This window comes from Neoroseomonas soli (assembly GCF_018129065.1).
Lineage (GTDB): Bacteria > Pseudomonadota > Alphaproteobacteria > Acetobacterales > Acetobacteraceae > Neoroseomonas > Neoroseomonas soli.
On sequence record NZ_JAAEDM010000038.1, the window covers coordinates 1 to 44,230 of the forward strand.

Here is a 44,230-nt window from a genome sequence, read left to right on the forward strand (position 1 = left end):
GCCGGGGCGGCGCCGGCCGGTGCGCCCGGCGCCGCCCCGGCGCAGGACCAGCCCGTCACCTTCACCGCCGAGGAGGTGGAATACGACCAGAACCGCGCCCTCGTGGTCGCGCGCGGGCGGGTCGAGGCCTGGCAGGGCAACCGCATGGTGCGCGCGGACGAGTTCACCTACGACCGCAACACCGGCGTCGCCACCGCGCGCGGCAACGTCCAGCTCATCGAGGCCGACGGCCAGGTCATCTTCGCCGACAGCGTGGTGCTGGAGAACCAGTTCAAGGACGGCGTGCTGGAAGGGTTGCGCGGCCTGCTGGCGCAGAACGGGCGCGTCGCCGCCGCCGGGGCGCGGCGCACCGGCGGCAACCTCTTCGACCTCAGCCGCGTGGTCTATTCATCGTGCAATGCCTGCCAGGACGATCCGCTCGCCCCGCCTGTCTGGCAGCTGCGCGCGCGCACCGCGACGCTCGACCAGCAGGCGCGCCAGGCGCGCTACCGCGACGCGGTGGTGGAATTCGGCGGCGTGCCGGTGTTCTGGACGCCCTACCTGCAGCACCCGGCGGGCACCGCGCCGCGCCAGTCGGGCTTCCTCAGCCCGACCTTCGGCATCACCGGCTATCTCGGCGCCTTCGTCGAGACGCCCTACTACTGGGCGATCGACGAGCAGCAGGAAATCGTGCTGCGGCCGCAATTCGCGACGCGCCAGGCGCCGAACCTCGGGCTCGAATACCGCCGGCGCTTCAACTTCGGCGAGATCGAGGCCGACGGCTCCGTCGGCTACCTGAACGGCGATTCCAACACCGAGCGCGGCTTCGCCGGGCACATCTTCTCGCGCGGGCGCTTCTCGATCGACGAGACCTGGCGCACCGGCTTCGACTTCAACCGCGCGAGCAGCGAGGACTACCTGCGGATCTACCGCTACGGTGCGCGGCGGCTGCTGAACTCCAGCGTCTTCACCGAGGGATTCTGGGGCACGGATGCCTATGCGCGGCTCGATGCCCGCGTCTTCCAGGGCCTGCGCGCGACGGACAACAACAGCCAGATCCCCTTCGTCCTGCCCAACCTCTACTTCGACTGGCACTCGCAGCCCGATTCGCTCGGCGGCACCTTCACCTTCGACACATGGAACTTCGCGGTCTTCCGCGACCAGGGCACCGATACCCAGCGTGGCGCGGTGCGGCTCGGCTACAGCCTGCCCATCACCGACGCGCAAGGCGGGATCTGGACGCTGCGCGCGCAGTCGGACCTCGCCGCCTATGCCTTCACCGATCTCTCGGGCGCGCCGAACTACTCGACGGCGGCCAATAACGGCACGACGGGCATGGCCAATATCCGCGCGGCGCTCGACTGGCGCATGCCCTTCGTGCGCAGCGCCGGGGAATACGGCCAGCAGGTGATCGAGCCGCGCATCCAGTTCGTCGGCGGGCCGCTGACCGGCAGCCAGGCCGGCGTGCCGAACGAGGACAGCATCGACTTCGAGTTCACCGACGCCAACCTGTTCAACCTGAACCGCTTCGGCGGGCGCGACCGGCAGGAAGGCGGCACGCGGGTGGACTATGCGCTGCGTGGCGCCTGGTACTTCCCGAATGGCGGCATGCTCGAGGGCCTCGCCGGCGGATCCTACCGCACGCAGCGCGACGGCGGGCCCTTCTTCACCGGCAGCGGGGTCGAGGACCGCGCCTCCGACTACGTCGCGCGGGCGCGTGTCATGCCTGTGCCCTGGCTGGAGTTCCTCGGCCGCGGGCGCTTCGACAACGAGAACGGCGCGACGCGCTTCCTCGACCTCTCGACCAGCGTCAACTTCGACACCGGCACGGCGGTCACGGGCGGCTACCTCTATACCCCCGCCGCGCCCTACCTGACGCCGGTGCGTGATCGGAACGAAGTCGCCGCCGGCGTCACGCAGCGCGTCGGTTTCTGGCGCTTCAGCGCCTATGGCCGCTACGACATCGACATCAACCGCCCGGTCGCGATCAGCGCCTCGGTGGCCTACGAGGACGAGTGCCTGCTGCTCGAGGCGCGGTTCTTCAAGCGCTTCGCGGAAGATCCGTCGACCGGCAACCTCTACCCGGCGAACACGATGCTGCTGTTCCGCATCGGCCTGAAGACGATCGGCGATGTCGGGTTCCGGGCGATTTGAGTCCCGGCGCGGGGCGGCCCGACCGCGTGAAGCACTTCGTGGCACGGAGGGGCCGCCGTGCCGTTCCGCGCTTCCCCGCGAACCCGGCAGGTCCTAAAGAGGCGGTGCCATGACAGCCGTGACGCTCCCCCCCGCCCGGCGCCCCCGGCGCTTCGCGGCCCTGCCGGCCGCCCTGCTGCTCGGCCTGCTCGCCGTGTCGCAGCCGGCCTCCGCGCAGCGCGCCAACCGCGTCGCCGCGGTGGTGAACGGCGACGTCGTCACCCTGCAGGAGGTCGAGAGCCGCCGCCGCCTGCTCGCGCTGACCGCCGGCATGACCGGTGAGGTGGGCGGCCGCGCCAACGACCAGATCCTGCGCCTGCTGATCGACGAGCGCCTGCGCACGCAGGAAGTCGCGCGCCGCCGTATCGCCGTGACCGACCAGGACATCGCCAACGCCGTCGGCGAGATCGAGACGCGCAACGGGCTGCCCACCGGCGGCCTGCGGGATAACCTGCGCCGCGCCGGCATCGACGCGCGCGTGCTCTACGACCAGATCCGCGCCCAGATCGGCTGGAACCGGCTACTGCGGTCCCAACTCGGCGGCCAGGCCAACGTCGCCCAGGCCGAGATCGACGAGGGCGTCGCCGCCGCCCGCGCCCGCACCGGCCAGCCGGAATTCCTCGTCTCGGACATCTACATCCCCGTCTCCAACCCGGGGCAGGAGGCGGAGGTCCAGCGTTTCGTCGCCGACATCATCGTCCGCCTGCGCCAGGGCGCGCCCTTCGCGATGGTGGCGACGCAGTTCAGCCAGTCCCAGACGGCGATGCTCGGCGGCGACCTCGGCTGGATCCAGCCCGACCGGCTGGACCCGGAGGTCGCCACTATCGTCCGCCAGATGCCCGAAGGCGCGATCTCCAACCCGATCCGCGTGCCCGGCGGCTTCGTCATCGTGACGCTGCGCCAGAAGCGCATCGCCGGCCGTGACATGGCGACCATGCTGACGCTGCGCCAGGCCTTCTTCCCCTTCGAGGGGCAGGTGAACCCGACGGCGCCGACGGCCCAGCAGCTCCGCCAAGTGGAACGTGCGCAGTCGCTGTCCGAGGGCGCGCGGTCCTGCGACGCGATCGAGGCCGCCTCCCGCGGCAGCCCGCGGCCCGCCGACCCCGGCCAGATCCGCCTCGAGACGGTGAACCCGCCGGAACTGCGCGACCTCCTGGCCAACCTGCCGATCGGCCGGCCGTCGCAGCCCATCGTCTCGCCGGACGGCGTGATGATCATCGCCGTCTGCGCGCGGGAACAGCGCAACCTCGCCGAGATCACGCCCGACCAGGTGCGCGACCGGCTGCTGCGCGAGCGCGTGGAACTCATCTCCCGCCAGGTGCTGCGCGACCTCCAGCGCCGCGCCCAGATCGACATCCGCAGCGAGCCCACCCCCGCCCGCGAAGCGCCCGCCGCGAGCCAGCCGCAGCGGCGCGGCTGACGCCTCGGCCGTGACCGGGCCCGACCTGCCGAGCCTGCGCGAGACCGTCGCGCGGCACGGGCTCGATGCCCGCAAGTCGCTCGGCCAGCACTTCCTGCTCGACCCCGCGGTCTGCGCGCGCATCGCGGCGCTGGCGGGCGCGCTCGACGGCCGCCACGTCATCGAGGTCGGGCCCGGCCCGGGCGGGCTGACGCGCGCGCTGCTCGCCTCCGCGGCCGCGGAGGTGGTCGCGGTGGAACTCGACCGCCGCGCGGTCGCCGCCCTGGCGGAACTCGCCGCTGCGCATCCGGGCCGGCTGCGGGTGGTCGAAGGCGACGCGCTGAAGGTCGATCCCGGCGCGCTGGTCCCGGCGCCGAGGAAGATCGTCGCCAACCTGCCCTACAATGTCGCGACGCCGCTTCTGGTCGGCTGGCTGCGCGGCGCCGCGGCGCTGGAAGGCATGACGCTGATGTTCCAGCAGGAGGTCGCGGAACGCATCTGTGCCGCGCCGGGGGCCGAGGCCTATGGGCGGCTGTCCGTTCTCGCGCAGTGGCGCTGCCGCTGCGACATGCTGCTGCGCCTGCCGCCGGGCGCCTTCAGCCCGCCGCCCAAGGTCTGGTCGGCGGTGGTGGGGCTGACGCCGCATGCGGAGGACCCCGGGTCGGTGCTCTTCGCCGCGATGGAACGCACCACGGCGGCGGCCTTCGGACAGCGGCGGAAGATGCTGCGCGGGGCGCTGAAGTCGCTGGGCGATGCGGAAGGGCTGCTGGCGGCCGCCGGGATCGACGGGACGCGGCGGGCGGAGACGCTGACGGTCGCGGAGTTCGACACACTGGCGCGGGTCGTGATGAAGGTCGGGGGGAGGTGAACTCCCCCCGATCCCCCCTCCTTCTTTGGATTCCTGGGGACTGACGTCGAAAAGGGGGGCGGGCGTCGCGCGGGCCGTCGCGGCGGCGCTTCCCGGGGCGTGCTGCGCCGCTCAGCCGAGGCCGGCGGGCAGTCCTGCCCAGACCTCGTCGATGCTCATCTTCCGCGGCAACAGCCCCTGTTCGAGCGCGTAGCGCATGGCGACCACGATCGCCGGATCGAGCGCGGCACGCCCCCGCGGCAGCGCCGCGTCACCGGCCGCGACGCCGAACAGGCGCAGCAATTCGGTCACGATCTCCGGCCGGTCCCGTGCCATCGCGGCCTTCACCACCACCAGATGGTTCACCGGGACGAAGCCGTGCGCGGCCCGGAAGGCGCGACCGGCGGCATCCGGGTCCGGGAAGACCGGGCGCAGCCCGGCATCCCCCGGCAGGTCGTAGCCGAAGATCGCGGCGTCGAGTTCGCCCGCCCGCAGCATCGCGAGCATGTCCTTGCCCGGCGCGGCACGCTCGACGAAGGGCGGGTCGCGGTATTCGGCGACATGGGCGTCCTCGAAGGTGACCCAGGCGACGTCCTGCGGCGCGACGCCGTGCGCCTCCTGCATCCGTCCGCGCAGCCAGAGGCCCGTGGTCTGCGAATAGGCGCGCACGCCGACGCGCCGGCCGCGCAGGTCTTCCGGTCCGCGGATCCCGCTGTCGGCGCGGCAGAGCAGCGCCGGTTCCTGGAAGCGCGCCGCGACCGCGACCGGCAGCAGCACCAGTTCCTTCCCCCAGGCCTTCGCCATCAGGAAGGTCGCGATCGCCATCTCGCTGACGTCGAAGCGCGATTCCCGCACCATCGGCGCGAAGGCGCGGGAGATCGGCTTCACCTCGACCGGATCCAGCGCGAGCAGCGGAGAGGCGACGCGCCCATCCAGCAGCGCCGCCGTGTGCGGGTAGCGCCCGAGCGCGGTGCTGAGCCGGATCACGTTCATCCGCGCCGGCCCCTCAGGCCAGGCTTTCGACGACGTGGGGGAAGACCGACTGATAGCCCTCGCCCCAGGTGATCTTCTTGTCGGAGTTGCGCGCCGCCTGCGCGCCACGCTGCTGCGCGACGCGGGTATAGTATTCCCAGAGGTGCTCCTGCCCCTCCATGCACTCGATCGCCGCGCGCTTCTTCGCCCAGACGCTGCCGATGTCGAGCAGCACGTCCGGCTTCCAGTTGCACTGCTCGGGCTGGTGCGGCTCGAACAGGAAGACCGGCGGCGCGCCGAGCACCTTCTGTTCCGGATTGTGGCCGTGCGCCTGCGCGGTGATGCGCGCGTTCTGCGCCCAGGCCGACACCGCCGGATGGTCGTGGTTGTAGAGGTCTTCCTTGCTGTGCGTCAGCATGAAGGCGGGGTGGATCGCGCGGTACACGTCCACCAGCCGGAAGAAGGCGGCCTCCGTCAGGTTGATCGGGTAGTCGCCGAGGTCCCAGAACTGGATGTCGTGCACGCCGAGGACGTCGGCTGCCTTCTTCGCCTCGGCCTCGCGCGAGGTCTTCACGCGCTCCATCGTCATCCCGGATTGGCGCCAGAGCTTCGCGCTCTCCCCGCGCTCGCCGTAGGAGAGGCAGACCACCGTCACCTGGTAGCCCTTCTCGGCATGCAGCGCGATCGCGCCGCCGCAGCGCCAGACGAAGTCGGCGGAATGGGCGCTGACGACGAGGGCGGTCTTCGTGCTCATCACTTGTTGTTCCTGTCCGGGAAGCAGGGGCGCGCCGCGCGTGTGGAAGCCTTCAGGCTCCAAGGCTGGCGATTCTTTCGCTCGCTGTCGATCCGCACGCCGGCCTCCTACCCCTGCACCCAGGCGAGCACTGCGGCGAGGGTGAAGACCGAGATCACAGTGGAGACGAGCACCGTCGCCCCGGAGCGGTCCGCCCCCGTCGCGTAGCGGCGCGCCAGCAGGAAGGCATTCGCCCCGGTCGGCAGCGCCGCCGTCATCACCGCGACGCCGGTTTCCAGCGGCGAGAGCGCGAGCAGGACGCAGCCGCCCCAGACCATCAGCGGCAAGGCCGCGAGCTTCAGGACCGTCGCCCAGGCGACTTCCCGCCAGGATTGCCCGGTGCTGAAGACCGCAAGCGATCCGCCGAGGCAGAACAGCGCCACTGCCGGCGTCGCCGCGCCGAGCATCTCCAGCGTGCGGCGCATCGGGCCGGGCACCGGCAGGCCGATCGTGCTCCAGCCCAGCGCGACGAAGACCGTCACCACCACCGGGTTGCGCGCGATGCCGGCAAGCGTCGCGCCGACGATCCGCCGCCACGGCGCGTGCCGGTGCAGGCCGAACTCCGCCACCACGGTGCCGAGCGTCAGCAGCACCATCGAATGCAGCGCGATGATGGTGATGAGGATGCTCAGCCCCGCCTGGCCGAAACTCGCCGCGATCAGCGGGATGCCCATCATCACCGTGTTGCCGAAGGTGCAGTTCAGCGCGAAGAGCCCCGCCTCGCCGAGCGGCATTTCCATGCGCCGCGTCCCCAGCCACAGCGCCACGCCGTACAGCACCACGGCCGCGGCGAAGAAGGCGAAGGCCGCCGGCCCGCCGCCGGCATGGCCCGCCGTGCCGCCGGCGAAGAGCAGCGCCGGCGCGGCGAGGTTGAAGGCGAAGGAATTCAGACCGCGGAAGCCCGCCTCGTCGATCAGCCGCCGTGCCGCCGCCAGGTAGCCGAGGCCGACGATGGCGAAGACGGGCGCGACGATCCCGAGGATGGCGCCCAAGCCGTCAGCCCGCCAGCAGCCGAGCGATGAAGCCCGCCATGCCGGGCTGGCGGCGCCGCTCGCTGCGGGCGGCATGCAGGATGGAGCGGACCTGGGCGACGGTCGCGGCGAAGTCGCGATTGACCACGACGTGGTCGAACTCGTCCCAGTGGGTGATCTCCTCGCGCGCCGCCGCCATGCGCTTGGCGATCTCCTCCGGGCTGTCCTGGCCGCGGCCACGCAGGCGCGCCTCGAGGTCGGGCAGGGAAGGGGGCAGCAGGAAGATGCCGACCACGTCCTCGGGCAGCGTCGCCTTCATCTGGCGATGGCCTTGCCATTCGATGTCGAACAGCACGTCGCGGCCCGCGGCGAGCGCCGCTTCCACCGGCCCGCGCGGCGTGCCGTAGGACCGGCCGAGGAAGCGCGCATATTCGAGGAATTCGCCGCGTTCGGCCATGGTGTCGAACTCGTCGGGCGTCTTGAAGAAGTAGTGCACCCCTTCCTGCTCGGCGGGGCGCGGCGCGCGCGTGGTCGCGCTGATGGAGAGCGACAGGGCGGGCTCGGTTTCGAGCAACGCCCGCGAGACCGAGGTCTTGCCCGCCCCCGGCGCCGCCGCGAGCACCAGGCAGAGGCCGCGCCGCGCGATGCCGTCATTCGACATTCGCGGACTGCTCCTTGAGCCGTTCGATCGCCGCCTTGAGTTCCAGCCCGATGCGCGTCAGCGCCGTGCTGGACGACTTGCTGCACAGCGTATTGGCCTCGCGCACGAATTCCTGGGTGAGGAAGTCGAGCTTGCGGCCGATCGCCTCGCCGGAGTTCAACAGCCGCCGCGCCTCGGAGATATGGGCGGAGAGGCGGTCGAGTTCCTCGCGGACATCGGATTTCGTCGCCAGCAGCGCGACTTCCTGCGCGAGCCGTTCCTCCGGCACGCGGCGCTCGCCTTCCAGCAGCGCGGCGAGGCTTTCGAGCAGCCGCTGCCGGTGCAGTGCCGGCTGGTCGGCCGCTTCCTTCGCCGCGAGTTCGTGCAGCGCCGCCACTTCGTCCAGCAGCACGCCGAGGATGTCGGCCAGCTTCCCGCCTTCCGTCCGGCGCGATGCCACCAGTCCGTCGAGCGCGGCGGCGAAGGCGGCGGCGATGGTGGCGCGTTTCGCCTCTTCCTCGGTCTCGTCCGGTTCGGTCACTTCGGCGCGCAGCACGCCGGGCAGGGTCAGCAGCGCCTCGGCGCGCGGCGGCGGGCAGCCGGGGATGCGGGCGGCGAGGTCGAGGGCGATCTTCAGCGCCTGGTCCAGCGCCGCCGGGTCGGGCGTCAGGCGCGCGGCCGTCCGTTCTTCTCGCTTCACGGTCAGCGTGGCGGAGACATTGCCGCGCTTCAGCACGCGCCCCGCCGCCTCCTTCAGTGGCGACTCCAGCGCGTCGAGGCCGCCCGGCAGGCGCAGCCGCACATCGAGCCCCCTGCCGTTGACGCTGCGCACTTCCCAGAGGAAGGAGGAACCGTCCGGCAGCGTGCCGCCCTCGCGGGCGAAGCCGGTCATGGAGGACAGGGGAGACTTGGCCATGGCGCCGCTTCTCCCCCGTGGAGGGGACTGATGCAACCCACCTGGGACCATGTGCTGATCACCGGGGCGTCCTCCGGCCTTGGGCGCGCGCTGGCCGAGGCCTGCGCCCGCCCGGGGGCGGTGCTGCACCTGTCCGGCCGCGACGCCACCCGGCTGGAGACAGTTGCCGCCGCCTGCCGCGCGAAGGGCGCGGAGGTGCGGCCGGTCGTGCTCAGCGTGACCGATGCCGCCGGCATGGCGGGGTGGATCGCCGGCGCCGGGCGGCTGGACCTGGTCATCGCGAATGCCGGCATCTCGGCCGGCACCGGCGACGGCACCGAACCGCCCGCTCAGTCCCGCGCCATCTTCGAGACCAACGTGACCGGCGTGCTGAACACGGCGCTCCCGGCCATCGAGGCCATGGCTGCCCAGGCGCCGGGGTCGGACGGGGTGCGCGGGCGGGTGGCGGTGATCGCCTCGCTCGCTGCCTTCGTCGCCGCGCCCGGCGCACCCGCCTATTGCGCCACCAAGGCGGCGGTGCAGCGCTGGGCGGAGGCGCTGGACGGGACCGAGCGCCACCGCGGCATCCGCCTGCACGCGGTCTGCCCCGGCTATGTCCGCACGCCGATGACGGCGCACAACACCTTCCCCATGCCCTTCCTGATGGACGCCGAGGAGGCGGCGCGGCGGACGCTGGCCGGCATCGCGCGCGGGCGGGTGCGCATCGCCTATCCCTGGCCGACCTATGCCCTGGCGCGCCTGGCGGGGGCCCTGCCGCCGGGGCTGCGGTCCTGGATCTTCTCCCGCATGCCGGCGAAGGGCCGGGCTAGCGACGACGCGTCGTGACCAGCCAGACGGCGGCGAGCACCACGGCGCCGCCGGCAAGGACGCTCCAGGACGGCACCTCGCCCAGCCACAACACCGCGATGGCGGTGGCGAAGACCGGCTGCAGGTAGCCCACCATCGCCGCGTCGGCCGCTCGCGCTCGCGTCGCCAGGCCGAGGAACATCGTCAGCGGCACCGCGGTCGCGAAGACGGCGAGGATGACCGCCACCACCCAGACCTCCGGCGGCTGCACCAGCGCCCCCGGCCCATCGACGGCCAAGGCGAGGCTGCCCGAGAAGATCGCCGACACCGCCTGCTGCCCGAGCGCGAGCGCCGCCGCCGGCCCGCGCGGTGCCATGCGCACCCAGACGGTGCTGACCGCGTAGGAGAAGGTCGCGCCGAGGACCAGCAGCGCGCCGAGCGCCGAGCCGCCGCCGAGACCCCCCGGCCCGACCACGATCGCGATGCCCAGGAACCCCGTGCCGATGCCGGCCAGCATGCGTGGCGTCGGCTTCTCCCCCGGCAGGAAGATCGCGGCGAGCAGCGTGACCATCAGCGGCCCCGCCGCCTGCACGAGGGAGGCCGGCGCCGCCTCCATCCGCTGCAGCGCGAGGGGGATCAGCGTATTGGGAATGACGCCGCTGAGGGTGCCGAGCACCACCGCCGCCAGCAGCACGCCGCGCGAGATGCCGTCCAGTTCGCGCCGGAACCACAGGAAGACGAACACCGCCACCGCCGCCAGCGTTCCGCGCACGCCCGCCAGCGCGAAGGGCGGCAGATGGGCGGCAAGGAAGCGGATCAGCGGAAAGGCCGCGCCCCAGAGCGCGGCGATGACGAGTAGCCGGGCCCAGAGCGCCGCACCCGACAGCGGCGCCTGTCCGTTCATCCGAACCCGTGGAAGTCGCAGAACTCCCGCGCGGGGACGCGTTCCGTCACCAGGCCGTTCTCCGGTGCCTCCGGATCCGCATGGCCGAGCGCCATGCCGCAGACCACCACTTCCTCCGGCGTGATCGGCAGATGCGCGCGGATGGTGCCGTGATGCGGGGCGAAGGCCGCCATCGGGCAGGTGTCGAGGCCCATGCCGCGCGCCGCGACCATGAAGTTCTCGAGAAACATGCCGTAGTCGAGCCAGGACCCGATCTCGAGCCGGCGGTCGATGGTGAAGACCAGCCCGGCCGGCGCGCCGAAGAAGTCGAAGTTGCGTGCGTGCTGGCGCTTCATCTTCTCCGTCTCGCCCTTGGCGATGCCGAGCCGGCCGTAGAGGTCCCAGCCCACCTTGCGGCGGCGGGCGAGGTAGGGCTCGAAGAACTGCGCGGGGTAGTAGCGGTATTCCGCCTCTCCGGGGCGTCCGGCCATGTGCTCGGCGACCAGCGCGGCGGAAAGGCGCTTCAGCGCTTCCCCGGCGAGCGCATAGGCCCGCCAGGGCTGCATGTTGGTCCCCGAGGGCGCGCGGGCGGCGATGTCGAGCAGGCGCTCCACCGTCTCCCGCGGCACCGGCACCGGCAGGTAGGCGCGGATGGAGTGGCGGGAGGTGATCGCCGCCGCGACCGGGTCCGCGATGCCGTGCATCAGGCGCGCGCCGTGTCGGCGAAGGCGACCGGGCGGCCGACCGGCGCGCCGAGCACCTCGTCCTCCCGCATCACCACGTTGCCGCGCACGATGGTCATCATCGGCCAGCCGGTGCAGCGGTGCCCGGCGAAGGGCGTCCAGCCGCAGGGGGAGACGATCCAGGATTCCTCGATCGTGCGCTGGCGCTTCATGTCCACCACCGTCACGTCGCCATCGTAGCCGACCGCGAGCCGCCCCTTGTTGAGCGCGCCATAGACGCGCGCCGGGCCGGTGCCCATCAGGTCGGCAAGGCGCGGCAGGGACAGTCGCCCCGCGCTGACATGGTCGAGCATCAGCGGCACGATGGTCTGCACGCCGGTCAGGCCGGCGGCGGTGGTTGGCCAGGGGCGTTCCTTGGCCTCGCGCGAATGCGGCGCGTGGTCGGATCCGACGCAGTCCACCCGCCCGTCGCGCACCGCCGCCCAGGCGGCTTCGAGGTGCCGCGCATCGCGGATCGGCGGGTTCATCACCGCATAGCCGCCGAGGCGGTCATAGGCCTCGTCGGTCTGCGTCAGGTGGTTGAGCAGCACCTCGCAGGTCGCGATGTCGCGGTAGTCGGAGAGGTAGTCGAGTTCCTCCGCCGTCGAGACGTGCAGGATGTGCGCCGGTCGCCCGGTCCTGCGCGCGATCGCCATCAGCCGACGCGTGCCGAGGAAGGCGGCCTCCACGTCGCGCCAGACCATGTGGTTGCGGTGCGGCATGCCCGGCGTGAACATCGGCTTGCGCGCCTGGAGGCGATACTCGTCCTCGGAATGGTAGGCGATGCGGCGGCGGCCCGCGCGCATCACGCGCTCGAGGTTCTCGTCGTCCTCCACCATCAGGTCGCCGGTCGAGGAACCGGCGAAGACCTTGATGGCGCAGACATTCGGCTGGTGTTCGAGGTCCGCGAGCCCGGCGATGTTCGTCTTGGTCGCGCCGACATAAAGCCCGACATCGCAATGCGCGACGCCCGCGAGCCCCGCGCGCTTCGCATCCAGCCGCGTCGTGTCGGTGATGGCGGGCGAGGTGTTCGGCATGTCGAACACCGCCGTCAGCCCGCCGAGCACGGCGGCCTTCGTCCCGGTCCCGATGGTCTCCACCTTCGCATCGCCCGGATCGCGCAAGTGGACATGCGGGTCGATCAGCCCGGGCAGGACGTGCAGGCCCTTGCAGTCGATCACCTGCGCGGCCTCGGCCCGGCGCAGGTCGCCGATCGCAGCGATGCGGCCGGCGCGGATGGCGAGGTCGGCTTCCTCCACGCCCCAGGGCATCACGACATGGCCGCCACGAAGCAGAAGGTCGAAGCGTTCGGCAGTCATGGCGGGGCTCCTCGCAGGTTCGGCGCCGTTGTCGCACCGTGCCGCGCGGGCCGGAAGACCCGGGGGTGTTTGTGTGTGTTGCGCAACGAAAACGGTCCTGGCGGCTTGTGATGCCGCGCCCGGCTCCCCAGATGTCTTGCTGCAATGCAGCATAATTTCGATCCTACGGCCCGCCCCGTTGCCCTGGCGCTGCAGGGCGGCGGGTCCTTTGGCGCCTTCACCTGGGGGGTGCTGGACCGGCTCCTGGCCGAGCCCTCCCTGCCGCTCGCCGCGGTCAGTGGCGCCAGTGCCGGCGCCGTGAATGCGGTGCTGATGGCCGACGGCCTGCTCGCCGGCGGGCGGGAGGAAGCGCGGGCGCGCCTGGCGCGGTTCTGGCGCCTGCTCTCGGACCGGGCGGGGCTGGCCGGGTATCCGGTGATCGGCTCGGTGCTCGCCGCCGCGAACCTGCCCGTGCTGCCCTTCACCCTTGCGCTGCCGGGGACGGACCCGTTGCGCGACCTGCTCGGCGACCTGGTGGATTTCGAACGGTTGCGCGCGGAACGCCCCCTTCCGCTGCTGATCGCCGCGACCCGCGTGCGCGACGGCGAGGCCCGCATCTTCCGCGAGCACGAGATCACGCTGGAGACGGTGCTCGCCTCCGCCTGCCTGCCCATGCTGCGCGAGGCCGTGGAAATCGACGGCGAGCCCTATTGGGATGGCGGCTACAGCGCCAATCCGCCGCTGTGCGACCTGATCCGCGCCACCACGGCACAGGACCTGATCCTGGTGCAGCTCAGCCCGGATGAACGGGAGGGCAGCCCGCGACTGCGCCAGGACATCCGCAATCGCTCGATGGAGATCGCGTTCTCAGCGCCTCTCAAGCGTGAGTTGCAGGCGATCGAGGACATGCGGGCGCTGTGCAAGGAAAGCGGGCTCACGCGCCCACGCCGCTGCCGGCACCTCGAACGACTGCGGCTGCACCGGCTGTCACTGTGGGACGCGGACACCGACACCGCCGACGCCAATCCCGCGAACGTGACCTGGCCGTTCCTGACCCGCCTCGCGGACGCCGGGCGCGCGGCGGCGGAACGCTGGCTGGCGCCGGCGCGGATGGCGGCGGAGTAGCGCGGTGCGCCGGAGAGGGGCTTTGCCCCCCTCCGGGCCTCCCCCCACCAAAGGCCGAAAGGCCTTTGGAAACCGTGAGATTCAATCGGGGGGTTCGGGAGGGGGCAGGATGCGCCTTTCGCGCAGGGGCCGCGCGTAGGCCTCTCCCGTCGCTCGCCGCCCTATGCCGCCGCCTGCTCAAGCGTGGGTGCCACGTCCTGCAGCGTCACGCGCCGCATGTCGCGGGGGTAGGTGCTGTCCTCGAAGGGCCGCGCGCGGTGCAGGGTGCAGCGGTTGTCCCACACCACCAGGTCGTTCTGCGTCCAGCGATGGCTGTGGACGAACTCCCGCTGGGTCGCGAATTCCGTCAGGTCGCGGATCATGGCCATCCCTTCCGGCACCGGCATGCCCTCGACGCGCCCGATGTGGGAGGAGAGGTAGATCGACACCCGCCCCGATCCCGGATGCCGGCGCACCATGCGCTGCGGCACCGGGGCGAAGGCCTTCTTCTCCTCGGGCGTGTATTCGTCGAAGCCGAGCTGCGCGCGCGAGTAGATCAGCGAGTGCCAGGCCACGAGATCCTTCAGCTTCGCCTTGGCCTTGTCCGGCAGCGCGTCCCAGGCCGCGCGCATGTCGGCGAATTCGGTCTCGCCGCCTTCGGGCGGGATCACCCGCGCGTGCAGCATGGAATACATCGCCGGCGTCGGCTTGAATGACGAATCCGAGTGCCAGAGCCGGTTGCCGAGGGCGAACATCCGCCGCCGGTCGTCCGCGGCGAGCAGCTTCCCGTCCGTGTCGAGGTTGGAGATGTCGTTCATCTCCTGGTGCTTGAGCCGGTGCTTGTGCGCGTCCACCGTGCCGCGCGTGGGTTCGAGCGTGCCGAGCTGCCGGCCGAAATCCATCTGCTGGTCGTCGTCGAGCGCCTGGCCGGGGAAGACGAGCACCGCGTACTGGTCCATGGCGCGATGGATCTCTTCCGCGATGCCCGGGGGCAGGGGTTGGCGGAGGTCCACGCCCGTCGCCTCGGCGACGAATAGCGGGTGCAAGGGCCTGAGCGTGAGCGGCATGGCGGTTTCCTCCAACCAGCCCGGTCCCGGTCGGCCGGGCTTTTGGGGCGAAGCGTCGCCCCGGCCGGGGAGGGGGGTCAAGATGGGCCGCGCGACGGCCCGCAGTTGCAGCGAGGATTTCGCAGGACATCGTGGCACCGGCCCCCGTCCCTGCGCGACAATGCACGGGCCCGGAACGGTCCGGGCGCGCGAAACGCGACTGGAGGTGGCCCATGGAAGGCGGATGCGGCTGCGGGCGGCTGCGCTACCGGGTGGAAGGCGCGCCGCTGATCGTCCATGCCTGCCATTGCACCTGGTGCCAGCGGGAGACGGGCACGGTGCATGCGCTCAATGCCCTCTATGAGGCAGACCATGTCGTCCATACGGCCGGGGAGCCCGAGATCGTCTACACGCCCTCGGCCAGCGGCCGGGGGCAGCTGATCGCGCGCTGCCCGGCCTGCAAGGTGGCGATCTGGAGCAACTATGCGCAGGCCGGTCCCGCCGTCCGCTTCGTGCGGGTCGGCACGCTGGACACGCCCGGGCGTTGTCCGCCGGACATCCACATCTACACCTCCACCAAGCTGCCCTGGGTGGTGCTGCCGCCGGGCGCAAAGGCGGTCGCGGAATTCTACGACGTCGCCGCCGTCTGGCCTGCCGGAAGCCGCGATCGGGTCCGGGCCATGCGGCAGCGCCTGCGCGAGCAGGCGGCGGCGCCCGATCCCGCCGACCCCGGTAGTTGAGGGAGCGGGGGGGGCGGAACGACAGATGGCGGCCACAGGGGCCGCCATCCGATAGTCTCGATGCCGGGGTGCCGGGCTCAGGCCGCGGCGGCCAGCGCGTCCTCCGCATCCAGCACGCCGGCGACGGCATGCACCACGGCGGCGATGCGGACGGCAGCCTGGACGGCTTCCTTCGAGAGGCCGCCATGGAGGACGACCTTCTCATGCGACTCCATGCACATGCCGCAGCCGTTGATGGCGGAGACGGCGAGCGACCAGAGCTCGAAATCCACCTTCTCCACGCCCGGCTTCGCCATGACGTTCATGCGCAGCTTCGCCGGCAGGTTGACGTAGTCGCCGCCGACCAGGTGCGTGAAGCGGTAATAGACGTTGTTCATGCCCATGATGGCGGCCGCGGCCTTGGCGGCGCCGAGCGCTTCGGGGGAGAGCTTCGGGCCGAACTCCGCCAGGATGGCGCGCGTCACCTCGGCATTGCGGGAGGCGATAGCGCTGGCGATGAATGTGCCGGCAAGCTGCTGCTGGGTCAGCACCGGCTCCGTGGCCAGCGAGCCGAGGTTCAGCTTCAGGTCCTTGGCGTGTTCCGGCAGGCGGGCGCGCAGGGCTTCGAGGGACATGGGGGCCTCCAGTCGAGACGTGTCCCGCGGGCCCAGGGGGCCGCGCGGGACCGGGGGGTCCATGGGGGCTCACTACCCCCAATGCGCCAGGCAGGTCGGTTGACGGGCACCCGTCGCGGCTATCCGCGACGGGACCCCCGTTTCGCGCCTGCCTCGCGGCGCGGGCGGCCGTCAGGCGGCCTTGCTGAACAGCGCGTCCGGGTTCAGGACGTCCTTGCCCTTCTCCCAGTTGCAGGGGCAGAGCTCGTCCGTCTGCAGCGCGTCGAGCACGCGCAGCACTTCCTGCGGGTTGCGGCCGACGTTCAGGCCGTTCACCGAGGCCCACTGGATCGTGCCGTCCGGGTCCACGATGAAGGTCGCGCGCAGCGGCACGCCGGCGGCCTTGTCGAGGATGCCGAGGCCCGAGGACAGCTCGCGCTTGATGTCGGCCAGCATCGGGATCGGCAGGTCGCGGATGTCGTCGTTGTGGACGCGCCAGTTCAGGTGGACGAACTCGCTGTCCGTTGAGACGCCGTAGACCACCGCGTCGCGGTCGGCGAACTCACCGGCGAGCTTGCCGAAGGCGGCGATCTCGGTCGGGCAGACGAAGGTGAAGTCCTTCGGCCAGAAGAAGACGATCTTCCACTTGCCGGCATCGGTCTGGTCGGTGATCTCGGTGAAGGACACGCCGGGGCCGCCGAGGCCCTCCTTGCCGCCCTTCACGGCGGTCAGGGCAAAGGCTGGGAACTTGTCGCCAACGGTCAGCATGGGGTCGCGCTCCTCGGGGTTGCGGGCCGGATGGCCTGTTGTGCGGTGCACCTTGTGCGGTGCAGCAGATGCCCTCGGGGCGGGATTCTGTCCAACCGATTTCTTCGAAGGGTTCGATCGAGGAATTCGATTTGATCGGTTTGATCGAGCGCAAGGACACGCGCGCCGAATAGTTCTAGCGGCGCAACTCCATCTGGATCGGGCCTTCCCGTTCCCCGCGGGCGAACTGGTCCACCAGCGGATTGCCGGTATTGCCGAGCGCCGCCGCCGCTCCGGTCCAGACGATCTTCCCCCTGTGGATCATCGCCGCGTCGTCGCCGATGCGTCGCGCGCTCGCCATGTCGTGCGTGATCGAGACGGCCGTCGCGCCCAGCCGCTTCACCACGTCCACGATCAGCCCGTCGATCACCGCGCCCATGATGGGGTCGAGGCCGGTGGTGGGCTCATCGAAGAAGATGATGTCGGGCTGCGCCGCGATGGCGCGCGCCAGGCCTACGCGCTTCTGCATGCCGCCCGAGAGTTCGGCCGGGGAAAGGTCGCCCACGGAGGCTGCGAGGCCCACCTGCGCCAGCACCTCCGCCGCCTTGTCGCGGGCGGCGCCGCGCGTGATGCGCTTCTGCGCCAGCAGCTTGAAGCAGACATTCTCCCAGACGGGCAGAGAATCGAAGAGCGCGCCATTCTGGAAGAGCATGCCGATGCGGTCGTTCAACTCCTCCCGCTCGCGGCGGCCCATGGCCAGCACGTCGCGGCCGTCGATCTCGATCGTGCCGGCATCGGGCTGGATCAGGCCGAGGATGCACTTGATCGTCACCGACTTGCCGGAGCCCGACCCGCCGAGGATCACCATCCCGTGCCCGGCCCGGATGTCGAGATCCACGCCGTCCAGCACCTTCTTGTCGCCGAAGGCCTTGGAGAGGCCGCGGAGGCGGATCTTCGGAACGCCATCCACATGCGCCTTGGTATCCACGAAAGCGCCCCTCAAGCGCCGGCCGCCGCACATCCGTGCGGCTTGGCTTCGCGGTACTTGCCGCGGGCCGCGATCGCGGCCTCGGCCCGCGTCGTGGCCGCGGGCGGCATGTCGGAACCGTGTGTGATCGGCTGGGTCATTGCGCGAAGAACATCTCGGTCAGCACGTAGTCGAGCGCGAGGATGAGGATGGAGGAGGAGACCACCGCCATCGTCGTCGCGGCACCGACGCCCTGCGCGCCGCCCTTGCTGTAGTAGCCGCACCAGCAGCCCATCAGCGTGATGACGAAGCCGAACACGGCGGCCTTCACCAGGCCCGACACGACGTCTATCACTTCGAGGAAATCCAGCGTCGCCTTGAGGTAGCCGGCCGAATTGAAGCCGAGCTTCGTGGTGCCGATCAGCCAGCCGCCCATGACGCCGAGGATGTCGGCCACTGCGACCAGGAAGGGCAGGGCGATCACCCCCGCGAGCAGCCGCGGCGTGACGAGGTATTTCATCGGGTTGGTGGACAGCGTCGTCAGCGCGTCGATCTGGTCGGTGACGCGCATGGTGCCGATCTCGGCGGCGAAGGAGGCGCCGATGCGCCCCGCCACCATCAGGCTCGCGATGACCGGGCCGAGTTCGCGCGTGATGGACAGGACCACCACGTTCGCCACCGCCCCTTCGGCGTTGAAGCGGACGAAGCCCGTGTAGGATTGCAGCGCCAGCACCATGCCGGTGAAGATCGCCGTCAGCGCCACCACGGGCAGCGAGAAATAGGCGATCTCGGCCAGGTGGCGCAGGAACTGCCGCGCATAGAAGGGCGGCCGCAGCAGGTGGGACAACGCCTCCAGCGCGAAAAGCACCAGCGCGCCCACTTCGCGGCAGGCCGAAAGGACGGCCCGCCCGATCGCGGCGACGGGGTTCAGCACCAGGTCCAACCGCTCAGCCCCGGATGTAGTCGCGGGCGTAGCGCGCACCGAGGGAGGTCAGCACCTCGTAGCCGATGGTGCCCGCGCGCGCGCCCACCTCGTCCGGGCTGCAGCCGGCGCCGCCGATCAGCGTCAGGCGGTCGCCGGGGGCGATCTCCGGCAGGTCGGTCACGTCGAAGGTCGTCAGGTCCATGGACACCCGTGCCACGAGAGGGACGGGCCTGCCACGGAAATCCGCCACGGCCTTGCCCGAGAGGCTTCTCAGGTAGCCATCCGCATAGCCCACCGCAACCGTCGCGATCCGCGTGGGGCGCGGTGCGGTCCAACTTGCCCCGTAGCCGACCGGGGTTCCGGCCGGGATCTCCCGCACCTGGAGCACCGGCGCATCGAGCCGCGCCACCTGCCGCATCGGGTTCGGCCGGTCCGGCGTCGGATTGATGCCGTAGAGCGCGCAGCCCGGCCGCGACAGGTCCGAGGCGAAGTCCGGCCCGAGGAACATGCCGGAGGAATTGGCGAAGGACCGCCGCGCCATGGGCAGGTCCGAGCACGCTTCCGCGAAGCGTTGCGCCTGCGCCGCGTTCATCGGATGCGCCGGCTCGTCCGCGCAGGCGAGGTGCGTCATCACATAGAGAAGCTCGATTCCCGCCAGCAGCGAATGATCGGCCGAGAGCCGCGCGCGTTCCGCCGCATCCAGCCCCAGCCGCGCCATGCCGGTATCGACATGCAGGATCGCCCGCCGCGCCACGCCGGACGCCCGCGTCGCCGCCGCATGCGCCGCGACATCGGCGAGTGAGTTCATCACCGGCACCAGCCCGGCATCGCCATCCGCGCCAGGCGGGAAGCCGCCGAGCACGGCGATCATCGGCCCGGCGCCGATCGCCGCCCGCAGCGCGATGCCTTCCTGCAACTGCGCCACGAAGAAGTGGCGGCAGCCTGCCGCGCGCAAGGCTCGCCCGACCTCGGCCGCGCCAAGGCCGTATCCATCCGCCTTCACGACTCCTGCCACCGCGCCGGGCGCGCCGCGGGCCGCGAGGTCCTTCCAGTTCGCGACGATGGCCGGCAGGTCGATGGTCAGGACCGCGCGTGTCGTGTCGGCGAAGCGTGAAGCCGGTGTGCCGTCATTCATAGGGCGGCGGCTCCTCGTGATGGGTGTCGAGGTCGCCGAAGCGGGTGAACTCGGCCTCGAAGAACAGCCTGATGGTGCCGGTCGGGCCGTGGCGCTGCTTGGCGATGATCAGCTCGGCCTTGTTGTGGGCCATCTCCATGTCCTTCTGCCACTTCTCCGTCGCCTCGTGGAACTTCTCCGGGTTGTCGAAGTTGAGTTCCTTGGGCTGGCGCGCCTGAAGGTAGTAGTCGTCGCGATAGACGAACATGACGACGTCGGCGTCCTGCTCGATCGAGCCGGATTCGCGCAGGTCGGAGAGCTGCGGCCGCTTGTCCTCGCGCGATTCCACCGCGCGCGAGAGCTGCGACAGCGCGATCACCGGCAGGGAGAGCTCCTTGGCGATCGCCTTCAGGCCCTGGGTGATCATCGAGATTTCCAGCACGCGGCTTTCCGGGCGCGTGCCGGCGGCAGGGCGCATGAGCTGGAGGTAGTCCACCACCACCAGGTCGAGCCCCTTCGTGCGCTTCAGCCTGCGGCAGCGCGTGCGCAGCGCGGAGATGGTGATGGCCGGCGTGTCGTCGATCCAGAGCGGCAGGGCGGAGATCTCGCGGCTCACCTCGACGAAACGGTCGAAGTCGCGCTGGCCGATCTCGCCGCGGCGGATGCGGTCGCCGGAGATGCGGGCTTCCTCCGACAGCAGGCGCGTCGCGAGCTGGTCCGCGCTCATTTCCAGCGAGAAGATCGCGACGCCGGCCTTGGGCACCGCATTGGGGTCGTTCTCGCGCGCCGCGCGCAGGAGGGACTTGGCCGCGCCGAACGCGACCTTGGTGGCGAAGGCCGTCTTGCCCATGCCGGGGCGGCCCGCGACGATCAGAAGGTCCGACGGATGCAGGCCGCCCATCTTGGCGTCGAGGTCGCGCAGCCCCGTCGTCAGGCCGGAGACGCCGCCCGGCGTGGTGAAGGACTTCTCCGCATTCTGCACGGCGACGGTCAGCGCGCGCTCGAAGGAGACGAAGCCGCCGTCGCCGGCGCCGCCTTCCTTCGAGAGTTCGAACAGCGCCTGTTCCGCGGCTTCGAGCTGCCCCTTGGCGTCGAGTTCCGGCTCCGCGCCGAAGGCGCGGTTCACCACCACCTCGCCGAGGTCGATCAGCTGCCGGCGCAGATAGGCGTCGTAGACGACGCGGCCGTATTCGCCGGCATTGATGATGCCGACCATGGCCGAGAGGAGCTGCGCCAGGTAGGCGGGCCCGCCGACTTCCTCGAGCAGACCGGAATGCTCGAACTCTGATCGCAGCGTGACGACGTCGGCGAGTTGGCCGGCTTCCACCCGCCGCTGGATGGCCTGGTAGATGCGCCCGTGCACCGGGTCCGCGAAGTGTTCCGGCGCGAGGAACTCGGAGACGCGCTCATAGGCCTTGTTGTTGGCGAGGAGGGCGCCGAGCAGCGCCTGCTCCGCCGTCAGGTTGGACGGCGGAAGGCGCTGCGACAGGCCGAGCAGGCCGCCCGCAGCGGGGTCGATTTCGTTCATGCCGCCATTCTAGCCCGACGGCGGAGTCGCGCGCCCCCTGTGGATAACGGGGATGACGGGGACGGCCGCACCCAAACCACCCCGCGCCATCAGTTCCCAACGGCCAGAGAAGGGAGGGGGTCCGGGGGAGGTTCTCCTCCCCCGCCCTTCCCATCGCCGCGAAACGGTTCGCCGCCGAGCGGGCAGCCCCGATCCGCGTCGGTGCGAGCCGTCGAAACGGCGATCAGCCCCTCCGCGTTCCGCTGTCAGGCCGAGAGCCGAGGCCGCCGCGCCGCCTCGCGTTCCGCTGTCAGGCCGAGAGCCGAGACCGCCGCGCCGCCTCGCGTTCCGCCTCGGCAATGTAGTCGCGCGTGAGCGGCACCGCGTCCGGCTTGTGCGCAAGCTGCATCTGCCAGACGAAGTGGCCGCCATGGCGGAAGGTCAGCTCGCAGCCCACCAGGTAGAACTCGAACATGCGGCAGAAGCGCTCGTCGTAGAGGCTCGCGATGGCGTCGCGGTTGCCGGCGAAGCGCGACCGCCAGTGGGTGATGGTCTCGGCATAGTGCATGCGCAGGACCTCGATGTCGGTCACGTGCAGCAGGTTCTTCTCGACCGCCGGCAGCACTTCCGACAGCGCGGGCGAGTAGCCGCCGGGGAAGATGTACTTCGCGAGCCAGGGATTGGTGGAGGCAGGGCCCTCGTAGCGCCCGATGGCGTGGACCAGGGCGACGCCGTCCTCCTTCAGCGCGTCCTTCACCACGCGGAAGAAGCGCCGGTAGTGGTCGATGCCGACATGCTCGAACATGCCGACCGAGACGACGCGGTCCACCGGCCTGTTCCAGGTGCGGTAGTCCATCAGCTCGAAGCGCACGCGGTCGGCGAGGCCGGCCTCGTGGGCGCGGGCGCGCGCGACCTCGATCTGCTCGGTCGAGAGTGTGATGCCGGTGACGTGCGCCCCGTATTCGCGCGCCAGCGTCAGCGCCATGCCGCCCCAGCCGCAGCCGATGTCGAGCACCTCGAGCCCAGGCCGGTCGAGACAGAGCTTGGCCGCGATGTGGCGCTTCTTGGCCACCTGCGCTTCCTCGAGTGTCTCCTGCCCGGTCGGGAAGTAGCCGCAGGAATACTGGCGGTCGCGATCGAGGAAGAGGGCGTAGAGCCGCCCGTTGAGGTCGTAGTGGTGGGCGACGTTGCGCTGGGCCCGGTGGGCCGGGTTCAACTGGTCGAAGCGGCGGCGCAGCTTCCGCAGCATCTCCATCGCGCGTTCCGCCGGATGGGTGCCGCCCGACATCAGGTTGATCATCAGCAGTTCGAGAAGCTGGTAGAGCGTGCAGCCCTCGGGCCGGATACCCCCGTCCATGTAGCCTTCGCCCATGGCGAGCGCAGGGTTGAAGGTCATGCCGCGGAGCGCGCGCGCGGTCGCGATGTGCATGCCCGCCTCGGGACCAGGCCCGCCGCCGTAGGTCCGCACCACCCCATCGGGATAGCGCACCCGGAGCGTGCCGATGCGGATCAGGCGCCTGAGGGCGAGGTCAAACAGCATGCTGCGTTCTCCTGGCCGGGAGGGGCACAGCATTGCAGATCATGCATCTGACAGGGAAGCCTCACATGCCGCAGTGCGGCATGGCGCCGGCGGGGCGGCGCGGCGGCCCGGCCCGAAGGGCGCGGACCGCGCGGCGCGGGGGCGAGGCGCGCCCCCGCGCCGGTCGGATCAGCGTTCGGACTCGGCCTGGCCGGCGGCCAGCTCGGCGGCCAGCTCGGCCTCGAGGGAAGCCTGCTCGGCCTCCGCCTCGGCCTCGACGCGCTCGCCGCGCGCCTGCTTCTCGGCCTCTTCCGGCGAACGGGCGACGTTCACCACCACGGGGATGGAGACCTCCGGGTGCAGGGCGACCCGCACGGTGGTCAGGCCGACCGACTTGATGGCGTGCGGCAGCAGCACCTGGTCGCGGTCGACGGTCAGGCCGGCCGTGGTGCAGCCCTCGGCGATGTCGCGCGTGGAGACGGAGCCGTAGAGCGCACCGCTCTCGCCCGCCTGGCGGATGACCGTGATGGACAGGCCATGGACGCGCTCGGCGACGCGCTCGGCCTCCTCGCGGCGCTTGAGGTTCTGGGCCTCGAGCTGGGCGCGCTCGCGCTCGAAGCGCTCGAGGTTGGACTTGTTGGCGCGGATCGCCTTGCCCGACGGGATCAGGAAGTTGCGCGCGTAGCCGGGGCGCACCTTCACCAGCTCGCCCATCTGGCCGAGCTTGTCCACGCGCTGCATGAGGATGAGTTCGATCATGTTGTGCCTCCGGGCGGGCCTGCGCGCCGCCCCCATTGCTCGTAGAAACCGAAGGCCGTCACCGCGATGGCGGCCGGCACGCTGAGGATGACGAGCCCGGCGTAGAACACGCCGAGCATGAAGTTCCGCCCCGGGCGTCCGGCGGAATACCGATGGACCGCGGCAATGCCCTGCAGGAAGACCGGCAGGAGCAGCACCAGCAGCACGGAGAGCAGGGCGGCCTCGCCCTCCTCGCCGAACAGCAGCCAGGCCAGCGCCCCGGCCCCCGGCAGCACCGGGTACCAGGCCGGCAGCCGCGCTTCGCTCCAACGCGGGGAGGGCGCTATCGCGATCCCCTTGCGGGCCAGCGCGGACTGCGCCGCCGCCGCGTTCACCGAAAGCGAGACCGCCGCCCAGAAGCCGAGCGCCGCGGGCATGACCTGCACCAGCTCCTCGACCAGGGAGACGGAGGTGCCGCCGCCCATGCGCGCGAGGCCATGTTCCACCGTGGCGCGAAGCGTGCCCGAGAGCCCGCCCGGCGCGCCGGAGAAGTAGGCCGCCGCGGCCAGGATGCAGATGGCGGGCCAGATGCCGAGGAGCGCCAGCGGCACGCCGGTGTCGATCCGGCCGCCGCGGAACCCCGCGATCACCATCGCCACCGCCGGGATCCCGAAGGCGACCAGGAAGACGACCATCGGCAGCGTGCCGGCGACGACCACATGGATCACCGCGGCGATCCCCGCCGCACCCGCCGCAGCACCCGGGCCGAAGCCCAGGCCGGCGGCGAAGAGCGGCAGCGGCGCCAGCCAGAAGGCGGCGAAGCCGAGCGGCAGGCCGCGCATTGCCCACAGCGACAGCGTCGCGGCCATCAGGCCGCCCGCCGTCGCCGCAAGCCAGCGCGGGTCACGCAGGATGTCCTGCCCTGACATCGCCTCGGCCATGCCTCCCTGCCCGGAGCCCCGTCCTCAGTCGTTGATGACGTAGGGCAGCAGCGCCAGGAAGCGGGCGCGCTTGATGGCCTGGGCCAGCTCGCGCTGCTTCTTGCCGGACACCGCCGTGATGCGGGACGGGACGATCTTGCCGCGCTCGCTCAGGAAGCGGGACAGCAGGCGCACGTCCTTGTAGTCGATCTTCGGCGCCTGCGGCCCGGAGAAGGGGCAGGACTTCTTGCGCCGGTAGAAGGGGCGCCGGGCGCCGACGGCCGGGCGGCGGGCGGCGGGCGTCAGGTCGGTCGTGTCGGACATGATCGATTACTCCTCGGTGCCCTGCTGGCCGTCCGCGTCGTCGCGCGGGCGGGCGCGGAATTCCTCGCGGTCGTCGCCGCGCTCGCGGCCGCGGCCGGAGCCGAAGCGGCCGGCCGGGCGGGGGCCGCGGAAGCCGCGGTCGCGCTCACGGTCGTCGCCACGCTTGGCGAGCACCGCCGACGGCGCCTCGTCGATCGCCTCGACGCGGATCGTCAGGGAGCGGAGCACGTCCTCGTTCAGGCCGAGCTGGCGCTCGACCTCCGGCAGGGCGGTGGCCGGGGCGTCGATCCCGAGGAGCATGTAGTGCCCCTTGCGGTTCTTCTTGACCTTGTAGGCGAGGCCGCGGAGGCCCCAATACTCGCGCTTCTTAACCTCTCCACCGCCTTCGGCGATGAGGGTCGCGACCTGCTCGGCGATCGTTTCGACCTGCTGCTGGGTGACGTCGTTGCGCGCGATGAACACGCATTCGTAGAGCGGCATGTGATCTCCCTGTGGCTGTCTCAGCCCTGGCCCCGGAATGAGGCGCGCAAACGGGCATAGCCGGGCGCTTGCCTTGCGCCCGGCAGGGGAGGGCGGCGTAAAGCACGCGCGGCCCCCGATTTCAAGCGCGAAGCGTGGGGAAGGGGGGTGCGGACCGGCACGGCACGTGCTGCACTCCATCGGAACGACGCCGCGGGAGACGTCTCGGATGAACCGTCGCAGCGCCCTGGTCCTGCCCTTCGCCACCTTCGCGGCCGCACGGCCGGGCCTCGCCCAGGCGGTCTGGTCCCCCTCGCGGCCGGTGGTGCTGGTGGTCCCCTTCGCCCCCGGTGGCCCGAACGACCTCGTGGCCCGGCTGGTGGCGCCGCACATGCAGCAGGCCCTTGGCCAGAACGTGGTGGTGGAAAACCGCCCCGGCGCGACGGGGGCCATCGGCGCCCGCCATGTCGCGGCCGCGGCGCCGGACGGCCACACCCTGCTTGTCGCCGCCTCGGGGACCATGACCATCAACCCGGCGGTCATGGCGCGGCCCGGCTATGACCCGGAGAAGGATTTTTCTCCTGTCTCCCTCGCCATGACCGTCCCGAACATGCTCGTCGTCCACCGGGAGGTGCCGGCGCGGACGGTCGCCGAGGTGATCGACTGGCTGAAGCGGGAAGGTGGGCGCGTCGCCTATTCCTCGGGCGGCGTCGGATCGACCGAGCAACTCGGCATGGAACTCTTCCTGCGCGCGACCGGAACGAGCGCGACGCATGTTCCCTTCCCCGGCGGGGCGCCGGCCGTGACCGCCATGATCCAGGGTCAGTGCCAGGCGAGCATCCTCAACGCGGCGACCGTCCGGCCGCATGTCGTCTCCGGCGCGCTGCGCGGCATCGCCATTGCCATGCCGCGCCGCTTCTCCGGCCTGCCGGAGGTGCCGACCATGGCCGAGGCCGGCTACCCGCAGGTGGTCTCGGCCTCCTGGTCCGCCTTCCTCGCCCCCGCCAACACTCCGCCGGCGGCGGTCGCGCGGCTGAGCCAGGCCATCACCGCCGCCCTGCGCCAGCAGGAGGTGGCCGACCGCCTGACCTCGGCCGGCTTCACCATCGACGCCAGCTCGCCGGAGGAACTTGGCCGCACGATCGCCACCGAGCTTGCGCGCTGGAAGCGCGTGGTGCAGGACGCCGGCATCCAGATGAACTGAGGGCCAGGCCGCCTTCGTGCCGATCACACCTTCCTTCCCCGCCGAACCCGGCTGGGAACCGCCCATGAACCTCGAGGAGAGGTTCAAGGCGGCTTTCATACCGCCGCGCCTGCAACTGCGCTGGCTGGTCGCGCGGGAGCGCGCGCGGGGGGAGCGCGAACTCGCCCTCGTGCCGCGCCTGGCGCGGCGTGACCGGGTTTCCCTCGATATCGGCGCCAATCGCGGCGTCTGGTCCGAGGTCATGCGCCGCCATTCCGCCGCCGTGCATGCCTTCGAGCCGAATCCGAAGATGTTCCGCGAACTGGCCCGCGCCGCCGGGCCGGGCGTGACGGTGCACCGCATCGCGCTGTCGGACCGCAGCGGCACGGCGGAGCTCCTCGTTCCCCGCGGCACGCGGGGATATTCGAACCAGGGCGCTTCCCTCAGCGCCGGCAAGATCGGGGCGGCGGAGCATCGTGCCGTCACGGTTGAGGCGCGACGGCTCGACGATCTCGACCTCGGCGAGATCGGCTTCATCAAGATCGACGTCGAGGGGCACGAACTCGCGGTGATCGAGGGCGCGCGGGAGACGCTGCGCCGCTGCCGCCCCAACCTGATCGTCGAGATCCAGGAAGTCCACGCCGGCCGCCCGATCGGCGAGGCGCTGGCCGCCGTCTGCGCCCATGGCTACGCCGCCTTCGCGCTGGACGGGGGCGAATTGCGGCCGGTGGCTGAGATCGACCTGCCCGCCCGCCACGGCCCGGGCATCCCGCGGGACCGCTACCTCTTCAACTGGGTGTTCCTGCCCGCCTGACGGCGGCCCGTGTATGGTTCGAAGCCGCAATATCCTGCCTCGCGGCGTCGCCCCATGCCAGGGTGGCCGGCACGACCGCGCGGAGGACGCCATGGCCGTTTCCTCGACCTTCGTTGCCACCGACGGGGACGCCTACGAACAGCAGATGGGGCGCTGGAGCCGCCTGCTCGCCGAGCCGTTCCTCGATTTCGTCGGGCCGGTCGGGGCGGGGCGCGTACTCGACCTCGGCTGCGGCACCGGCAGCCTTGCCTTGGCCCTCGCCGCGCGCGCGCCGGCCTGCCGGATCTTCGGGGTGGATTTCTCCCCGGCCTATGTCGAGCACGCGCGCCGCCGTACGGCGGATCCGCGCCTCGACTTCCAGGTCGGGGATGCCTGCGCCATCCCTTTCGCGGCGGCGAGCTTCGACCACGTCCTCTCGCTGCTGATGCTGCATTTCGTGCCGCGCACCTCGGACGCCGTCGCCGAGATGAGGCGCGTCGCCCGCCCGGGCGCGGTGGTCGCCGCTTCCGTCTGGGATGCCCGTGGCGGTTTCGTCGCGCAGCGCATCGTCCTCGATACGGCGGCGGCGATGGACCCGAAGGCCGACGCCCTGCGCGCCCAGAACTGCACCCGGCCGATGACGCGCCCCGGCGAACTCGCCGCGGCCTGGCGAGTCGCGGGCCTCGCCGACATCCATGAGACCGCGCTGACCATCCGCATGGACTACGCGGATTTCGACGATTTCTGGGCCCCCTATCTCGGCGGGCAGGGGCCTGCGGCGGGCTATGTCGGCGGGCTGGAGGCGGAGGCGCGGGACCGGCTGCGCGGCGCCGTCCGCCGGGCCTATCTCGACGGCGAGCCCGACGGTCCCCGGTCCTATGCCGCCACGGCCTGGGCGGTGAGAGGCGTCGCGCCGGGCTGACCGCCCCGCCGCGGCGGTTGACAAGCGCCGGCCCGGGCCGCATCCCGCGCGGCCATATCGAACGAAACAGCACGGAAACGCGCGAACATGGCTTTCGCCTTCGTCTTCCCCGGCCAGGGCAGCCAGGCCGTCGGCATGGGCCGCGACCTGGCGGACGCCTTCCCCGCCGCCCGGCACGTCTTCCAGGAAGTGGACGACGCGCTGTCCCAGAAGCTCAGCAAGCTCATGTGGGAAGGCCCGCAGGAGGAACTGACGCTCACCGCCAATACCCAGCCGGCCCTGATGGCCCATTCGCTGGCCGTCATCCGCGCGCTGGAATCCGAGGGCAGCTTCCGCCTCGCCGAGAAGGTCGCCCTCGTGGCGGGCCATTCGCTGGGTGAGTACAGCGCCCTGACGGCCGCCGGCGCCTTCGACGTCGCCACCGCCGCCCGCCTGCTGCGCCTGCGCGGCGAGGCGATGCAGAAGGCGACCCCGCCCGGCACCGGCGCGATGGCCGCCCTGCTCGGCGCCGAGCTGGACCAGGCCAAGGCCATCTGCGCCAAGGCCGCGACCGACCCCGAGACCGGCAAGGCCGAGGTGGTGGAAACCGCCAACGACAATGGCGGCGGCCAGGTGGTGATCTCCGGCGCCAAGGCCGCCGTCGAGCGCGCCATCGAGATCGCCAAGGCGGACGGCGTGAAGCGCGCCATGCTGCTGCCGGTTTCCGCCCCCTTCCACTGCGCCCTGATGGCCCCGGCGGCTGACGCGATGGCAGAGGCGCTGGCCAAGGCCGACCTCCGCGCCCCGGTGGTGCCGGTGGTGGCCAACGTCACCGCTGCCAAGGCGACGGACCCGGTCGCGATCCGCGACCTGCTGGTCAAGCAGGTGACCGGCACGGTGCGCTGGCGCGAATGCGTCGCCGCCATGGCGGCCATGGGCTGCGACCGCTTCGTCGAGGTCGGCGCCGGCAAGGTGCTGACCGGGCTGATGAAGCGCAACGCGCCCGAGGCCACCGCCCTGTCCATCGGCACCGCTGCCGATGTCGAATCCTTCCTGAAGTCCCTCTGAGGAGACGCGAGCCATGTTCGACCTGACCGGCAAGACCGCGCTCGTCACGGGTGCGACAGGTGGCATCGGGGAAGCCATCGCCAAGGCGCTGCACGCGCAGGGCGCGACCGTCGCCATCACGGGCCGGCGCGAGGCGGAACTTGCCCGCGTGGCGGAAGCCCTCGGCGGCGCGCGCGTGATCGTCGCGCCCGCCGACCTCACGGACCCGGAGGCGCCGGCGGCGCTGGTGGAGAAGATCGAGGGCGAGGCCGGCGGCCTCGACATCCTGGTCAACAATGCCGGCTTCACGCGCGACATGCTGGCGCTGCGCATGGGCGACGCCGACTGGAACGCGGTGCTGGAAGTGGACCTGACCGCGCCCTTCCGCCTGGCGCGCGCGGCGCTGCGCGGGATGATGAAGAAGCGCCATGGGCGCATCGTCTCCATCGCCTCGATCGTCGGCGTCACCGGCAATGCGGGGCAGGCGAACTACGCCGCGGCCAAGGCCGGGCTGATCGGCATGTCGAAGTCGCTGGCGCAGGAAGTCGCGACGCGCGGCGTGACGGTGAACGTGGTCGCACCCGGCTTCGTGAAGACGGCGATGACCGATGCGCTGAACGAACAGCAGAAGACCACGCTGCTCTCCCGCATCCCGACGCAGCGCATGGGCACGCCGGAGGATATCGCGGCGGCGGTGGTCTACCTGTCCTCGACGGAGGCCGGCTGGGTCACGGGCCAGACCATCCATGTGAATGGCGGCATGGCGATGATCTGACGGGCCGGCCGGCCGCCCGCTTGTTGCTGATGCAGGGCGCGGCCGCGACGGGGATCGGCACGGCATATCCCCGTGACAGGGGTGTTTCGCGCAGTGCCGGCCCTTCCCGCGCCGGTCCGGCAGCGCGGCCCCAATTGCTTGCGGAGCCACGAGGTCGAAGGCCGGCGGCAGGGCGCTGCCCGCCCTGCCGGCACGGTCGCGCTCCGTCGCCGGAGCGATTTCCACAAGAGTCGAAACCGCTCCAGCCATATTTGAGCGGGCATCGTCACGCAGACAGCTGATTCCAGCCGCATGCGATCTGCTCTAGCCTCTCGCCCAACGCGGCACGCACGCCGCGACGAGGGGAGAGAAGCGCATGATCACACGGCGGAGCCTCGCGCTCGCGACGGCGGGCCTGTCACTCGCGGCGACCGCACGGGCCCAGGGCGCCTGGCCGGAGAAGCCCGTCCGCCTGATCATCGGCTACCCGGCCGGCGGGCCCACGGATTTCGGCGGCCGCCTGCTGCAGGATCCCCTCTCACGTCTCTGGGGCCAGCCCATCGTCATCGAGAACCGCCCCGGTGCCAGCCAGGTGATCGCAAGCGAGGCCGTCGCGCGCTCGCCGGCCGATGGCTACACGATCTTCCTCGCGGCCAGCACCCATGCCAGCAACGCGGCGGTCTATGCGCGGCTGCCCTATGACACGGTCAACGACTTCACGCCGATCGTGAACATCTATGCCTCGCCGACCGTGCTCTTCGTCGGGCGGGACTCGCCCTACCGCAGCGCCGCGGAACTGGTGGCGGCGGCGAAGCGGGACCCTGGCGGCATGGCCTTCGCCTCCTCGGGCAACGGTTCCTCCGGCCACTTCGCGCTGGAGATGTTCCGCCGCAGGGCCGGCATCGAGGTGACGCACGTCGCCTTCCGCGGCGCCGCGCCCGCCTTGCAGGAGGTGATGGCGGGCCGCGTGCCCGCGACCTTCAGCACGCTCTCGGGCGCCATCGGGCTCGCCCGCGACGGCGGCCTGCGCCCGCTCGCCGTCGGCGGGCCGAACCGCGTCGAGGTGCTGCCCGGCGTGCCGACCCTCGAGGAAGCGGGCCTCGGCATTCCCGACACCAGCCCCTGGTACGGCTTCATCGGCCCCAAGGGGCTGCCGCGCCCGGTGGTGGACCGGATCGCGAGCGACGTGCTCGGCCTGCTCAGGGACATGTCGATCGCCCGGCGCATCGCGGAAGCGGGCGGGATCGTGATCGCCGAGGAGCCGGAGGCCTTCGAGGCGCGCATCCGCCGCGAACTCGCCGAGAACGCGGTCATCGCGCGAGAGGCCGGCATCCGCGTCGAGTAGCGCCCCGCGCACGGGATTGACCGCGCGCGCCCGCTCTGGGACCGTTCCTGCGACCACAAGGCGGCGCCCCGCGCAGAGCGCCCCGAGGTCTGGAGGAAACAACATGTCCATCCGTTCCGGCGCCTTCGCGCTGTTCGTGGCGCTCGGCCTGGTTCCGGCCGTCGCATCCGCCCAGCAGGTCTCGGACGACATCGTCCGCGTTGGCGTGCTGACCGACATGACCGGGCCCTACGCGGATTTCGCCGGCCCGGGTTCGGTCGTCGCCGCGCGGCTGGCGGTGGAGGACCACGGCGGCCGCGCGCTCGGCCGGACGGTCGAGGTCGTATTCTCCGACCACCAGAACCGCCCCGATGTCGGCGCCGCCACGGCGCGTCGCTGGATCGACACCGAGCGCGTGGACATGATCATCGACATGCCGAACTCGGCGGTCGCGCTCGCCGTGCAGCAGATCGGGCGGGAGCGGAACCGCGTCATCATCAATACCTCCGCCGCGTCGACGGAACTGACGGGGCGACAGTGCTCCCCGGTCGGCTTCCACTGGGTGTCGGACAGCTTCGCGCTGTCCACCGGCACCACGCGCGCGGTGATGGAGCAGGGTGGGCGGTCCTGGTTCCTCCTGACGGTGGACTACGAGGGCGGCTACGCGCTCGAACGCGCATCCGAGGCCGCGGTGCGCGCCGGGGGCGGCACCGTGGCGGGGCGGGTGCGGCATCCGCTCAACGCGCCGGACTTCTCCTCCTTCCTGCTGCAGGCGCAGGCGTCGCGCGCACAGGTGGTGGCGCTGTCCAACGCCGGCACCGACACCATCAACGCCATCAAGCAGGCCGGCGAATTCGGCCTGACGCGACGCGGCCAGCGCCTGGTCGGCATGTTCGTCAACATCACCGACATCCGCGCCCTCGGCCTCGCGACGGCGCAGGGCGTGGTGGCGACCGAGGCCTGGTACTGGGACCAGAACGACGACACCCGCGCCTTTGCGCGCCGCTTCGCCGAACGCCACCGCGGCGCCATGCCGACGCAGTACCAGGCGGGCATCTATTCCGCGGTGCGCCACTACCTGCGCGCCATCGATGCCGCGGGCACGGATGATGGTCCGGCCGTGGCGGCCAAGATGCGCGAACTGCCGGTCAACGACATGTTCACCCGCAACGGTCGCGTGCGGGAGGACGGGCGCCACGTCCACGACATGTTCCTGGTCGAGGCCAAGCGCCCCGAGGATTCGCGCGGCGAGTGGGACCTCTACCGCATCCTCGCCACCATCCCGGCCGAGCAGGCCTTCCGCCCGCTCGCCGAGGGCGGCTGCCCGCTGGTGCGCCAGTGAGCGCGAATGTCCTGACGGTCGGCTTCGTCGGCCTCGGCGCGATGGGTGGGCCGATGGTCGAGCGGCTGATCGCCGCCGGGCATCGCCTGCTGGTGCATGACGTCAACCAGGCCGCGCTGGCGCAGGTGGTGGCGCTGGGCGCGACCGCCATGCCCTCGCCGTCGGCGGTGGCCGATGCCGCGCCGGTCGTCTTCGTCAGCCTGCCGACGCCGGATGTGGTGCGGCAGGTGGCGCTGGGTGCCGGCGGGTTGGTCGAGGGCGCGGCGATGCGGATCTACGCCGACCTTTCGACCACCGGCGCCCGCGTGGCGCAGGAGGTGGCGGCGGGGCTGTCCGCCAATGGCGTCGCGGTGCTGGATGCGCCGGTTTCCGGCGGCGTGGCGGGGGCGAAGGCGGGGACGCTGTCGGTCATGGCCTCCGGCGACCGCGCGGCCTTCGAGCAGGTGCGCAGCCTGCTCGAGACCATCGGCCGCAACACCATCCATGTCGGGGACGGGGTGGGGCAGGGGCAGACGCTCAAGCTGGTCAACAACCTGATCGCCGCCACGGTCTGGGCGGCGACGGCCGAGGCGATGGTGATGGGTGCCAAGGCCGGGCTCGACCCCGCGGTGATGCATTCCGTGGTGGCCAAGAGCAGCGGCCGGTCCTTCTCCACCGAGGTCTTCATGCCCAAGGCGGTGCTGGAACGGACCTTCGACTTCGGCTTCCGGCTGGAACTGATGCGCAAGGACGTGCGCCTCGCCCTGGCGGAGGCGGAGGCCCTCGGCACCACCATGCTGACCTGCACCACGGCCAAGCAGCTCTACGACCACGCGCTGGCCCATGGCGGGGAGGGGCAGGACGTCACCGCCCTGATCCGGCTGCTGGAATCCTGGGGCGGGGCGGAGGTTTCGGCGAAGTAGCCCGCCCGGCGCCGGCTCTCCGCGAGTCGGCGCCGGACCCCGCCTGCTTCAAGGTGTTGTGTGCCGATGGTTGCTGCGCCTACCACAAATGGTAGAAACGCCGACCACGACAGCAGGGATGGGGCAGCAACATGGCTGACGGAATCGCGACCGACGAATTGCCGGTGAAGTTCGACCTTCTCACCGCCAACCCGGTCTACAAGCCGTTCCGCTACCCCTGGGCCTATGACGCCTGGCTGACCCAGCAGCGCATCCACTGGCTGCCGGAGGAAGTCCCGCTCGCGGACGACGTGAAGGACTGGCAGAAGACCCTGACCGAGGCCGAGCGGAACCTGCTGACGCAGATCTTCCGCTTCTTCACCCAGGCCGATGTCGAGGTGAACAACTGCTACATGAAGCACTATTCCCAGGTGTTCAAGCCGACGGAAGTGCTGATGATGCTGTCCGCCTTCTCGAACATCGAGACAGTTCATATTGCCGCTTATTCCCACCTTCTCGACACGGTGGGCATGCCGGAAGCGGAGTACACGGCCTTCCTCAAGTACAAGGAGATGAAGGACAAGTACGACTACATGCATAACTTCACGGTGGAGAACAAGACGGAGATCGCCAAGACCCTGGCGGCCTTCGGTGCCTTCACCGAGGGGCTGCAGCTCTTCGCCTCCTTCGCGATCCTCATGAACTTCCCGCGCTTCAACAAGATGAAGGGGATGGGCCAGATCATCTCCTGGTCGGTGCGCGACGAGACGCTGCACTGCCTGTCCGTCATCCGCCTCTTCCGCACCTTCGTGCAGGAGAACCCGGAGATCTGGACGGAGGAGCTGCGCCGCGACCTCTATCTGATCTGCGCGACCATCGTGGACCACGAGGACGCCTTCATCGACCTCGCCTTCGAACTGGGCGGCGTGCAGGGCCTGGATGCGGCGCAGACCAAGCAGTACATCCGCTTCATCGCCGACCGCCGGCTGCAGCAGCTTGGCCTCGAGCCGATCTACCACATCGAGAAGAACCCGCTGCCCTGGCTCGACGAGATGCTGAACGCGGTCGAGCACACCAACTTCTTCGAGAACCGCGCGACGGAGTATTCCAAGGCCAGCACCGCCGGCACCTGGGAAGAAGCCTTCGCGGATTCCGTCTTCTCCTCCCCCCAGCCGGAAGGCGCGATCGAGGGCGTGCGTCACTGATGGTCAGGCGGGGCGCCCTTGCGCGCCCCGCGCCGCACGGCCTATCTGCGCTGCATCATGCTTCGCACCGTTCGCCTTCTCGCCCTGGCCTTCCTCGTTCTGCTCGCGGGCGCCTGGGGGCTCGCCTGGTTCGGCCGCGAGCCCGGCGAGTCGATCGCGGATGCCTTCCTGCGCCGCATCGCCGCCATCACCGGCACGGAGATGCCCGCGCCGTCGGCCGGCGGCATCCAGCTTGCCCAGGGCGTTTCGCTCGGCGGGCCCTTCGCCCTGGTCGACCATACCGGCCGCACCGTGACCGAGCGCGACTACGCCGGCCGGCTGATGCTGATCTATTTCGGCTATACCTATTGCCCGGACGTCTGCCCGACCGAGCTCGGCACCATGGCCGCCGCGCTCGATGCCATGGGCGCGGCTGGCGAGCGTGTGACGCCGGTCTTCATCACCGTCGATCCGGAACGCGACACCCAGGCCGGCATGGCCGACTACGTCTCCCGCTTCCATCCGCGCTTGGTGGGGCTGAGGGGCAGCGCCGAGCAGACCGCGCAGGTCGCGCGCGCCTTCCGCGTCTATTACGCGAAGGTGCAGCCGCGCGACACAACCGAGTACCTGATGGATCACTCGTCGTTCATCTACCTGGTCGGGCCGGACGGCCGGGTGCGCAGCCTGTTCCGCCCCGAGACCCCGCCCGAGTCCATCGCCGCCGCGGTGGCCGCACAGCTTCGCGCCCTGTGAGACACGGGGTTCCGCAATACAGGCGCGGCTTGTATGTTCGCGCCGCCGGAATCGTTAAACCGTCAAAAGTACGGCCGGGCGCAGCGGCGGAGGGCCTGAATGACTGAGGACGACAACGAGGGAGGCGGTGCTCCGGAAGCCGGCCGCGGTGCCGCGCCGGCGCCTCGGCATACGCGCCGCCTGTCGGACAAGATCCTCATCGCCTTCCATCACGCCTGCGACCAGGCGGATTTCGAGGTGGCGGAGGAACTGCTCCGTATCCTCGAGATGATGCTGACCCGCCGTCCGGCCTCGCCCGACGCCAACCGGCGCAAGAACCTCGAGAGCCTGGTGGCGGCGCATGAGCGGCTCTGGCTGCTGCGCCACCCCGAGGTGAAGGACCAGTAGGTCCGGGAACAGATCCCGATCAGGTGGAATCACCTGATTGGGTGACGATGCTCGCAAGGCGGTGGACTGAAGCGATTTCCCTGAGCGGGGCGAACGGAAGCCGCGCTACGCCGTCGTCTCCAGCGCGGCGGCGTGGCGCAGCACCGCCTCCGCGGCCGGGGTGAAGGTGCCGTCTTCCGCGTGCAGCGCCATCGGCGGCAGCAGCCGCGCCGGCCCGCGGCCACCCTTGCGGCCGCGCAGCAGGACGCGCTTCGCCGCCTCGCCGGCGCGCGGCGCAAGCGGCAGCATCACCAACGACCCGCAGCCCGCCGACCGCAGCGCGGCGACCCCGGCATCGAATCGCGCGGCGGGCAGCACCAGGTTCGCCGTGCCGCCCGTGCTCAGCGCCGCGGCGAGGAACCGCGCCCAGGCATCGAGTCCCGCGCCGTGCTCATGCGTCGCCGCGCGCCGCACCGCGCCCGGCGGCGGCGTGCCACCCGGCCAATAGGGCGGGTTGGCGAAGGCGTGGTCGCAGGGGCCGAGCGCACGCGCCAGCGCCGCATCCGCGACATCGCCCTCCGTTATCTCCGCCGCGACGCCGTTGGACGCCGCGTTCTCCCGGGCCAGCGCGGCCATGGCCGGTTCCCGCTCGACCGCGACGACCGCCACCCCCGGCACGCGCGCCGCGAGGCACAGGAAGGCCGCGCCGCTGCCGCAGCCGGCCTCCAGCACACGCTGCCCCGGCCGCACCGGCACGAAGGCGGCCAGCAGCAGCGCATCCAGCCCGGCGCGGAATCCCTTCACCGGCTGGCGCAGCCGCACCCGGCCGCCGAGCAGCAGATCCTCGGTCGTATCGCTCACGCCGTCGCCTCGCCGGCCTCCGTCAGCACGGCGCGTGCGCGCTGCTCGTCGTCGGTCGCCACCGCCAGGCGTCGCGGAAAGGCGCCGATCCCGCCTTCGACCGCGCTGATATGGGCGTCGAGCACGACGCTCCCAATTCCCGCATCGGCGAGCAGCGCACGCAGGAAGGACAGCCGGACCGGGTCAGTGGTGGTGGCGACGATGCGCATTCCGCTAGCGAATCCCTTGTTTTTCCGGCGCTTGCCGCCCCGGCGGGCCGCCACTATGGTGCGCGCCGCATCAGGAGAAGAGCAAGGGTGAGCGCTTCCGCCACACCGCTTGTCGCCCCGCCGGCGCCGCGCGGGGAGGACGCGCTGAGCGCGTTGATATCGCTGCTGCGCGACGATATCGAGGCCTGCAACCGCCTCATCGTCCAGCACATGCAGAGCGATGTCGCGCTGATCCCGCAACTCGCGGCGCATATCGTCGCCGCCGGCGGCAAGCGGCTGCGTCCGCTGCTGACGCTCGCCGCCGCGCGGCTCTGCGGGTATCGCGGGGAGCGGCATGTCGGCCTCGCCGCCTGCGTGGAGTTCATCCACACCGCGACGCTGCTGCACGACGACGTGGTGGACGAAAGCGCGCTGCGCCGCGGCCAGGCCTCCGCTAATGCGCTGTGGGGCAACAAGGCCTCGGTGCTCGTCGGCGACTTCCTGTTCTCGCGCGCCTTCCAGTTGATGGTCGAGGACGGCTCGCTCGAGGTGCTGCGCATCCTTTCTTCCGCCTCCGTGACCATCGCGGAAGGCGAGGTGCTGCAACTCATGACGCAGAACGACACCACGACGACCGAGGACCAGTACCTCAAGGTCATCGAGGGCAAGACCGCCGCGCTCTTCGCCGCGGCGACCGAGGTGGGCGCGGTGGTGGCCGAGCAGCCGGCGGCCGCGCAGGCCGCGATGCGGGATTTCGGCATGGCGCTCGGCGTCGCCTTCCAACTGGTGGACGACGCGCTCGACTACAGCGCGGACCAGCAGGCGCTCGGCAAGACCGTGGGCGACGATTTCCGCGAGGGGAAGATCACCCTGCCGGTGCTCTTCGCCTTCGCCCGCGGGGACGAGGCCGAACGCAGCTTCTGGCGCCGCACGCTGGAAGAGCGCGAGCAGAAGGACAGCGATCTCCCCGAGGCGCTGGCACTGATGCGCAAGCATGGCGCGTTTGCCGACACCATTGCCCGGGCCCGGATCTACGGGGACCAGGCGCTGGCGGCACTCGCCGCTTTCCCGGACAACGCGGAGAAGCGGGCGCTGGCGGCGGTGGTGGATTTCGTGATCGAGCGGGCGCGGTAGGGCGCGCCGGAGAGGGGCGCCGCCCCTCTCCGGACCTCACCCCGCCAAAGGCCGAAGGGCCTTTGGAAACCGATTTCAATCGGGCTGTTCGGGGAGGCGCGTCGCGGGCGCGACCTTGATCGCGTGCGGGCCATGCCCCTCTGCGAACAGCCCGATCAATTTCCGGGTTCAAAGGGCCCTTCGGCCCTTTGCGGGAGGGGTCTCGGGGAGGGCAGGGCCCTCCCCGGCAGCGCCACGCACACCGCGGCCGCAAGCATCATCGCCGCCACCCACCACGCCTGCCACGCCCCGAAGGACAGCATCGCCGTCACGGCCGCCGAGGCCAGCGCACCCGCTGCCGCCGGCGAGCACGGCACCCGCGTCGCCGCCACGCCGAGCAGCCACGCCAGCGCCGCCGCGATCAACGCGCCCACGGCGCCGAGTTCCAGCCAGACCTGCAGCGCGCCGTTGTGCGGGTGCAGCGGCAGGATGTTGATGTGCGGCTCCGCGAACCAGCGCAGCAGCGCCGGGTCCGTCACGCGCATCCGCGCCAGGGCTTCCGGCGAGGGATTGTCCCGCCCGCCGGGCACCGTGCGGCTCGCTTCCATGCCCCAGCCGAGCAGGGGCCGCTCGGCGATCCGCTCCGCGGTGAAGTCCCAGATCAGCATGCGGTGCAGGGCGGACCCGGGAAGTCGCTCGACCGGCAGGGTCGGAATTGCAGCGACGAGCAGCGGCATGACGAGGATCGTCGCGGCGATGCCCGCGCCGAGCAGCCGTGGCACCAGGCGCGGCGCCAGCGCCGTCGCTCCGGCGACGACCAGGCCGAGAACCGCGGCGATCTTCGCCGTGTCTCCCGGCAGCGCCACCAGCACGGCGGCGCCGGCCAGCAGCAGCAGCGCGCGCGGCAGGAAGGGCCAAGGCAGGGCGACCGCGAGCGGCAGCAGCAGCGCCATCACCGAGGCCGCCGGCTTCAGCCCGAAAACGAGCGTCGCCGGCACGTCCCGCAACCCGCGCACACCGGCGCGGATGGCATTGCCGGTCAGCGCGTCGATCGCCGCCGCCGAGAGGCCGAGAACGAGGCCGATGGCGAGCGCCAGCACCAGCCGCCGCCGCGTCGCGTCGTCGATGTCCCGCACGGCAGTCGCGGCGCTGCCGGCGAGCAGCGCCATTGCGGCCATGGACAGGCCCGTGCCGATCGCCCGGCCCGGCTCGATGGCCCAGAGCGCGCTGACGGCAGCCCACAGCCCGAGCGCCGCGGCAGCCGCGACGACCGGCCCGCGCGGCCAGGGCAGGCTGCGCGTCGCGCGCAGATGCGCGATCACCGCGAAGGCGAGGGCCACCAGCCCGACCGGCGCCATGGCCTTGGACTGCAATACCACGACGAAGGGCGCGACGATCAGCGCGACCGCGAGTGGGAAGGCGGGGGAGGTGAGGGTCACGCGGGGAAAGGGGTGGCCCCGGCGCGCGCGGCGCCGGGGCCTTCGGCGGTCAGACCGCCGCGATGCTCTCGCGGCGCAGGTCCACGGCCAGCGCGTCGAGCGACTTGCCGACGCGGTCCAGCATCTCGTTCACCTCGTCCTTGGTGATGATGAGCGGCGGGGAGAAGCCCATGCTGTCGTTCATCATGGCGCGCAGGATCACGCCGTTCTCCTCGCCCAGCTTGCACAGCCGCGCGCCGGCCTTCTTCGCTGGGTCGATGGGCTTCCTGGCGGCCTTGTCGGAGGTCAGCTCGATCCCCGCGATCAGGCCCACGCCGCGCACCTCGCCCACCAGCGGATGATCGGCGAAGCGGCGGCGCATCTCCGCCTGCATATGCGCGCCGACCTCCGCCGCATGCGCGACGATGTTGGTCTCGTCGTAGATCCTCAGCGTCTCGATCGCGACGGCGGCGGCAACCGGATGGCCCGAATAGGTGAAGCCATGGCCCCAGGTGCCGACGGCGGACGAGCCCTCGGCGATGCCCTGGAACACCGTCTCGTTCACCATCACCGCCGAGATCGGCAGGTAGGAGGACGACAGCGCCTTGGCGCAGACCAGGATGTCCGGCTGGATGTTGAAGGTCTGCGCGCCCCAGTAGTTGCCGGTGCGCCCGAAGCCGCAGATCACCTCGTCCACCACGAAGAGCATGTCGTACTTCTTCAGCACGGCCTGGATCTTCTCGAAGTAGGTCTTCGGCGGGACGATCACGCCACCGGCGCCCATCACCGGCTCGGCCCAGAAGGCCGCGCATTCCTCGGCGCCACCTTCCTCGATGATGCGGGCTTCCAGTTCTTCCGCGAGGCGCGTCGCGAAGGCTTCCTCGGTCTCTCCCGGCTTGGCCTCGTGGTAGTGGTGCGGCGTGCCGACATGGCAGAAGCGGCCGCCCGCGATCGGCGCGTCGAACAGCTTGTGGTTGGCGGGCAGGCCGGTCAGCGAGGCAGCGGCGAGCGTGATGCCGTGATACGCCTTCAGCCGCGCGAAGACCTTCTTCTTCTTCGGCCGGCCGAGCGCATTGTTCATGTACCAGACCATCTTGAGGGCCGAATCATTGGCCTCGGATCCGGAATTGCCGAAGAACACCTTGCTCATCGGCGCGGGGGCGCGCTCGATCAGCATCTCGGCCAGGTCGATCATCGGCTCGTGCGACTTGGCCGTGAACGAATGGTAGAAGGGCAGCTTCCGCATCTGGTTGGTCGCGGCCTGCACCAGGCGCTCGTTGTCGAAGCCGAGCGAGGCGCACCACAGCCCGGCCAGCGCCTCGATGTATTCCTTGCCCTGCTCGTCGTAGATGCGCACGCCCTTGCCGCGGGTGATGACCAGCGGGCCGTTCTGCAGGTGCGCCTTGGCGTCGGTGTAGGGGTGCAGCACGTTCGCGATGTCGCGAGCGGCGTTGGAATTGCGCGGCGGTGTCATGCGTCTGGACCTTCCTCGGCGGGCGGAAGCGACACTCTAGGCCCGGAAGTCCTGCCGCCCAAGGGGCCGCGGTTGCCGCGCGGCCCGGCCCGCGCCACCTTTCCGGGCGAAGGAGCCCGCGCAATGACCGAACTCAAGCCGCATGCTGCCCATTGGGGCAGCTACGACGCCGTGGTGCGGGACGGCCGCGTTGTCGGCGTGCGTCCCTTCGAACGCGACCCCTTTCCCGGCAGTCTGATCGAGGCCGTGCCGGACATCGTCCACGCCCCCTGCCGGGTAGACCGGCCCTACATCCGCAAGGGCTGGCTGGAAGGCAAGCGGAAGGGCCATTTCCGTGGCGGCGATCCGTTCGTGCCGGTCTCCTGGGACCGCGCGGCGCGGCTGGTCGCGGAGGAAACGCGCCGCGTCCGCACCGAGCACGGGCCGACCTCGATCTTCGGCGGCTCCTATGGCTGGTCCTCGGCCGGGCGCTTCCATCACGCGCGTTCGCAGTTGCAGCGCTTCCTCGGCCTCGGAGGCGGCTACACCGGGCAGGTCAACGCGTATTCCTACGCGGCGGCGCAGGCGCTGCTGCCGCATATCCTCGGCACCAACGAGGTGCTGCTCGGCCGCACCACGGACTGGGCGGCGATCATCCGCTATTCGAAGGCGATGCTCTGCCTCGGCGGTTTGCCGCTGCGCAACGGCTTCGTCACCTCGGGCGGCGCCGGGCAGCACACCAACGAGATGAACATGCGCGCCGCGGCGGCGGCCGGGCTGCGCTTCATCCAGGTCTCGCCCAACCGCGGCGACGTGCCGGAATGGTGCAACGCCGAATGGATCCCGATCCGGCCGGGCACCGACACCGCGCTGCTGCTCGCCATGGCGCACGCGATCGTGACCGCGGGGCGGGAGGACTGCGACTACCTCGCCACCCGTTGCGTCGGCTGGGACAGGCTGCGCGCCTACGTCATGGGCGAGAGCGACGGCGTCGCGAAGACGCCCGAATGGGCGGAACCCATCACCACCATCCCTGCCGCGACCATCCGCCGGATCGCGATGGAACTCGCGGACCAGCCGGCGATGCTGACGGCCACCTGGTCGCTGCAGCGCGCCGACTACGGGGAACAGCCCTATTGGATGCTCGCGGCGCTCGCTGCGATGCTGGGAAAGATCGGCAAGCCGGGACAGGGCGTGGCCTATGGCTATGGCAGCGTGAACGGCATGGGCCAGCCGCGCCGCGAGGTTCCGTCCTTCTCCATGCCCGCGACGCGCAACCCGACGGCGCTCTTCATCCCCGTCGCGCGCATCACCGACATGCTCGAGAATCCCGGCGGCGGCTACGACTTCAACGGGCGGGAACAGCGCTACCCCGACACGCGCATCGTCTGGTGGGCGGGCGGCAACCCGTTCCATCACCACCAGGACCTCAACCGCATGATGCGCGCCTGGGCGAATGCCGAGACGGTCATTGTGCAGGAACAGCACTGGACCGCCGCCGCCCGCCATGCCGACATCGTGCTGCCGGCGACCACCACGCTCGAACGCAACGACATCGCGAGCAGCGGCCGCGACCGCTTCCTGCGCGCCATGCACAAGGCGATCGAACCGGTGGCGCAGGCGCGCAACGACCACGACATGCTCGCCGACATCGCCGAGGAACTCGGCTTCCGCGACCGCTTCACCGACCAGCGCAACGAAGATGCCTGGCTGCGCCACCTGTTCGAGCAGTGGCGCCAGAACTGCGCGCGCATCGGCGTCGAGACGCCGGACTTCGACAGTTTCTGGGCCAAGGGCTGGTGGGAGGCCGAGGCCCCCGCGCGCGGCGAGGAATACACCCAGTTCGCCGAATTCGCCGCCGACCCGGAGGAACACCCGCTCGACACGCCGACCGGCAAAGTGGAACTGTTCAGCGAGACCATCGCCTCCTTCGGCTATGACGACGCGCCGGGCCATCCGGTGTGGATCGCGCCGCGCGAATGGCTGGGCGCGGAGGCCGCGAAGCGCTTCCCGCTGCACCTGCTCTCCTACCAGCCGGCGACGCGGCTGCACGGGCAGCTCGACCCCGGCCGCGTCGCCGCGGCGGACAAGATCGAGGGCCGCGAACCGATCGTGCTGAACCCGGAGGACGCCGCGGAACGCGGGCTGAAGCCCGGCGACATCGTGCGCGTCTTCAACGACCGCGGTGCCTGCCTCGGTGGGCTGCGCACCGACCCGGGGCTGATGCGCGGCGTCGCCATGATGGCGACGGGCGCCTGGTTCGATCCCCTGGAACCGGGCGTGCCCGGCAGCATGTGCGTGCACGGCAATCCGAACGTGCTGACGCCGGATATCGGCACCTCGCGCCTGGGGCAGGGGCCATCGGCGCAGTCCTGCATGGTGCAGGTGGAAAAGTGGACCCGGGCGCTGCCGCCCGTCCGCGCCCACCTGCCGCCCGCGATCGAGGAGGCTTCCGAATGATGTCCCGCCGCGCGCTGCTCGCGGCCCCGGCGCTGCTCGCCGCGCCGGCCGTGGCGCAAGCGCAGTCCCTGGCCATCCGCCAGGACGACCAGGTCGCCGCCGGCTGGACCCGCGGCGTGCTGATCCGCTGGGGCGACCGCGTCACCTTCGACGCCGTCGCCTGGAACCCGGTGCAGCCAAGCGCCGACCAGGCCGCGGCGCAGTTCGGCTGGGATGCGCGCATGATCGCCGTCGTGCCGACGCCGGGTGCGGCGGACGGCATTCCCCGCGCCCTGCTGGTGGTCGGCCACCCGACCGTCGAGGCGCGCATGGCCTTCCCCGGCGGGCGCGACAATCCCGGGATCGCCGGTGCCATGCAGGGCGCGAGCCTGCTCAACCTCGAGAAGAGCAGTGGCGCCTGGAAGGTCGTCGATGGCGGCTACCAGAACCGGCGGCTGACGGCGACGACACTCTGCCGCCTCGGCGCGGAGGGCGGGCCGGCGACCGGCATCGTCGGCGTCACTGGCGGCTGCGCCACGCCCTGGGGCAGCGTGCTGCTGGCCGAGGGCGCGGCGGCCCTCTGGCGCGGCCGGCTGCCGGGGCTCGATGCCGGCACGAGCGGGCTGGTGACGGAGGTCGATCCATCCGACCCCGGATCGGTGCCGGTGAAGCGCGCGGAGCTCGGTCGCTTCGGGGCGGTGGATGCGGCCGCGGCGCTCGCCGCCGATGGGCGTGCCGTGGTCTGGCTGGTCGATGGGCGGCAGGGTGGCTTCCTCTATCGCTTCGTCTCCGACGGCACGGCCGGCGCGACGGCGCTGGATGCCGGGCGCATGACGGCGGCGCGCATCGAGGGCGGATCCCTGCGCTGGCTGCCGCTGGCCGAAGGCGATCCGCTGGCGGCTGCGCGGTCCGCCGGCGCGACGGGTTTCGACCGCCCGGCTGGCCTCGCCTTCGATGCGGCGCGGAAGCGGCTGTGCCTTGCCGTCAATGGCGGCGCCGGGCGCGTGCTGGAATTCCGCGCCGCCGCCGGCGACGCCGCCAGCGAGACCGGCGTCGCGGAGGTGCTGCTGCAGGGCCGCGAGGCACCGCCTGCCGAGCGCGGCGGGCAGGCAAGCGCAGCGCCCGCCT

At 71.3% G+C, this 44,230-nt stretch carries 44 protein-coding genes; 20 read left to right on the plus strand and 24 right to left on the minus strand.

What is annotated here, in order from left to right; translation table 11 throughout:
• The 3 genes from GXW76_RS14200 to rsmA all read left to right on the plus strand — a co-directional run.
• Window positions 1-2,133 (plus strand): LPS-assembly protein LptD (locus GXW76_RS14200; RefSeq protein ID WP_246514317.1); only part of this gene is annotated, 2,133 nt, incomplete at its 5' end.
• 109 nt (window positions 2,134-2,242) lie between these two features.
• Entirely contained in the window at window positions 2,243-3,592 is a 1,350-nt protein-coding gene (locus GXW76_RS14205) for a peptidylprolyl isomerase (protein WP_211862743.1), read from the plus strand.
• A 10-nt stretch (window positions 3,593-3,602) separates the two neighbouring features.
• Window positions 3,603-4,439, plus strand: a complete 837-nt coding sequence (rsmA, locus tag GXW76_RS14210; RefSeq protein WP_211862744.1) for a 16S rRNA (adenine(1518)-N(6)/adenine(1519)-N(6))-dimethyltransferase RsmA — start codon at window positions 3,603-3,605, stop codon at window positions 4,437-4,439.
• A gap of 111 nt (window positions 4,440-4,550) precedes the next feature.
• Here the strand turns inward: rsmA and GXW76_RS14215 are convergent, their stop codons facing one another.
• The 5 genes from GXW76_RS14215 to GXW76_RS14235 all read right to left on the minus strand — a co-directional run bounded on the left by GXW76_RS14215 (window position 4,551) and on the right by GXW76_RS14235 (window position 8,710).
• Window positions 4,551-5,411 (minus strand): ABC transporter substrate-binding protein, encoded by an 861-nt coding sequence (locus tag GXW76_RS14215; protein WP_211862745.1) that lies wholly within the window; start codon window positions 5,409-5,411, stop codon window positions 4,551-4,553.
• 13 nt (window positions 5,412-5,424) lie between these two features.
• Window positions 5,425-6,144: a PIG-L deacetylase family protein gene (locus GXW76_RS14220; RefSeq protein ID WP_211862746.1), complete on the minus strand. Its 720-nt coding sequence runs from the start codon at window positions 6,142-6,144 to the stop codon at window positions 5,425-5,427.
• Window positions 6,145-6,251: 107 nt separating this feature from the next.
• Complete coding sequence (locus tag GXW76_RS14225) at window positions 6,252-7,175, minus strand: AEC family transporter (protein ID WP_211862747.1); 924 nt, start codon at window positions 7,173-7,175, stop codon at window positions 6,252-6,254.
• 4 nt (window positions 7,176-7,179) lie between these two features.
• Complete coding sequence (gene gmk / locus GXW76_RS14230; RefSeq protein WP_211862748.1) at window positions 7,180-7,815, minus strand: guanylate kinase; 636 nt, start codon at window positions 7,813-7,815, stop codon at window positions 7,180-7,182.
• On the minus strand, window positions 7,805-8,710 hold the full coding sequence (locus GXW76_RS14235; protein WP_246514319.1) for a YicC/YloC family endoribonuclease: 906 nt from the start codon (window positions 8,708-8,710) through the stop codon (window positions 7,805-7,807). The genes gmk and GXW76_RS14235 overlap by 11 nt, the downstream gene beginning before the upstream one ends.
• Window positions 8,711-8,740: 30 nt before the next feature.
• On the opposite strand from GXW76_RS14235, the gene GXW76_RS14240 reads away from it, so the two are divergent.
• Window positions 8,741-9,535: an SDR family NAD(P)-dependent oxidoreductase gene (locus tag GXW76_RS14240; protein ID WP_211862749.1), complete on the plus strand. Its 795-nt coding sequence runs from the start codon at window positions 8,741-8,743 to the stop codon at window positions 9,533-9,535.
• Here GXW76_RS14240 and GXW76_RS14245 read toward each other — a convergent pair.
• From GXW76_RS14245 to GXW76_RS14255, 3 genes are read right to left on the minus strand one after another with little or no spacing between them, the layout of a single operon-like run.
• The gene (locus GXW76_RS14245) at window positions 9,516-10,400 is read right to left on the minus strand and encodes a DMT family transporter (protein ID WP_211862750.1); all 885 of its coding nucleotides are present in this window, start codon (window positions 10,398-10,400) and stop codon (window positions 9,516-9,518) included. The genes GXW76_RS14240 and GXW76_RS14245 overlap by 20 nt on opposite strands.
• Window positions 10,397-11,083, minus strand: a complete 687-nt coding sequence (locus GXW76_RS14250; RefSeq protein WP_211862751.1) for a nitroreductase — start codon at window positions 11,081-11,083, stop codon at window positions 10,397-10,399. The genes GXW76_RS14245 and GXW76_RS14250 overlap by 4 nt, the downstream gene beginning before the upstream one ends.
• Window positions 11,083-12,420 (minus strand): dihydroorotase, encoded by a 1,338-nt coding sequence (locus tag GXW76_RS14255; RefSeq protein ID WP_211862752.1) that lies wholly within the window; start codon window positions 12,418-12,420, stop codon window positions 11,083-11,085. Before GXW76_RS14255 ends, GXW76_RS14250 begins: the two co-directional genes overlap by 1 nt.
• 144 nt (window positions 12,421-12,564) lie before the next feature.
• Between GXW76_RS14255 and GXW76_RS14260 the strand changes: the two genes are divergently transcribed.
• Complete coding sequence (locus tag GXW76_RS14260) at window positions 12,565-13,524, plus strand: patatin-like phospholipase family protein (RefSeq protein WP_211862753.1); 960 nt, start codon at window positions 12,565-12,567, stop codon at window positions 13,522-13,524.
• Window positions 13,525-13,685: 161 nt separating this feature from the next.
• On the opposite strand, the gene GXW76_RS14265 is transcribed toward GXW76_RS14260, so the two are convergent.
• Window positions 13,686-14,570: a TauD/TfdA dioxygenase family protein gene (locus tag GXW76_RS14265; protein WP_211862754.1), complete on the minus strand. Its 885-nt coding sequence runs from the start codon at window positions 14,568-14,570 to the stop codon at window positions 13,686-13,688.
• A gap of 212 nt (window positions 14,571-14,782) precedes the next feature.
• Here GXW76_RS14265 and GXW76_RS14270 point away from each other — a divergent pair, with 212 nt between their 5' ends.
• Complete coding sequence (locus GXW76_RS14270) at window positions 14,783-15,289, plus strand: GFA family protein (RefSeq protein ID WP_211862755.1); 507 nt, start codon at window positions 14,783-14,785, stop codon at window positions 15,287-15,289.
• A gap of 77 nt (window positions 15,290-15,366) precedes the next feature.
• Here the strand turns inward: GXW76_RS14270 and GXW76_RS14275 are convergent, their stop codons facing one another.
• From GXW76_RS14275 to rpsF, 11 genes are all read right to left on the minus strand, one after another.
• On the minus strand, window positions 15,367-15,903 hold the full coding sequence (locus GXW76_RS14275; protein ID WP_211862756.1) for a carboxymuconolactone decarboxylase family protein: 537 nt from the start codon (window positions 15,901-15,903) through the stop codon (window positions 15,367-15,369).
• Window positions 15,904-16,074: 171 nt separating this feature from the next.
• Window positions 16,075-16,650: a peroxiredoxin gene (locus GXW76_RS14280; protein ID WP_211862757.1), complete on the minus strand. Its 576-nt coding sequence runs from the start codon at window positions 16,648-16,650 to the stop codon at window positions 16,075-16,077.
• Between the two features lie 175 nt (window positions 16,651-16,825).
• Entirely contained in the window at window positions 16,826-17,617 is a 792-nt protein-coding gene (locus GXW76_RS14285; RefSeq protein WP_338150964.1) for an ABC transporter ATP-binding protein, read from the minus strand.
• 136 nt (window positions 17,618-17,753) lie between these two features.
• Entirely contained in the window at window positions 17,754-18,539 is a 786-nt protein-coding gene (locus GXW76_RS14290) for an MlaE family ABC transporter permease (protein WP_211862759.1), read from the minus strand.
• Between the two features lie 4 nt (window positions 18,540-18,543).
• Entirely contained in the window at window positions 18,544-19,656 is a 1,113-nt protein-coding gene (gene alr, locus GXW76_RS14295) for an alanine racemase (protein WP_211862760.1), read from the minus strand.
• Window positions 19,649-21,163, minus strand: a complete 1,515-nt coding sequence (locus GXW76_RS14300) for a replicative DNA helicase (RefSeq protein WP_211862761.1) — start codon at window positions 21,161-21,163, stop codon at window positions 19,649-19,651. The genes alr and GXW76_RS14300 overlap by 8 nt, the downstream gene beginning before the upstream one ends.
• A gap of 289 nt (window positions 21,164-21,452) precedes the next feature.
• A complete protein-coding gene (locus GXW76_RS14305; protein ID WP_272876071.1) occupies window positions 21,453-22,682 on the minus strand; it encodes an SAM-dependent methyltransferase in 1,230 nt (409 codons plus the stop codon).
• A gap of 168 nt (window positions 22,683-22,850) precedes the next feature.
• Window positions 22,851-23,420 (minus strand): 50S ribosomal protein L9, encoded by a 570-nt coding sequence (gene rplI, locus GXW76_RS14310; protein ID WP_211862762.1) that lies wholly within the window; start codon window positions 23,418-23,420, stop codon window positions 22,851-22,853.
• Window positions 23,417-24,340, minus strand: a complete 924-nt coding sequence (locus GXW76_RS14315) for a DUF2232 domain-containing protein (RefSeq protein WP_211862763.1) — start codon at window positions 24,338-24,340, stop codon at window positions 23,417-23,419. Before GXW76_RS14315 ends, rplI begins: the two co-directional genes overlap by 4 nt.
• A 24-nt stretch (window positions 24,341-24,364) precedes the next feature.
• The gene (rpsR, locus tag GXW76_RS14320; RefSeq protein ID WP_211862764.1) at window positions 24,365-24,643 is read right to left on the minus strand and encodes a 30S ribosomal protein S18; all 279 of its coding nucleotides are present in this window, start codon (window positions 24,641-24,643) and stop codon (window positions 24,365-24,367) included.
• A gap of 6 nt (window positions 24,644-24,649) precedes the next feature.
• On the minus strand, window positions 24,650-25,123 hold the full coding sequence (gene rpsF, locus GXW76_RS14325; protein ID WP_211862765.1) for a 30S ribosomal protein S6: 474 nt from the start codon (window positions 25,121-25,123) through the stop codon (window positions 24,650-24,652).
• Between the two features lie 208 nt (window positions 25,124-25,331).
• Between rpsF and GXW76_RS14330 the strand changes: the two genes are divergently transcribed.
• The 11 genes from GXW76_RS14330 to GXW76_RS14380 all read left to right on the plus strand — a co-directional run bounded on the left by GXW76_RS14330 (window position 25,332) and on the right by GXW76_RS14380 (window position 35,651).
• The gene (locus GXW76_RS14330) at window positions 25,332-26,306 is read left to right on the plus strand and encodes a Bug family tripartite tricarboxylate transporter substrate binding protein (protein ID WP_211862766.1); all 975 of its coding nucleotides are present in this window, start codon (window positions 25,332-25,334) and stop codon (window positions 26,304-26,306) included.
• 64 nt (window positions 26,307-26,370) lie between these two features.
• Complete coding sequence (locus GXW76_RS14335; RefSeq protein ID WP_211862767.1) at window positions 26,371-27,099, plus strand: FkbM family methyltransferase; 729 nt, start codon at window positions 26,371-26,373, stop codon at window positions 27,097-27,099.
• 91 nt (window positions 27,100-27,190) lie between these two features.
• The gene (locus GXW76_RS14340; RefSeq protein WP_211862768.1) at window positions 27,191-28,000 is read left to right on the plus strand and encodes a class I SAM-dependent methyltransferase; all 810 of its coding nucleotides are present in this window, start codon (window positions 27,191-27,193) and stop codon (window positions 27,998-28,000) included.
• A gap of 87 nt (window positions 28,001-28,087) precedes the next feature.
• Window positions 28,088-29,047, plus strand: coding sequence for an ACP S-malonyltransferase (gene fabD / locus GXW76_RS14345; protein ID WP_211862769.1), 960 nt, complete (start codon window positions 28,088-28,090; stop codon window positions 29,045-29,047).
• Between the two features lie 13 nt (window positions 29,048-29,060).
• The gene (gene fabG / locus GXW76_RS14350) at window positions 29,061-29,801 is read left to right on the plus strand and encodes a 3-oxoacyl-[acyl-carrier-protein] reductase (RefSeq protein ID WP_211862770.1); all 741 of its coding nucleotides are present in this window, start codon (window positions 29,061-29,063) and stop codon (window positions 29,799-29,801) included.
• Between the two features lie 355 nt (window positions 29,802-30,156).
• Window positions 30,157-31,125, plus strand: coding sequence for a Bug family tripartite tricarboxylate transporter substrate binding protein (locus tag GXW76_RS14355; RefSeq protein WP_211862771.1), 969 nt, complete (start codon window positions 30,157-30,159; stop codon window positions 31,123-31,125).
• 103 nt (window positions 31,126-31,228) lie between these two features.
• Entirely contained in the window at window positions 31,229-32,446 is a 1,218-nt protein-coding gene (locus GXW76_RS14360; protein ID WP_211862772.1) for an ABC transporter substrate-binding protein, read from the plus strand.
• Window positions 32,443-33,348, plus strand: coding sequence for an NAD(P)-dependent oxidoreductase (locus GXW76_RS14365; protein WP_211862773.1), 906 nt, complete (start codon window positions 32,443-32,445; stop codon window positions 33,346-33,348). Before GXW76_RS14360 ends, GXW76_RS14365 begins: the two co-directional genes overlap by 4 nt.
• A 131-nt stretch (window positions 33,349-33,479) precedes the next feature.
• Window positions 33,480-34,532: a ribonucleotide-diphosphate reductase subunit beta gene (locus tag GXW76_RS14370; protein WP_211862774.1), complete on the plus strand. Its 1,053-nt coding sequence runs from the start codon at window positions 33,480-33,482 to the stop codon at window positions 34,530-34,532.
• Window positions 34,533-34,589: 57 nt separating this feature from the next.
• Complete coding sequence (locus tag GXW76_RS14375; protein WP_211862775.1) at window positions 34,590-35,264, plus strand: SCO family protein; 675 nt, start codon at window positions 34,590-34,592, stop codon at window positions 35,262-35,264.
• Between the two features lie 99 nt (window positions 35,265-35,363).
• Window positions 35,364-35,651 carry a hypothetical protein gene (locus GXW76_RS14380; RefSeq protein WP_211862776.1) on the plus strand — a complete coding sequence of 96 codons (288 nt, stop codon included), beginning with the start codon at window positions 35,364-35,366 and terminating at the stop codon, window positions 35,649-35,651.
• Window positions 35,652-35,756: 105 nt separating this feature from the next.
• On the opposite strand, the gene GXW76_RS14385 is transcribed toward GXW76_RS14380, so the two are convergent.
• Both GXW76_RS14385 and GXW76_RS14390 read right to left on the minus strand, forming a co-directional pair.
• Entirely contained in the window at window positions 35,757-36,491 is a 735-nt protein-coding gene (locus GXW76_RS14385; RefSeq protein ID WP_211862777.1) for a tRNA1(Val) (adenine(37)-N6)-methyltransferase, read from the minus strand.
• Window positions 36,488-36,700, minus strand: a complete 213-nt coding sequence (locus GXW76_RS14390; RefSeq protein ID WP_211862778.1) for a putative signal transducing protein — start codon at window positions 36,698-36,700, stop codon at window positions 36,488-36,490. Before GXW76_RS14390 ends, GXW76_RS14385 begins: the two co-directional genes overlap by 4 nt.
• 87 nt (window positions 36,701-36,787) lie before the next feature.
• On the opposite strand from GXW76_RS14390, the gene GXW76_RS14395 reads away from it, so the two are divergent.
• Window positions 36,788-37,813, plus strand: a complete 1,026-nt coding sequence (locus tag GXW76_RS14395; RefSeq protein WP_338150965.1) for a polyprenyl synthetase family protein — start codon at window positions 36,788-36,790, stop codon at window positions 37,811-37,813.
• Between the two features lie 155 nt (window positions 37,814-37,968).
• On the opposite strand, the gene GXW76_RS26160 is transcribed toward GXW76_RS14395, so the two are convergent.
• Both GXW76_RS26160 and GXW76_RS14405 read right to left on the minus strand, forming a co-directional pair.
• Entirely contained in the window at window positions 37,969-39,231 is a 1,263-nt protein-coding gene (locus tag GXW76_RS26160; protein ID WP_211862780.1) for an O-antigen ligase family protein, read from the minus strand.
• 49 nt (window positions 39,232-39,280) lie between these two features.
• Window positions 39,281-40,684 (minus strand): aspartate aminotransferase family protein, encoded by a 1,404-nt coding sequence (locus GXW76_RS14405; protein ID WP_211862781.1) that lies wholly within the window; start codon window positions 40,682-40,684, stop codon window positions 39,281-39,283.
• A 123-nt stretch (window positions 40,685-40,807) separates the two neighbouring features.
• Here GXW76_RS14405 and GXW76_RS14410 point away from each other — a divergent pair, with 123 nt between their 5' ends.
• On the plus strand, window positions 40,808-43,123 hold the full coding sequence (locus GXW76_RS14410; RefSeq protein ID WP_211862782.1) for a molybdopterin-dependent oxidoreductase: 2,316 nt from the start codon (window positions 40,808-40,810) through the stop codon (window positions 43,121-43,123).
• A partial coding sequence (locus GXW76_RS14415; RefSeq protein ID WP_211862783.1) for an alkaline phosphatase PhoX occupies window positions 43,120-44,230 on the plus strand: 1,111 nt, incomplete at its 3' end. The genes GXW76_RS14410 and GXW76_RS14415, both read left to right, overlap by 4 nt.

Excerpts from the sequence above, each read along its gene's own strand:
- GXW76_RS14215 (WP_211862745.1), bottom strand. The coding sequence starts at position 5,411 with ATGAACGTGATCCGGCTCAGCACCGCGCTCGGGCGCTACCCGCACACG.
- GXW76_RS14405 (WP_211862781.1), bottom strand. The coding sequence starts at position 40,684 with ATGACACCGCCGCGCAATTCCAACGCCGCTCGCGACATCGCGAACGTG.
- GXW76_RS14315 (WP_211862763.1), bottom strand. The coding sequence starts at position 24,340 with ATGGCCGAGGCGATGTCAGGGCAGGACATCCTGCGTGACCCGCGCTGG.
- GXW76_RS14275 (WP_211862756.1), bottom strand. The coding sequence starts at position 15,903 with ATGTCCCTCGAAGCCCTGCGCGCCCGCCTGCCGGAACACGCCAAGGAC.
- gmk (WP_211862748.1), bottom strand. The coding sequence starts at position 7,815 with ATGTCGAATGACGGCATCGCGCGGCGCGGCCTCTGCCTGGTGCTCGCG.
- GXW76_RS14280 (WP_211862757.1), bottom strand. The coding sequence starts at position 16,650 with ATGCTGACCGTTGGCGACAAGTTCCCAGCCTTTGCCCTGACCGCCGTG.
- GXW76_RS14360 (WP_211862772.1), top strand. The coding sequence starts at position 31,229 with ATGTCCATCCGTTCCGGCGCCTTCGCGCTGTTCGTGGCGCTCGGCCTG.
- GXW76_RS14305 (WP_272876071.1), bottom strand. The coding sequence starts at position 22,682 with ATGCTGTTTGACCTCGCCCTCAGGCGCCTGATCCGCATCGGCACGCTC.
- GXW76_RS14390 (WP_211862778.1), bottom strand. The coding sequence starts at position 36,700 with ATGCGCATCGTCGCCACCACCACTGACCCGGTCCGGCTGTCCTTCCTG.
- fabG (WP_211862770.1), top strand. The coding sequence starts at position 29,061 with ATGTTCGACCTGACCGGCAAGACCGCGCTCGTCACGGGTGCGACAGGT.
- rpsR (WP_211862764.1), bottom strand. The coding sequence starts at position 24,643 with ATGTCCGACACGACCGACCTGACGCCCGCCGCCCGCCGCCCGGCCGTC.
- rplI (WP_211862762.1), bottom strand. The coding sequence starts at position 23,420 with ATGATCGAACTCATCCTCATGCAGCGCGTGGACAAGCTCGGCCAGATG.
- GXW76_RS14380 (WP_211862776.1), top strand. The coding sequence starts at position 35,364 with ATGACTGAGGACGACAACGAGGGAGGCGGTGCTCCGGAAGCCGGCCGC.
- GXW76_RS14245 (WP_211862750.1), bottom strand. The coding sequence starts at position 10,400 with ATGAACGGACAGGCGCCGCTGTCGGGTGCGGCGCTCTGGGCCCGGCTA.
- GXW76_RS14330 (WP_211862766.1), top strand. The coding sequence starts at position 25,332 with ATGAACCGTCGCAGCGCCCTGGTCCTGCCCTTCGCCACCTTCGCGGCC.
- GXW76_RS14260 (WP_211862753.1), top strand. The coding sequence starts at position 12,565 with ATGCAGCATAATTTCGATCCTACGGCCCGCCCCGTTGCCCTGGCGCTG.
- GXW76_RS14235 (WP_246514319.1), bottom strand. The coding sequence starts at position 8,710 with ATGGCCAAGTCTCCCCTGTCCTCCATGACCGGCTTCGCCCGCGAGGGC.
- GXW76_RS14205 (WP_211862743.1), top strand. The coding sequence starts at position 2,243 with ATGACAGCCGTGACGCTCCCCCCCGCCCGGCGCCCCCGGCGCTTCGCG.
- GXW76_RS14410 (WP_211862782.1), top strand. The coding sequence starts at position 40,808 with ATGACCGAACTCAAGCCGCATGCTGCCCATTGGGGCAGCTACGACGCC.
- GXW76_RS14370 (WP_211862774.1), top strand. The coding sequence starts at position 33,480 with ATGGCTGACGGAATCGCGACCGACGAATTGCCGGTGAAGTTCGACCTT.
- GXW76_RS14250 (WP_211862751.1), bottom strand. The coding sequence starts at position 11,083 with ATGCACGGCATCGCGGACCCGGTCGCGGCGGCGATCACCTCCCGCCAC.
- GXW76_RS14255 (WP_211862752.1), bottom strand. The coding sequence starts at position 12,420 with ATGACTGCCGAACGCTTCGACCTTCTGCTTCGTGGCGGCCATGTCGTG.
- GXW76_RS14375 (WP_211862775.1), top strand. The coding sequence starts at position 34,590 with ATGCTTCGCACCGTTCGCCTTCTCGCCCTGGCCTTCCTCGTTCTGCTC.
- GXW76_RS14240 (WP_211862749.1), top strand. The coding sequence starts at position 8,741 with ATGCAACCCACCTGGGACCATGTGCTGATCACCGGGGCGTCCTCCGGC.
- rpsF (WP_211862765.1), bottom strand. The coding sequence starts at position 25,123 with ATGCCGCTCTACGAATGCGTGTTCATCGCGCGCAACGACGTCACCCAG.
- fabD (WP_211862769.1), top strand. The coding sequence starts at position 28,088 with ATGGCTTTCGCCTTCGTCTTCCCCGGCCAGGGCAGCCAGGCCGTCGGC.
- GXW76_RS14265 (WP_211862754.1), bottom strand. The coding sequence starts at position 14,570 with ATGCCGCTCACGCTCAGGCCCTTGCACCCGCTATTCGTCGCCGAGGCG.
- GXW76_RS14335 (WP_211862767.1), top strand. The coding sequence starts at position 26,371 with ATGAACCTCGAGGAGAGGTTCAAGGCGGCTTTCATACCGCCGCGCCTG.
- GXW76_RS14300 (WP_211862761.1), bottom strand. The coding sequence starts at position 21,163 with ATGAACGAAATCGACCCCGCTGCGGGCGGCCTGCTCGGCCTGTCGCAG.
- alr (WP_211862760.1), bottom strand. The coding sequence starts at position 19,656 with ATGAATGACGGCACACCGGCTTCACGCTTCGCCGACACGACACGCGCG.
- GXW76_RS14340 (WP_211862768.1), top strand. The coding sequence starts at position 27,191 with ATGGCCGTTTCCTCGACCTTCGTTGCCACCGACGGGGACGCCTACGAA.
- GXW76_RS14270 (WP_211862755.1), top strand. The coding sequence starts at position 14,783 with ATGGAAGGCGGATGCGGCTGCGGGCGGCTGCGCTACCGGGTGGAAGGC.
- GXW76_RS14355 (WP_211862771.1), top strand. The coding sequence starts at position 30,157 with ATGATCACACGGCGGAGCCTCGCGCTCGCGACGGCGGGCCTGTCACTC.
- GXW76_RS14220 (WP_211862746.1), bottom strand. The coding sequence starts at position 6,144 with ATGAGCACGAAGACCGCCCTCGTCGTCAGCGCCCATTCCGCCGACTTC.